This window comes from Streptomyces sp. NPDC048461, assembly GCF_055587105.1.
Map to the genome: position 1 here is coordinate 170,848 of NZ_JBVJGW010000015.1, position 46,372 is coordinate 217,219.

The 46,372-nt window shown below is 74.2% G+C and carries 46 protein-coding genes and 1 pseudogene (1 of these 47 cut by a window edge); 21 read left to right on the plus strand and 26 right to left on the minus strand.

Annotated elements, in window-relative coordinates; translation table 11 throughout:
• A protein-coding gene (locus ACZ6S8_RS25195) for a DUF305 domain-containing protein (RefSeq protein WP_469459300.1) crosses the window boundary here: on the minus strand, positions 1–347 show its 5' portion. It extends 313 nt beyond the left edge of the window; the window shows 347 of its 660 coding nt (coding positions 1–347); it begins with the start codon at positions 345–347; its stop codon lies off the left edge, out of view.
• 78 nt (positions 348–425) lie between these two features.
• On the opposite strand from ACZ6S8_RS25195, the gene ACZ6S8_RS25200 reads away from it, so the two are divergent.
• Complete coding sequence (locus ACZ6S8_RS25200; RefSeq protein ID WP_469459302.1) at positions 426–1,907, plus strand: LVIVD repeat-containing protein; 1,482 nt, start codon at positions 426–428, stop codon at positions 1,905–1,907.
• 45 nt (positions 1,908–1,952) lie between these two features.
• On the opposite strand, the gene ACZ6S8_RS25205 is transcribed toward ACZ6S8_RS25200, so the two are convergent.
• The 4 genes from ACZ6S8_RS25205 to ACZ6S8_RS25220 form a co-directional block, all read right to left on the minus strand.
• Complete coding sequence (locus tag ACZ6S8_RS25205) at positions 1,953–2,636, minus strand: TetR/AcrR family transcriptional regulator (RefSeq protein WP_469459304.1); 684 nt, start codon at positions 2,634–2,636, stop codon at positions 1,953–1,955.
• A gap of 40 nt (positions 2,637–2,676) precedes the next feature.
• A complete protein-coding gene (locus ACZ6S8_RS25210; RefSeq protein WP_469459306.1) occupies positions 2,677–3,363 on the minus strand; it encodes a phosphatase PAP2 family protein in 687 nt (228 codons plus the stop codon).
• Between the two features lie 80 nt (positions 3,364–3,443).
• On the minus strand, positions 3,444–4,382 hold the full coding sequence (locus ACZ6S8_RS25215) for a M56 family metallopeptidase (RefSeq protein WP_469459308.1): 939 nt from the start codon (positions 4,380–4,382) through the stop codon (positions 3,444–3,446).
• Positions 4,383–4,463: 81 nt separating this feature from the next.
• Positions 4,464–5,042 (minus strand): DUF5134 domain-containing protein, encoded by a 579-nt coding sequence (locus ACZ6S8_RS25220; RefSeq protein WP_469459311.1) that lies wholly within the window; start codon positions 5,040–5,042, stop codon positions 4,464–4,466.
• 146 nt (positions 5,043–5,188) lie between these two features.
• Between ACZ6S8_RS25220 and ACZ6S8_RS25225 the strand changes: the two genes are divergently transcribed.
• On the plus strand, positions 5,189–5,728 hold the full coding sequence (locus ACZ6S8_RS25225; protein WP_469459313.1) for a GNAT family N-acetyltransferase: 540 nt from the start codon (positions 5,189–5,191) through the stop codon (positions 5,726–5,728).
• A gap of 24 nt (positions 5,729–5,752) precedes the next feature.
• On the opposite strand, the gene ACZ6S8_RS25230 is transcribed toward ACZ6S8_RS25225, so the two are convergent.
• Together ACZ6S8_RS25230 and ACZ6S8_RS25235 are read right to left on the minus strand one after the other, a co-directional pair.
• Complete coding sequence (locus ACZ6S8_RS25230; protein ID WP_469459315.1) at positions 5,753–6,445, minus strand: glycerophosphodiester phosphodiesterase; 693 nt, start codon at positions 6,443–6,445, stop codon at positions 5,753–5,755.
• A 188-nt stretch (positions 6,446–6,633) separates the two neighbouring features.
• Positions 6,634–7,338, minus strand: coding sequence for a PadR family transcriptional regulator (locus ACZ6S8_RS25235; RefSeq protein ID WP_469459317.1), 705 nt, complete (start codon positions 7,336–7,338; stop codon positions 6,634–6,636).
• Between the two features lie 244 nt (positions 7,339–7,582).
• Between ACZ6S8_RS25235 and ACZ6S8_RS25240 the strand changes: the two genes are divergently transcribed.
• The 4 genes from ACZ6S8_RS25240 to ACZ6S8_RS25255 all read left to right on the plus strand — a co-directional run bounded on the left by ACZ6S8_RS25240 (position 7,583) and on the right by ACZ6S8_RS25255 (position 11,517).
• Positions 7,583–8,989 (plus strand): DUF6421 family protein, encoded by a 1,407-nt coding sequence (locus ACZ6S8_RS25240; RefSeq protein ID WP_469459319.1) that lies wholly within the window; start codon positions 7,583–7,585, stop codon positions 8,987–8,989.
• 26 nt (positions 8,990–9,015) lie between these two features.
• Positions 9,016–9,777: an SDR family NAD(P)-dependent oxidoreductase gene (locus tag ACZ6S8_RS25245; RefSeq protein WP_469459321.1), complete on the plus strand. Its 762-nt coding sequence runs from the start codon at positions 9,016–9,018 to the stop codon at positions 9,775–9,777.
• Entirely contained in the window at positions 9,756–10,850 is a 1,095-nt protein-coding gene (locus ACZ6S8_RS25250; protein ID WP_469459322.1) for a threonine aldolase family protein, read from the plus strand. The genes ACZ6S8_RS25245 and ACZ6S8_RS25250 overlap by 22 nt, the downstream gene beginning before the upstream one ends.
• 67 nt (positions 10,851–10,917) lie before the next feature.
• On the plus strand, positions 10,918–11,517 hold the full coding sequence (locus ACZ6S8_RS25255; RefSeq protein WP_469459324.1) for a transglutaminase-like domain-containing protein: 600 nt from the start codon (positions 10,918–10,920) through the stop codon (positions 11,515–11,517).
• Here ACZ6S8_RS25255 and ACZ6S8_RS25260 read toward each other — a convergent pair.
• Complete coding sequence (locus ACZ6S8_RS25260; RefSeq protein ID WP_469459326.1) at positions 11,453–12,691, minus strand: MFS transporter; 1,239 nt, start codon at positions 12,689–12,691, stop codon at positions 11,453–11,455. The two genes, ACZ6S8_RS25255 and ACZ6S8_RS25260, sit on opposite strands and share 65 nt — an antisense overlap.
• 82 nt (positions 12,692–12,773) lie before the next feature.
• Here ACZ6S8_RS25260 and ACZ6S8_RS25265 point away from each other — a divergent pair, with 82 nt between their 5' ends.
• Positions 12,774–13,370, plus strand: coding sequence for a CGNR zinc finger domain-containing protein (locus ACZ6S8_RS25265; RefSeq protein WP_469459328.1), 597 nt, complete (start codon positions 12,774–12,776; stop codon positions 13,368–13,370).
• A gap of 253 nt (positions 13,371–13,623) precedes the next feature.
• Here ACZ6S8_RS25265 and ACZ6S8_RS25270 read toward each other — a convergent pair whose 3' ends face one another.
• Positions 13,624–14,346: a lysophospholipid acyltransferase family protein gene (locus ACZ6S8_RS25270; RefSeq protein ID WP_469459329.1), complete on the minus strand. Its 723-nt coding sequence runs from the start codon at positions 14,344–14,346 to the stop codon at positions 13,624–13,626.
• A gap of 292 nt (positions 14,347–14,638) precedes the next feature.
• Between ACZ6S8_RS25270 and ACZ6S8_RS25275 the strand changes: the two genes are divergently transcribed.
• The 5 genes from ACZ6S8_RS25275 to ACZ6S8_RS25295 all read left to right on the plus strand — a co-directional run bounded on the left by ACZ6S8_RS25275 (position 14,639) and on the right by ACZ6S8_RS25295 (position 19,272).
• Complete coding sequence (locus ACZ6S8_RS25275) at positions 14,639–14,971, plus strand: thioredoxin family protein (protein WP_469459398.1); 333 nt, start codon at positions 14,639–14,641, stop codon at positions 14,969–14,971.
• Between the two features lie 248 nt (positions 14,972–15,219).
• Positions 15,220–15,759: a flavin reductase family protein gene (locus ACZ6S8_RS25280; protein ID WP_469459331.1), complete on the plus strand. Its 540-nt coding sequence runs from the start codon at positions 15,220–15,222 to the stop codon at positions 15,757–15,759.
• A 200-nt stretch (positions 15,760–15,959) separates the two neighbouring features.
• A complete protein-coding gene (locus tag ACZ6S8_RS25285) occupies positions 15,960–16,745 on the plus strand; it encodes an electron transfer flavoprotein subunit beta/FixA family protein (protein WP_469459332.1) in 786 nt (261 codons plus the stop codon).
• 91 nt (positions 16,746–16,836) lie between these two features.
• Complete coding sequence (locus tag ACZ6S8_RS25290) at positions 16,837–17,799, plus strand: electron transfer flavoprotein subunit alpha/FixB family protein (protein WP_469459334.1); 963 nt, start codon at positions 16,837–16,839, stop codon at positions 17,797–17,799.
• A 174-nt stretch (positions 17,800–17,973) separates the two neighbouring features.
• Positions 17,974–19,272: a DUF6986 family protein gene (locus tag ACZ6S8_RS25295; RefSeq protein WP_469459336.1), complete on the plus strand. Its 1,299-nt coding sequence runs from the start codon at positions 17,974–17,976 to the stop codon at positions 19,270–19,272.
• 89 nt (positions 19,273–19,361) lie between these two features.
• On the opposite strand, the gene ACZ6S8_RS25300 is transcribed toward ACZ6S8_RS25295, so the two are convergent.
• The gene (locus ACZ6S8_RS25300; RefSeq protein WP_469459338.1) at positions 19,362–20,912 is read right to left on the minus strand and encodes a WD40 repeat domain-containing protein; all 1,551 of its coding nucleotides are present in this window, start codon (positions 20,910–20,912) and stop codon (positions 19,362–19,364) included.
• A 238-nt stretch (positions 20,913–21,150) separates the two neighbouring features.
• Here ACZ6S8_RS25300 and ACZ6S8_RS25305 point away from each other — a divergent pair, with 238 nt between their 5' ends.
• Positions 21,151–21,351, plus strand: a complete 201-nt coding sequence (locus ACZ6S8_RS25305; protein WP_469459340.1) for a hypothetical protein — start codon at positions 21,151–21,153, stop codon at positions 21,349–21,351.
• A gap of 37 nt (positions 21,352–21,388) precedes the next feature.
• On the opposite strand, the gene ACZ6S8_RS25310 is transcribed toward ACZ6S8_RS25305, so the two are convergent.
• Positions 21,389–22,375, minus strand: coding sequence for a LacI family DNA-binding transcriptional regulator (locus ACZ6S8_RS25310; RefSeq protein WP_469459400.1), 987 nt, complete (start codon positions 22,373–22,375; stop codon positions 21,389–21,391).
• Positions 22,376–22,546: 171 nt separating this feature from the next.
• Between ACZ6S8_RS25310 and ACZ6S8_RS25315 the strand changes: the two genes are divergently transcribed.
• Positions 22,547–23,602, plus strand: a complete 1,056-nt coding sequence (locus tag ACZ6S8_RS25315; protein ID WP_469459342.1) for an NUDIX hydrolase — start codon at positions 22,547–22,549, stop codon at positions 23,600–23,602.
• Between the two features lie 69 nt (positions 23,603–23,671).
• On the opposite strand, the gene ACZ6S8_RS25320 is transcribed toward ACZ6S8_RS25315, so the two are convergent.
• Positions 23,672–24,370 carry an MBL fold metallo-hydrolase gene (locus ACZ6S8_RS25320; RefSeq protein ID WP_469459402.1) on the minus strand — a complete coding sequence of 233 codons (699 nt, stop codon included), beginning with the start codon at positions 24,368–24,370 and terminating at the stop codon, positions 23,672–23,674.
• A 211-nt stretch (positions 24,371–24,581) separates the two neighbouring features.
• Positions 24,582–25,946, minus strand: a complete 1,365-nt coding sequence (locus ACZ6S8_RS25325; protein ID WP_469459344.1) for a M20/M25/M40 family metallo-hydrolase — start codon at positions 25,944–25,946, stop codon at positions 24,582–24,584.
• Between the two features lie 181 nt (positions 25,947–26,127).
• Between ACZ6S8_RS25325 and ACZ6S8_RS25330 the strand changes: the two genes are divergently transcribed.
• Positions 26,128–27,441 carry a geranylgeranyl reductase family protein gene (locus ACZ6S8_RS25330; RefSeq protein WP_469459346.1) on the plus strand — a complete coding sequence of 438 codons (1,314 nt, stop codon included), beginning with the start codon at positions 26,128–26,130 and terminating at the stop codon, positions 27,439–27,441.
• 243 nt (positions 27,442–27,684) lie between these two features.
• Here the strand turns inward: ACZ6S8_RS25330 and ACZ6S8_RS25335 are convergent, their stop codons facing one another.
• Complete coding sequence (locus tag ACZ6S8_RS25335) at positions 27,685–28,146, minus strand: nitroreductase/quinone reductase family protein (RefSeq protein ID WP_469459404.1); 462 nt, start codon at positions 28,144–28,146, stop codon at positions 27,685–27,687.
• Between the two features lie 172 nt (positions 28,147–28,318).
• Between ACZ6S8_RS25335 and ACZ6S8_RS25340 the strand changes: the two genes are divergently transcribed.
• Both ACZ6S8_RS25340 and ACZ6S8_RS25345 read left to right on the plus strand, forming a co-directional pair.
• On the plus strand, positions 28,319–29,017 hold the full coding sequence (locus ACZ6S8_RS25340) for a TetR/AcrR family transcriptional regulator (RefSeq protein WP_469459348.1): 699 nt from the start codon (positions 28,319–28,321) through the stop codon (positions 29,015–29,017).
• A 171-nt stretch (positions 29,018–29,188) separates the two neighbouring features.
• Positions 29,189–30,172 (plus strand): spherulation-specific family 4 protein, encoded by a 984-nt coding sequence (locus tag ACZ6S8_RS25345; protein WP_469459350.1) that lies wholly within the window; start codon positions 29,189–29,191, stop codon positions 30,170–30,172.
• A gap of 28 nt (positions 30,173–30,200) precedes the next feature.
• Here ACZ6S8_RS25345 and ACZ6S8_RS25350 read toward each other — a convergent pair whose 3' ends face one another.
• From ACZ6S8_RS25350 to ACZ6S8_RS25360, 3 genes are all read right to left on the minus strand, one after another.
• A complete protein-coding gene (locus ACZ6S8_RS25350; protein ID WP_469459352.1) occupies positions 30,201–30,404 on the minus strand; it encodes a hypothetical protein in 204 nt (67 codons plus the stop codon).
• A 261-nt stretch (positions 30,405–30,665) separates the two neighbouring features.
• Positions 30,666–31,235, minus strand: a complete 570-nt coding sequence (locus tag ACZ6S8_RS25355; RefSeq protein ID WP_469459354.1) for a hypothetical protein — start codon at positions 31,233–31,235, stop codon at positions 30,666–30,668.
• An 81-nt stretch (positions 31,236–31,316) separates the two neighbouring features.
• Positions 31,317–31,958: a hypothetical protein gene (locus ACZ6S8_RS25360; protein ID WP_469459356.1), complete on the minus strand. Its 642-nt coding sequence runs from the start codon at positions 31,956–31,958 to the stop codon at positions 31,317–31,319.
• A gap of 227 nt (positions 31,959–32,185) precedes the next feature.
• Here ACZ6S8_RS25360 and ACZ6S8_RS25365 point away from each other — a divergent pair, with 227 nt between their 5' ends.
• A complete protein-coding gene (locus ACZ6S8_RS25365) occupies positions 32,186–33,652 on the plus strand; it encodes an APC family permease (protein ID WP_469459358.1) in 1,467 nt (488 codons plus the stop codon).
• Here the strand turns inward: ACZ6S8_RS25365 and ACZ6S8_RS25370 are convergent.
• Both ACZ6S8_RS25370 and ACZ6S8_RS25375 read right to left on the minus strand, forming a co-directional pair.
• Entirely contained in the window at positions 33,649–33,900 is a 252-nt protein-coding gene (locus tag ACZ6S8_RS25370) for a DUF6332 family protein (protein WP_469459360.1), read from the minus strand. The two genes, ACZ6S8_RS25365 and ACZ6S8_RS25370, sit on opposite strands and share 4 nt — an antisense overlap.
• Positions 33,901–33,981: 81 nt before the next feature.
• Positions 33,982–34,725 (minus strand): maleylpyruvate isomerase family mycothiol-dependent enzyme, encoded by a 744-nt coding sequence (locus ACZ6S8_RS25375; RefSeq protein ID WP_469459363.1) that lies wholly within the window; start codon positions 34,723–34,725, stop codon positions 33,982–33,984.
• A gap of 38 nt (positions 34,726–34,763) precedes the next feature.
• Between ACZ6S8_RS25375 and ACZ6S8_RS25380 the strand changes: the two genes are divergently transcribed.
• Positions 34,764–35,417 (plus strand): alpha-ketoglutarate-dependent dioxygenase AlkB family protein, encoded by a 654-nt coding sequence (locus tag ACZ6S8_RS25380; RefSeq protein WP_469459365.1) that lies wholly within the window; start codon positions 34,764–34,766, stop codon positions 35,415–35,417.
• A 44-nt stretch (positions 35,418–35,461) separates the two neighbouring features.
• A complete protein-coding gene (locus ACZ6S8_RS25385; protein WP_469459367.1) occupies positions 35,462–36,715 on the plus strand; it encodes an ROK family protein in 1,254 nt (417 codons plus the stop codon).
• 217 nt (positions 36,716–36,932) lie between these two features.
• Here ACZ6S8_RS25385 and ACZ6S8_RS25390 read toward each other — a convergent pair.
• A pseudogene (locus ACZ6S8_RS25390) lies at positions 36,933–37,499 on the minus strand (ATP-binding protein); the annotation flags it as partial.
• 207 nt (positions 37,500–37,706) lie between these two features.
• On the opposite strand from ACZ6S8_RS25390, the gene ACZ6S8_RS25395 reads away from it, so the two are divergent.
• A complete protein-coding gene (locus tag ACZ6S8_RS25395) occupies positions 37,707–38,834 on the plus strand; it encodes a PLP-dependent cysteine synthase family protein (RefSeq protein ID WP_469459369.1) in 1,128 nt (375 codons plus the stop codon).
• Between the two features lie 153 nt (positions 38,835–38,987).
• Here ACZ6S8_RS25395 and ACZ6S8_RS25400 read toward each other — a convergent pair whose 3' ends face one another.
• From ACZ6S8_RS25400 to ACZ6S8_RS25425, 6 genes are all read right to left on the minus strand, one after another.
• A complete protein-coding gene (locus tag ACZ6S8_RS25400) occupies positions 38,988–39,467 on the minus strand; it encodes an SRPBCC family protein (protein WP_469459371.1) in 480 nt (159 codons plus the stop codon).
• 140 nt (positions 39,468–39,607) lie between these two features.
• Positions 39,608–42,088, minus strand: a complete 2,481-nt coding sequence (locus ACZ6S8_RS25405; RefSeq protein ID WP_469459373.1) for a right-handed parallel beta-helix repeat-containing protein — start codon at positions 42,086–42,088, stop codon at positions 39,608–39,610.
• A 247-nt stretch (positions 42,089–42,335) separates the two neighbouring features.
• Entirely contained in the window at positions 42,336–42,935 is a 600-nt protein-coding gene (locus ACZ6S8_RS25410) for an Rv1733c family protein (RefSeq protein WP_469459375.1), read from the minus strand.
• Positions 42,936–43,230: 295 nt separating this feature from the next.
• Entirely contained in the window at positions 43,231–44,079 is an 849-nt protein-coding gene (locus tag ACZ6S8_RS25415) for an MOSC domain-containing protein (protein WP_469459377.1), read from the minus strand.
• Positions 44,080–44,134: 55 nt separating this feature from the next.
• The gene (locus ACZ6S8_RS25420) at positions 44,135–44,644 is read right to left on the minus strand and encodes a DUF6643 family protein (protein ID WP_469459379.1); all 510 of its coding nucleotides are present in this window, start codon (positions 44,642–44,644) and stop codon (positions 44,135–44,137) included.
• Positions 44,645–44,890: 246 nt separating this feature from the next.
• Entirely contained in the window at positions 44,891–46,063 is a 1,173-nt protein-coding gene (locus tag ACZ6S8_RS25425; RefSeq protein ID WP_469459381.1) for a glycosyltransferase, read from the minus strand.
• Between the last annotated feature and the right edge of the window lie 309 nt (positions 46,064–46,372).

Here is a 46,372-nt window from a genome sequence, read left to right on the forward strand (position 1 = left end):
TGCTGGGCGGCCGTGATCCGTTCCGCCAGGCGTTTGACGCCGTCCGCGGCGGCCCGCGCCGGGGCCAGCGCGCTCATCGTCAGGGCCTGCCGGTGGTGCTCGATCATGTTCCGCACGTAGGCGCGGTCGGCGGCGTTCGCGCTGTCGTCGGGCTTCTCCCGCGCGGCCTGTTCGGGGGTGAGGGTGCGCGCCTTCTCGCCGGGTCTGCCCGGCGCGACGATCACGGCCCGGCCGTCGTCCGCCCGGTCCTGCGGTGCGTCCGCCCCGCAGCCGGCGAGCGCCGACAGGAGGCCGGCGGCCACAACCGCTCCGGAGAATCGGCCGAGTAACCCTTTTGCCATGTCCATGGAAAGGAAGATACTGCCGGGGTCCTGGTTCCGCGCCCACCCGGCGCGGAACCGATCGGACTCCCAATGGAGGGCACAGTGACCTCGTTGCACACCATCAGAGTGCGGAAAAGGAGTCTGGGAGCGGTCGTCGCGGCGGCCGGGCTCGCCATGCTCCTGGCCGCCGGCCCGGCGGCCGCCACCCCCGACCCGGGTGACTTAACGCCGGGCACCGGCGGACAGCAGGGTTCCGGCCTCGTCGAGGGCCGGGAGCTCGCCCCGGGTGAGATCCCCGGCCAGGACGAGATCGTGCACAGCGCCAACATCAAGCCGCTGGCCAACATCCCGAGCGCCGACCCCACCGTGATCAACTCCGACCTGGCGTTCCAGGGCAGGTACGCGTACGCGGGCAACTACAACGGCTTCACGATCTACGACATCGGGAACCCGAAGGCGCCGAAGACGGTCACCCAGGTGCTCTGCCCGGGCGGGCAGAACGACATCTCCGTCCACGGCGACCTGCTCTTCCTCTCCACCGACTCCTCGCGCAGCGACGACTCGTGCAACAGCGTCTCGCAGCCCGCCACGGAGAAGTCCTCGTGGGAGGGCATCAAGATCTTCGACATCAAGGACAAGAAGAACCCCAAGTACATCAAGTCCGTCGAGACCGCCTGCGGTTCCCACACCCACACCCTGGTGCCGGGCAGCCGCGACATCTACCTCTACGTCGCCTCCTACTCCCCGAACGAGGCCTTCCCCGACTGCAAGCCGCCGCACGACGGCATCTCGGTGGTGAAGGTCCCGAAGAAGGCGCCGACGAAGGCCGCGGTCGTCGCCTTCCCGATCCTGTTCCCGGACGGCGGCAACCCGGGCGGGCCCACCAACCCGGGCGTCTCCAAGACCACCGGCTGCCACGACATCACCGTGCTGCCGTCGCGGAACCTGGCCGCCGGCGCCTGCATGGGCGACGGCATCCTCTTCGACATCAGCAGGCCCGAGCAGCCACGCGTGATCGACCGGGTGCAGGACAACGTGAACTTCGCGTTCTGGCACTCGGCCACCTTCAACGAGCGCGCGAACAAGGTGGTGTTCACCGACGAGCTCGGCGGCGGTGGCGGCGCCACCTGCAACGAGGCCACCGGCCCCAACCGGGGCGCCGACGGGATCTACGACATCACCGGCCGCGGCGACCAGCGCAAGCTCGCCTTCCGCAGCTACTTCAAGATCCCGCGCCACCAGGCCGACACCGAGAACTGCGTGGCCCACAACGGCTCGCTGGTCCCGGTCGGCGGCGGCCGCGACATCATGGTCCAGGCCTGGTACCAGGGCGGCATCTCGGTCTGGGACTTCACCGATTCCTCCAAGCCCAAGGAGATCGGCTACTTCGAGCGCGGCCCGCTCACCACGGACGCCCTCGGGCTCGGCGGGTCCTGGTCCGCGTACTACTACAACGGCCACATCTACTCGAACGACATCACCAAGGGCCTCGACGTGCTCAGGCTCGACGACTGGCGGACCGTGAGCGCCAAGTGGGTGCGGATGGACCGGCTCAACGTCCAGACCCAGCCCGAGTACCACTAGCGACCGGCCGACGCCCCACGGGCCGTCGTGCCTAGGGGGGTGTCGTCACATTCGTTCCTGCCGTCCGGGCGTACGAAAAGACTTTGACGACACCCCGTAGCGGGGAAACGTTCCGCCGGGCGGTCCTCCGTCCGGCGGAGCGCCGAGCTCCCAGTCCAGCCCGTACCGCTGGAACAGCTCCGCCCGCAGCCGGGACGCCGGCATCGGCGCCCCCGGCAGCAGCACCGCCACCACCGCGCCCATCAGCAGGGCCCGCAGCAGCGGGTAGTCGGCGTCCACGTCGGCCGAGCCGTACCGGGCCACGGTGTCCCGCAGCAGCTCGGCGAGCCGCTGCTGCTCCTGGCACCGGACAAACCCCTCCGCCTGCAGGATGCCCGCCATGTGCGTCCGCATCAGCCGCGGCTGGTCCCGCGCCAGCCCCAGGACGGCGTCGATGGCGCGGGCGAGGCGCTCGCGGCCCGCGTCCGCCCCGGCGGGGCGCGGTTCGCGCTCCAGCGCGGCGTGCAGGGTCAGGTGCATCAGCCGGTGCACCGCCGACTGCAGCAGCTGCCGCTTGCCCGGGAAGTAGTACGAGACCAGCCCCCGGGCCGCGCCGGCCCGGTCGGCGATGTCGCCCAGTTTCGTCGCCTCGTAGCCCCGCTCGGCGACGAGCTCGACCGTGGCCTGCAGCAGCCGCTCCCTGGAACGTCTGCGCAATTCTTCATTGACCGATGCGCTGCGCGGGACCATGCTTGCTCCTGCTGCGTTGACTGGCTCCGAGCCAATATACTCAGCGTTCGGGGTCGCCTGCTCTGGGTGACACGGGGGATCGCCCAGAGCAGGCACGCCCGTGACCGCCGTACGCGCACGTCGCCAGAGCCACCACGGCCACGCCCAACAGCCAGCCCGCGAGCACGTCCGAGGTCCAGTGGACCCCGAGGTAGAGCCGCGTGAAGCCCACCCCCAGCACCGAGACGACGGCCACCGCCCAGGCGGACGCGACCGCCCACCGCGGCGTCGCGCCGGGGAGCAGCCACAGCAGCATCCCGCACACCACCGTCGCGGTCATGGCGTGGCCGGACGGGTAGGCCGCGTAGTGCGCCGAGTCGACCGGGTCCGGCCACTGCGGCCGCTCCCGCCCCACCAGGGCCTTCAGCCCCTGCTGCACCACCGACGCCACCACCGCCGCCAGCGCCACCCGCAGGGACCGCTGCCGGTCGCCGCGCCACCACAGCGCGACGCAGGCCGCGGCGGCCAGCGCGCGCATCGTCCAGGGGTCCCACACCCAGTCGGAGAGCACCCGCATCAGCTGCGTGGTGCCCGGATCGGCGATCGCGCGGGCGTGCAGATCGCGGGCGATCCGGCCGTCGAGCGAGAGCAGCGGCTCCCACCGCGCCACCACCAGTACGGTCAGGGCGACCGCCGCCGCCACGCAGCCGATGCCGGTCCGGCGCAGGTGTAGGTCGTCGTTCCGCATGCGCCCGATCCTCGCACCGGCGGCGGCCGTGCCGGGCGCGGGCGCGCCCGCCGCGCCGCGGCCGCGGGTGCCCGGGGCCGCTACGCCAGCGCGCTCAGGCCCGGTACGAACGCCACCAGCAGCGGCACCGCCGGCACCAGCGCGGCCAGTGCCGTCAGCCGCAGCCGCCGGCCGGGCGACAGCCGGGGCGCGGCGGACAGCAGCCGCCGTACCCGGTGCGGCACGTGGGCCTGCGGAGCGGGGGACGGACCGAACACCCCGCGGTCCTCGTTGAGCCCGACCAAGGCCAGCGCGATCGTCAGCCGTCCGAAGCGGCGCGAGGCCACGTCGTCGGCGGCCAGCTCGACCAGGCGGTCGATCTCCGCCTCGAACGCCGCGAAGACCGGCACCTGCGGGAACCCCCCGGCCAGCGCGCGCGAGCAGTGCAGCAGCCAGTCGTGCCGGGCCGCGGCGTGGCCCTGCTCGTGGGCGAGGACGGCGTCCAGCTGGCTCCCCTTGAGGCGGGCCAGGGCCGCCGTCGTGACCACCAGCTGCGGGGCCGCGCCGGGCAGCCACCAGGCGTCCGGCCGCGGGCCCTCCAGGACGACGAGCCGCGCGCCCGCCGGGTCCTCGCCGGGCAACAGGGGTGCCCGTAGGCGCAGTTCGGTGTCCCGGGCCCGGCGCCGGGTGCGCGCCCGGAGCACCTCGCGGCCCAGCATCGCCCCGGTCCACAGCGCTCCGGCGGCCAGCGCGAGCGCGGTGCCGGTGGCCCAGGTGCCGCCGGAGGCGCCGAGGGCGTAGGCGTCGACCACACCGTGCGGGGCGGCGGCGAAGAGCCGGCCGCGGACCGCCTGCCAGGCGGCCGCCGCGCTCAGCAGCATCGACAGCCCGAAGCACAGGAGCACCGCGGCCACCACGCACTGCCACACCCACAGGGCGACCACGGGTTCGCGCTCGGGCCACCGGGCCCGGCGCAGCAGGCGGGGGGCGAGCACCGCGGTCAGGGCGCCGAGCAGCAGGAGTGCGGCGGGGACCATCATGTCCGCCAGCCTATGAGCGCGGGCCTACCTGCGGGTACGGCCCCGGGGCTTTGGTGACGCACGACACGTTTCCGCGGGGCGTCACATCGTGAGCAGCATGGCCAACATGCCGATGCCCATGGCGAGTCGGCAGGCCCGGACCAGCTCGGCCGGCCTCGGCGGGGCACCCGCGGCGGAGGCCGCGCCTCCCCTTCCGGCCGCGCCCGGGCCGTCCCCGCCGCCGCCCGCCGCCACCAGCCGGGCCCCGCCGAGCAGGACGTACCCGGCGAAGTAGACGAGCAGCGCCCCGGTGACGAGCGGCACGCCCGCGGCGTTCCCGTGCCCGCCCCCGTGCCCCGGGCCGGGGCCGCCGCCCGTCATCGTCAGCGCCATGTACGCCATGGCCAGCGAGCCCACCAGGTGGTGCGCGTGGTGGGGGCCGTCCCGCAGCAGCCACAGGGCGTGCGCCGCCGCCGCGCAGAAGACGGCCAGCAGCAGCGGAGGCCCCCACGCCCCGGTCCCCGCCGGAACGGCCATCAGCGCCATGCCGAGGCCCATCACCGCCTCGCCGGCGGTCGCCCCGCGCGCGTCCCGGCCCGCGCTGCCCGCCCGTACCAGGCAGTACGCACCGCTCGCCGCGCACAGCAGCACCAGCAGCCAGGAGGAGAGGGCGGGGGACATGGCGGAACCGTGCACGGCGGAACCTCCCGGTTCGTCGGCGTCACGGGAAGAGATGCCCGCCCCGGACGGCCCGCACGCCGCCCCGGGTTACGCTCCTTGGCGTACCCGGCACGTCATGTGTGCCAGCGCGCAGAACGGAGCCACCGATGTCGACCGCCGACCCCACAGCCCTGACCTTCCGTACCGCGGTGGAGGCGGACGTGGACGAGCTGGTGGCGCTCGTCGAGTCCGCCTACCGGGGCGACGCCAGCCGGGCCGGCTGGACCACGGAGGCCGACTACCTGGACGGGCAGCGCACCGACGCCGGGGGGGTGCGCCAGATCATCGCCGGTTCCGACAGCATCCTGCTCGTCGTCGAGCGCGAGGGCGGGATCGTGGCCTGCTGTCACCTCGAACACCGCGGCGACCACGCCTACTTCGGGATGTTCGCGGTCCGCCCCGGACTGCAGGGCGCCGGCCTCGGCAAGGAGATCCTGGCCGAGGCCGAGAACCGCGCCCGCGGGACGTGGGGCGCCAAGGAGATGCGGATGACGGTGGTGAACGTGCGGGAGGAGCTCATCGCCTACTACGTCCGCCGCGGCTACCGGCGCACGGGCGAGCTGAGCCCCTTCCCCTACGGCGACGAGCGCTTCGGCGTCCCCCTCCGGGACGACCTGGCCTTCGAGCTGCTGGTCAAGTCGCTCTGAGCCGGCCGGAGGCGCGCCGCCGCCTCACGCGGTGAAGCGGCCCGTGCTGCGGATCTCCGGGAAGTCCGTGGCGGCGCCGTCCAGCCCCAGGGCCCGGGCGAGCCGCAGCAGGTCCAGGGTGTCGACCGACCGGGCCGTCACCCGCAGCCCGGCCGCGTGCGCGGCCTCCACGGTCTCCAGACTGATCCGCCGGATGTCCAGGGCGAGCGTCGCGGCGCCCGCGGTCAGTGCCCGGGCGACGAGCGCCCCGCTGTCGCCGCCGACGGTGTCCGCGTGCAGCGAGGTCCGTACGCCCGGCACCAGCCGGGCCGCCCCGGCCAGCAGTGCGTCGTCGCGGGAGGCCACCTCCACCCGCGCCGTCAGGTCGCGGCGGAGCACCAGGTCCGCGAGCGCGTCCGCAGCGGCCCGGTCGCGGACCGTGACCTGGAGCGGCGCCCGCACCGACGCGAGCACCTCGTCGAGGACCGGTACGCGCTCGCCGAGGCCCGCGTCGAGTGCGCGCAGCTCCTCCAGGGTCAGGTCGGCCACGGCCCCCGAGCCGTCGGTGGTCCGGTCGACCTCGGGGTCGCGGAGGACGACGAGGACACCGTCCTTGCTGAGCCGGACGTCCAGCGCGATGACGTCCATGCCGGAACGCTCCGCGTGCAGGAAGGAGCGCAGGGTGTTCTCCGGTTCGACACCCATGACCCCGCGGTGACCGATGGTGAGGAAAGTCAAGGTTCTCTCGCTTCCGTCGACGGCGGCCCCGCGCGGCGGCGGTGTTCCGGCCGACCGCGCGCGGTGAGGTGGCATGCTAGTGCGCCCGCCGTGCGATGGGACCGCCCGTGCAGCACCCCGCGAGGGCCCTCGTGGCCGCATCCCGCCGGGGTCGGGCCGCCCCCGGCGAGCGGCCCGGGGGCGCAGCGTCACCCGGCCGTGGGCGCGTCCCCGCCGGCTTGACGCGCAGGTGCCGCGGCGTCCGTGCCGGCCGGAGCTCCGGCCGGCGGCGGGGCGGAGCGGGCGGCCGCGCGGGCCGCGGGACCGGGGCCGGGCGGGCCCGCGGGATCGGCGAGATCCGCCAGGAGGGCCCGGGTCAGTTCCAGCTCCGCCAGGTGCTGCCGCTCGCTCCAGCGCAGGGCGAGCGCGGGGAAGGTCCACTCCGCCGCGCCGTCCGCGTGCTCCGCCGCCGCCCGTACGGCCGCCAGCTCGCACCGGGTGCGCTCGATGTGCTCGCCGACCATCGCCCGCAGCCGCTCCGGCTCGGCCAGGTGTCCCAGCCAGACCCGGAGCAGCAGTCCGTGCTTGAGCACCGGGGGCCCGGCCCCGGCCGTGTCGGCGGCCCAGCCGGCCAAGGCGCCGCGCCCGGCGCCGGTGATCGCGTAGCGCCGCTTGGCCCGGACCTCCTCGGGTCCCGAGCGGGCGGAGGTCGCGTAACCCAGCTCCTCCAGGCGGCGCAGTTCCGCGTAGATCTGGCTGATGGCGGGCGACCAGTAGAAGAAGCGGAGCGACGAGTCCGCCCACTTCTTCAGCTCGTAACCGGTCCGCTCCCCGGGAAAGGAGAGCAGACCGAGGACCGCCCAGGCGGTCGGCGGCAACTCCGGAACCTCCGGAAGATTCTGACTGCTGGTCATGTGCGTGCGTGCCCCCGGGGTCGTCCTGGTCCGGGTCTCCGGCCAGGATGATCACCCTACGCACCGGGTGCGGTGCCGGTGTCCGGCGGGACGGGGCGGAGCGCCTGCTTCCACCCTGAATGACGGGAAAAATTTCGGTGCAGCGGGGGGTGACGCAGGACATTTTCCTGAGGTACCTCTTGAGTAGAAGAGCCTCCCATGCCTACCCTGTGCCGACGTGAGGTTCTCCTGTGGAGGAAGTGACATGACGGAAACTCTTGTGCCGGGTGCCGGCGGTGCCGCGATAACCGCCGGTGCGCGGGTGGTCGACCACCCCGCGTGGCCCGAGCTCAAGGCCGCCGTGGAGGAGATCCGCCCCTGGCAGGGCAAGGACGGCTCCATCGACTTCGAGGCCGAGGGCGCCCACGGCCGCGCCACCGTCCTGGCCGCCGTCGAGCGCGCCGTCGGCGCCGTCGAGGCGCTCTCGCCGCTGCTCCCGCACGCCGCCGCGTACCACCGGGCGCTCATCGCGGACCTGCGCAAGTGGGCCGCGGACGACTTCCGGGTGCCGGACTTCCTCGACTCCCTGCTGGCCTTCCACCCGGCCGCCCAGCGCGCCGACGGCCTCCAGCACCTCGTCGTCTTCCCGATGTACACCCAGAACGGCAACCCGGACCGCAACCTCGAGGCCGTCGTGCTGAAGATGGTGTGGCCCGAGTGGCTCTCCGAGCTGGAGCGCACCCGGTACGACAACCCGCTCTTCCTCGGCATCACGCTGGAGGGCTTCACCCCCGGCTACGACACCCACTCCGCGGTGCTCTTCCCGGAGACCATCGCCGTCCGCGAGGCCCCCGAGCGCTTCACCTGGGGCGGCATCTTCTGCGACCGCGAGGCGGCCCGCTACCGCAAGGTCACCGAGGCGGCCGTCGACATCCTCGGCATCGAGCTGCCCGAGGACATCGCCGCCATGGTCGGCGACCAGGAGCGCTGCGAGAAGGCCTTCGTCCTGTGGGACATGGTCCACGACCGCACCCACAGCCACGGCGACCTGCCGTTCGACCCCTTCATGATCAAGCAGCGCCAGCCGTTCTGGATGTACGGCCTGGAGGAGCTGCGCTGCGACCTCACCGCCTTCAAGGAGGCCGTGAAGCTGGAGTCCGAGGGCAACGAGCACGGCCGCGACGTCCAGTACGCCGTCCTGTTCGACCGGATGTTCCGCTTCCCCGTCTCGGGCGACCGCAACCGGAACTACGACGGCCTCGGCGGCCAGCTGCTCTTCGCGTACCTCCACAAGCACGACGTCGTGCGCTGGACGGACAACAAGCTCAAGATCGACTGGATGCGCGCCCCGCAGGTCACCAACCAGCTCTGCGCCGAGATCGAGGAGCTCTACCGCGCCGGCATCGACCGCCCGAAGCTGGTCCACTGGTTCAAGGCCTACGACCTGGTCTCGACGTACCTCGCCCCGCACCCGGGCTCCACGTGGGCCAAGGGTCCCGACGCCCTCGACACGACGCAGCCGCCCCGCAAGCTGGTCGACGACGTGCTTCCGGACGAGTTTCCGCTCAGCATGTTCTACGAGGCCCTCGCCAAGAAGCTCAAGGGCGTGATCGCCTCCACCAAGGGCATCACCGCCCTCAACGCCGAAGAAGCCGAGCGGGTCGCCGCGTGAGCGACCGCCCACAGGAGGCTGCACAGATGAACGGCTCCCGGAACGGCAACGGAAACCTGCACGGTGCGGTGGTGGCGGTGGCCGGGGCCGGAGGGCCCGCGGGCCGCGCCGCCCTGCTCCGCCTCGCCGAGGCGGGCGCCGTGGTCGTGGCGTCCGACGCGAACGCGGCGCGCCTCGCGGAGGCCGTGGACGCCGCCCGCTACGCCCACGGCGGCGCCACCATCACCGGCGACACCGTGGACCTGCTCGACCTGGCCGCCACCAAGGCCTGGGCCGAGCAGACCGAGAAGGAGCTCGGCCACGTCGACGGGGTCGTCCACCTCGTCGGGGGCTGGCGCGGGAGCTCCTCCTTCACCGAGACCGACCTCGCGGACTGGGACTTCCTGGAGAAGCTCCTGATCCGCACCGTCCAGCACACCTCGATGGCCTTCCACGACGGCCTGCTGCGCAGCGAGCGCGGCCGGTACGTCCTGGTCAGCCAGTCCGGCGCGCACAAGCCGGTCGCCAACAACGCCGCGTACAACGCGGGCAAGGCCGCCGCCGAGGCGTGGACCCTGGCGATGGCCGACTCCTTCCGCAAGGCGGGGGGCGAGGACGGGCCCGGCGCCGCGGCTGCGATCCTGGTCATCAAGGCACTGGTGCACGACGCGATGCGCGCCGAGCGACCGAATGCGAAGTTCGCGGGCTTCACGGACGTCAAGGAGCTGGCCGAGGCCATCGCCGGCGTCTGGGACCGGCCCGCACCCGATGTGAACGGACAGCGTCTGTGGCTCACCCCGCAACCGTGAGGACCGCGACCGCGCGGACCGACGCCCGCCGGCACCACGACCCGGCGGTGCGCGGGTTCGCCAGCGACAACTACGCGGGGGTGCATCCGGAGATCCTGGCCGCCGTCGCGCTGGCCAACGGCGGTCATCAGGTCGCCTACGGCGAGGACGAGTACACCGAGCACCTGCAGAAGGTCTTCCGCAGCCACTTCGGTCCGTACGCGCAGGCCTACCCGGTCTTCAACGGCACCGGCGCCAACGTCACGGCCCTCCAGGCCCTGACCGACCGCTGGGGCGCCGTGGTGTGCGCCGAGAGCGCCCACATCAACGTGGACGAGGGCGGCGCACCGGAGCGGATGGCCGGCCTCAAGCTGCTCACCGTCCCGACCCCGGACGGCAAGCTCACCCCCGAGCTGATCGACCGGCAGGCCTGGGGCTGGGAGGACGAGCACCGGGCGATGCCGCAGGTCGTGTCGATCACCCAGAACACCGAGCTGGGCACGGTCTACACCCCGGACGAGATCCGGGCGATCTGCGAGCACGCGCACGGCCTGGGCATGAAGGTCCACCTGGACGGGGCCCGGATCGCCAATGCCGCGGCCTCACTCGACGTGCCGATGCGCACCTTCACGAACACCGTCGGCGTGGACGTGCTGTCCTACGGCGGCACCAAGAACGGCATGATGTTCGGCGAGGCCGTGGTGGTGCTCAACCCGGACGCGGTCCGGCAGATGAAGCACATCCGCAAGATGTCGATGCAGCTCGCGTCCAAGATGCGGTTCGTGTCGGTGCAGCTGGAGGCGCTCCTCGCCAAGGACCTGTGGCTGCGCAACGCACGGCACGCCAACGCGATGGCGCAGCGGCTCGCCGCCGGCGTGCGCGAGGCGGACGGCGTGGAGATCCTCTACCCGGTCCAGGCGAACGCGGTGTTCGCGCGGCTGCCGCACGAGGTCTCGCTGCGACTGCAGAAGCGTTTCCGCTTCTACTTCTGGGACGAGGCGGCGGGTGACGTCCGCTGGATGTGCGGCTTCGACACCCAGGAGGAGGACGTCGACGGCTTCCTCCAGGCGTTGAAGGAAGAGCTGGCCCGCTGACCGGCCGCCGTCCTGAGGCCATAACTCGATAGTCATGCGAGTTGATGCATAGGTATGCTCCTGGATCATGGAACTGATCCAGGAGCACGCCGACCTGTCCGCCTATCTGGCGGCCGACGAGGCCGTCGACCACGGCCACCCGCTCGTATGCGAGACCGCCGACGCCCTCTGGGACGCCACCGGCGACCTCCGGGCGTACGCGGCCGCAGCCTTCGCCTTCGTCCGCGACGTCATCCCGCACTCGGCGGACTCCGGCGACCTCCGCGTCGCCTGGCGGGCCTCCGACGTCCTCGCCACGCGCAACGGCATCTGCTACGCCAAGTCCCACGCCCTGGCCGCCCTGCTGCGGGCCCGCGGCATCCCGACCGCCCTGTGCTACCAGCGCCTCGGCGACGAGGACGGCGCCCACCACGTGGTCCACGGCCTGATCGCCCTCCGGCTGCCCGGCCGCCCCCGGTGGTGCCGTCAGGACCCCCGGGGGAACAAGCCCGGGGTGGACGCCCGGTTCAGCCTCGACGGGGAACGGCTCGCCTTCCCCGTCCACCCGGAGCGCGGCGACGTCGACCACCCGGAGCTGTACGCCACCCCCCACCCGGCCGTCCTCAACGCCCTCCGGGAGTCCGCCGACCGGCCGGAGCTGTGGCGGAACCTGCCGACGGCCCTGTAGCCGCGGCCATCGGCGCGGGCCGCCGCGGCGACGCCGCGGCGTGCAGCACGGCGGCGACGAGCTGGAATCCGGCGATCCCGGTCATCAGCGTCCACGGGGGCGCGCTCGCCGCGAATCCCACCAGGGCCGCCCCGGCGGACGCGGCCGTCAGCTTGAGCCCGGCGCCGAGGGTGAACACCTGGGTCCGCACGGCGTCCGGCGCATGCTCCGAGCGGATCCGCAGGGTGGCCGTCAGCACCGGACCGTCGCACACCCCGGCCACCGCGAACAGCACCGCCGTCACGGCGACGGACGGGGTGAAGGCCGCCGCAGCGAGCGCCACCCCGGTCGCGGCCAGCGACCACCGCACCAGCCGGCCCGGCTCCACCGACGTGAGCCGCCCCAGGGTCAGCGAGCCGCCCAGCGCGCCCACCGCGAACGCCGTCATCAGCACGCCGCCCGCGCCCGGGCGGCCGAGGGCGCCGGCCAGCAGGACCGCGGTGGTGGTCAGCGAGCCGATCCCGACGAAGGCCAGCGTCGTGGCCGAGGTGACGGCCCGCAGCTCGCGGACCCGCCACAGGGCCGCGAGCCCCGCGCCCAGCCCGGCCCGGGCCGGCCCGGGGAGCGGGCCCGAGCCCGGCCCCCCGTACGGGAGGGTCGCGGCCAGGGCCGCCGCCGCGCCGCCCGACGCCGCCAGGAGGGCCATCGCCGGTCCGGCCGAGCCGAGGGCGGTCACCACGCCGACGGCCGCCGGCGCCGTGACCGCGGCCGCGTTGTAGGTGGAGGCGTCCCAGGAATACGCCCGGTCGCGGGCCGTCCCGGCCGCGACCAGCCCCGAGACCAGGCTCGACAGCCCGCCGGTGACCATCGGGCCGCAGGTGCCGCCGAGTACGGCCACCGCGAGCACCACCGGCATCGGGACCCGCCCCAGCAGCACCGCCAGGGCCGCCACGGCCGCGGTGAACCCCGCCAGCGCGCCGGAGTAGAGCAGCCGCGGCCGTCCGGTCCGGGCCGCGAGGACCCCGGCGAGCGGGGCGGCCAGCACGTGCGGGGCCAGCCAGGCCGTCAGGACGAACGCCCCGTACGAGGCGCTCCCGGTGCGCTCCAGGGCGAGCAGCACCACGGCCATGCCCATGCCCTCCGAGGCGAAGCGCGCAGCCAGCGCCGCCGCCAGGTACCGCCCGAACCCGCCCATTCCGGCCCCCCCCCTGCACGATGTAACGTGATAGGCAAGCAAGACGTTACTTGATGTGGGTGTACGGGGAAAGGATGCGGCCATGACGGAGTCCGGAGGGGGCTTTCCGGCGGCCCGGCGGCTGGTCGACATCGCCGACGCGGTCCGCGCCGCCCCGGACCTCGCGCGCGCGGACCTCGCCCGGCTCCTCGCCGCGCACGGGGAGCGCCCGGCCGACCTGACCGAGGAGCGGTTCCCGGAGTCGGCCGCCGCCGAACTGCGCGCGGCGGCCCGGCGGATGGCGGAGGTCCTCGCGGAGACGGACGAGGACCGCGTCGCGGGGGCGCTGAACGGGCTCTTCGAGGAGTGCGGCGCCCGGCCGCGGCTCACCCGGCACGACGGCCACCACTGGCACCTGCACGTCGACCGGGGGGAGGAGGCCGGCTGGGGGGACTGGTTCCTGGCGTCGGGGGCCCTGGTCCTGGCGCAGCTGCTCGGCGAGTACGGCCGCGTCACCTGGGGCGCGTGCGCGGCCGGGGGGTGCGGGCGGTTCTTCCTGGGCCCGGGGCCGGGCAGCGCGCGCCGCTACTGCTCGACGACGTGCGCCACCCGGGTCCGGGTCGCCGCGCACCGCCGCCGCAGGCGCGAGGGCTCCGCGGGGGTGGAACGTCCCGCGGGCCGGGCCGGTGCGGAACGCTGAACCGGGGTCGCGCCGGGCCGACGTACGGGGGCGGGGCGCATCGTACGGGGGCGGCGGAGCCCGCCGGGGCCGGGGCGCCGCCGACGGCTCGCCGGCGCTCACGGGGGAGCGGCCGCTTCCCGGGGCTCCGGGTTTCCCGGGCCCCCGGGGGTCCAACCGGGCCCGGCGGGGCCGCAACGGACCCCGGGGCTGCCCTGGGCCGTCCTGCGCCGCCCCCGGGCCCGTGCGGCGGCCGTTCCCGCGGGCGGGCGGGTCAGCCCGCCTCGCGCACCTGCGCCGCCGTCGGAGCGGTGCCGCCGAGGTGGGCCGGGAGCCACCAGGAGTCCGAGGCGTCCTTCGGCTGGGCCGGGTAGGCGCGCTGCGCGGCCTCCAGCAGCTCCTGCACCCGGTCGCGCACCCGGCGCGTGATCGCCCCGGCGTACTGGTCGGCGGGAGCGTCCATCGGCTCGCCCACCCGCATCGTCACGGGCACGTGGCTGCGCTTGAGGTTCTTGGGCCGGCCCTTGGTCCACAGCCGCTGGGTGCCCCACAGCGCCACCGGGATCAGCGGGACGCCGGCCTCCTGCGCCATGCGCGCCGCACCCGACTTGAAGCTCTTGAGCGTGAAGGACTCGGAGATCGTGGCCTCCGGGAACACCCCGATGATCTCGCCCGAACGCAGCGAGTCCAGGGCGTGCGCGTAGGCGGTCTCACCCTGCTTGCGGTCCACCGGGATGTGCTTCATCGCGCGCATCAGCGGGCCGGACACCTTGTGCCGGAACACCGACTCCTTCGCCATGAAGCGGACCAGGCGCTTCTGCGGCCGTGCCGTCAGGCCGGCGAAGATGAAGTCGAGGTAGCCGATGTGGTTCGACACGAGCACCGCCCCGCCCGTACGCGGGATGTTCTCGGTGCCCTTCATGTCGATGCGGATGTCGAGCGCGCGGAACAGTCCGTGCGCCGCGCCGATCACCGGAGGGTAGACGAACTCAGCCATGGTGCGGAGACCCCGCTTTCTGCCTGGGGAAGTGCTCCCGGCCGGAAGTTACGGCAGCGTAGGTACGCGGCCATGGGGATCGTGCCCCAAACGCGGGCTGCTGACCAGCCCAGAGCCTCGTACCTGGGGAGATTCTCGTCACGCCGGGAATGTGGCGGGTCGGCCGGGCGCTGCGATCATCGGACGAACGTGCGCCGACGGCGTACGCGGACACGGACGGCGACGGGAGCGCGGGGTGCTCGCACACGAGGACGGCGGGGTGCCCACGGGCGGGCCCGCCCGGAGTGCCGGGGTGCCCGCGGGCCCGCCCGCCCGGGTCCGGCTGGGCGCGGCCGAGCTGGGCGCGCCGCCGGGGGAGCGGGCCAGTCTGGTGCAGTTCTCCAGCGCCTTCTGCCAGCCCTGCCGGGCCACCCGCAGGATCCTCGCCGCGGTCGCGGAGATGGTCCCGGGGGTCGCCCACATCGAGATCGACGCCGAGGAGCGCCTCGACCTGGTCCGGGCCCTCGGCATCGAGAAGACCCCGACCGTGCTGGTCCTGGACGCGGCGGGGACGGTCGTCCGGCGCGCGGCCGGGATGCCCCGCAAGGCCGACGTGATCGCCGCGCTCGGCGCCGCGGTCGCGTGACGGACGCGCCGGTGCGCGCGCCCGCACGCAGCGTGACGCGCCCGACATCTGACCGATCCCGCTTGACTGTGTACACGGGAGATCGCCACGCTGGTGGGATGCGGTATGAACTCCTGCTCTTCGGACGGGTCCACGTGGACCTGGTCCGCCACGCAAGCGCGCGCTGTCCGGGCCGCTGAGCACCTCCGGCCCCGACGCCAGACCAGCGCCCGCCCCGCCCGTGGCAGAAGGAAAAAGGAAGAGACCCGATGACCGCGCCCATCGCTCCCACCGCCCCCACGGTCCCGTCGCCCCGAACCGGCACGGGCCTGCCCGGCTCGCCCGACCTGCTGCGCTCCGTGTTCCGGCAGCACGCGGCCGGCGTCGCCGTGATCACCGCCCAGGACGGCGGGCGGCCCGTCGGGTTCACCGCCACCTCGCTCAACTCCGTCTCGGCCGATCCGCCGCTGCTCTCGTTCACGATCGGCACGGGTGCCTCCAGCTGGCCCGCCGTCCGCGACAGCGAGTACCTCGGCGTCCACATACTGGGCGAACACCAGAGTGACCTGGCCGGACTGTTCGCCCGTAGCGGAGCCGACCGTTTCGGTCCGGAGACGGGCTGGGCGCAGGGGCCGCACGGGGTTCCGGTGCTGGACGGGGTACTGGCGTGGCTGGTGTGCCGGGTGGTGTCGCGGGTACCCGCAGGGGCGCACCGGGTGATCATCGCGGAGGCCGTCGCCGGCGACCCGGCCGGGGAAGGGCGCCCGTTGCTCTACCACCAGGGACGCTTCAACGCGTTGCGCGACTGAATCGTCCCTGTTGGGGCGGGTCGGTCGGCGTTGGCCAGATCACAGTTCACCGGCCTTGCGACTTGTGGGCACCCACGGTGTACTGACGAGTAACATTCCCTTCGGAGCGCGGGCCGCCCCGACCGGGATCCGCCCGGCAAGGCGCCTATGCTGCCTGCACAAGGCGGTACCAGAAAAGACGATGCGGTAGGAGAGCCGGCGTGAGCCTGAGGATCGTTGTCTGTGTGAAGTACGTGCCCGACGCCACCGGCGACCGGCAGTTCACCGAGGACTTGACCGTCAACCGTGACGACGTCGACGGCCTGCTGTCGGAGCTCGACGAGTACGCCGTCGAGCAGGCGCTGCAGATCGCCGACGAGGCCGACGATGCCGAGATCACCGTTCTGACGGTGGGCCCCGAGGACGCCAAGGACGCGCTGCGCAAGGCGCTGTCGATGGGCGCCGACAAGGCCATCCACGTCGAGGACGACGACCTGCACGGCACCGACGTCATGGGCACCTCGCTGGTGCTCGCCAAGGCGATCGAGAAGGCCGGCTACGACCTGGTCATCACGGGCATGGCCTCGACCGACGGCACCATGGGCGTCCTCCCGGCGATCCTGGCCGAGCGCCTGGGCGTCCCGCAGGTCACCCTGCTCTCCGAGGTCAAGGTCGAGGACGGCACCGTGACCGGCCGCCGCGACGGCGACACCGCGAGCGAGACCCTGGAGGCCTCCCTCCCCGCGCTCGTCTCGGTGACGGACCAGTCGGGCGAGGCCCGCTACCCGTCCTTCAAGGGCATCATGGCCGCCAAGAAGAAGCCGGTCGAGTCCTGGGACCTGGAGGAGCTGGAGATCGAGGCCGACGAGGTCGGCCTGGAGGGCTCCTGGACCGCGGTCGACTCCGCGGCGCAGCGCCCGGCCCGTACCGCCGGCACGATCGTCAAGGACGAGGGCGAGGGCGGCAAGCAGCTGGCCGGCTTCCTTGTGGAGCAGAAGTTCATCTAAGGCCCAGCCTGGCCGGCCGGAACCCCTTCGGGACGCTCCGGCCACCCCCTCTTAGCCCCCAGACACTTCGCAACCGCAGGAGAGCAGTCCCATGGCTGAAGTTCTCGTCTACGTCGACCACGTGGACGGTGCCGTCCGCAAGCCCACCCTCGAGCTCCTGACGCTGGCCCGCCGCCTCGGCGAGCCCGTCGCCGTGGCCCTGGGCGCCGGCGCGGACGCCACCGCCGCCGTGCTCGCCGAGCACGGCGCGGTCAAGGTCCTCACCGCCGACGCCCCCGAGTTCACCGAGTACCTCGTCGTACCGAAGGTGGACGCGCTCCAGGCCGCGTACGACGCCGTATCCCCGGTCGCCGTGCTCGTCCCGTCCTCCGCCGAGGGCAAGGAGATCGCCGCCCGCCTCGCCGTGCGCATCGGCTCCGGCATCATCACCGACGCCGTGGACCTGGAGGCCGGCGACAACGGCCCGGTCGCCACGCAGGCCGCCTTCGCCGCGTCGTTCACCACCAAGTCCCGCGTGTCCAAGGGCACCCCGGTCATCACCGTGAAGCCGAACTCGGCCCCGGTCGAGGCCGCCCCCGCCGCCGGCGCCGTCGAGGCGCTCGCCGTCACCTTCGGCGCCCTGGCCACCGGCACCAAGGTCACCGCCCGCACCCCGCGCGAGTCCACCGGCCGCCCGGAGCTGACCGAGGCCGCGATCGTGGTCTCCGGCGGCCGCGGCGTCAACGGTGCCGAGAACTTCGGCATCATCGAGGCCCTCGCGGACTCCCTCGGTGCCGCGGTCGGCGCCTCGCGCGCCGCCGTCGACGCCGGCTGGTACCCGCACTCCAACCAGGTGGGCCAGACCGGCAAGTCGGTCTCCCCGCAGCTGTACATCGCCTCCGGCATCTCCGGCGCGATCCAGCACCGGGCCGGCATGCAGACCTCGAAGACCATCGTGGCCGTCAACAAGGACGCCGAGGCCCCGATCTTCGACCTGGTCGACTACGGCGTGGTCGGCGACCTCTTCGCGGTCGTCCCGCAGCTGACCGAAGAGATCCAGGCTCGCAAGGGCTGACCTGCGGCTCTCTTCTCCGCTCCACTTCTCCGGGGCCGTGTGGTGATTCTCACCGCGCGGCCCCGAGTCGTTTGTCCAGGACGGCCGGGGGACCATTGACGGGGCGGAACCCCGTGACTAAATTCTGCTATGCGGATCTAAGATTCCGTGAAGCGGAAAAGAGGAGAGTGCACGATGGGTCAGCAGGAGAAGGTGGCGACGAGCCTCGCAGGCGCGGTCAGCGAGGGCATCAGCGCTTCCCTCGCGCCGGTGGACGCGGAACTCGCGCGCCACTACCCGGGCGACCCCGGCACCCGCCAGCCCATCCACACGGTCTACGTCCCCGGTGACGTCTTCGCCGCCGACACCATCCGCTCCTGGGGCGACCAGGCCCTCGCCGCCCTGGACGAGCACGCGCCGGACGCCGCCACCTTCGCCAAGGTCCTCGGCATCCCGGACGACCTGGCCGTACCGGTCTACGACCGCGTCCGCGCCAAGCTCCGGCGCGAGCCGATCGAGGACCTCCGCGTCGACTTCGAGGACGGCTTCGGCGTCCGTTCCGACGAGGAGGAGGACCAGGCCGCGGCCCGCGCCGCCCGCCTGGTCTCCGAGGCGTTCTCCAACGGCACCAACGCCCCGTACATGGGCGTCCGCATGAAGTGCATGGAGTCCAACGTCCGCGACCGCGGCATCCGGACCACCGACATCTTCCTCTCCGGTCTCCTCGCGAACGGCGGCCTCCCCGACGGACTCGTCCTGACCCTCCCGAAGGTCACGTACGCCGAGCAGGTCAGCGCCTTCGTCAAGCTGCTGGAGGCCTTCGAGTCCGCCCGCGGCCTGCGTCCGGGCCGGATCGGATTCGAGATCCAGATCGAGACCAGCCAGTCCATCGTGGCCTCCGACGGCACCGCCACCGTCGCCCGCATGATCGAGGCCGCCAAGGGACGGGCCACCGGCCTGCACTACGGCACCTTCGACTACAGCGCCTGTGTCGGGGTCTCCGCCGCCTACCAGTCGAGCGACCACCCCGCCGCCGACCACGCGAAGGCGATCATGCAGGTCGCGGCCGCCGGCACCGGCGTACGGGTCTCCGACGGTTCGACGAACGTCCTGCCGATCGGCACCACCGAGCACGTCCACGAGGCGTGGAAGCTGCACTACGGCCTCACCCGGCGCGCCCTGGCCCGCGCGTACTACCAGGGCTGGGACATGCACCCCGCGCACCTGCCGACCCGCTACGCGGCCGTCTTCACCTTCTACCGCGAGGGCCTCGACACCGCCGCCGCGCGCCTGAAGGCGTACGTCGCCAAGATCGAGGGCGACGTGATGGACGAGCCCGCCACCGCCAAGGCCCTGGCCGGCTACCTGGTCCGCGGTCTCGACTGCGGCGCCGTCGGCGCCGATGAGGTCACCGCCCTGACCGGCCTCACCCGCGCGGAGCTCGACGCCTTCGCGATCCCGCGCCGCTCGGCCACGCTGTCCGCCGGCAACTGACCGGAGACCGCGGGGCCCGGCCGGACGACCCCGGCCGGGCCCCGCGGTCGTGCACGGGCCGGTTCTCCGGGGCGGGCCGCCCTCGGCGGCTACCCGCGTCCGACGATCCAGCGCCGCAGGACCCCGTCGAGCCCGCCCGCGGCGAGCAGCGAGCCGTCCGGGGAGAACGCCAGCCCCTGTACGGCCGGACCGCCGCCCCCGAGCAGGGGGCCGCCCACGGAGGCGCCCGTCGCCGGGTCCCACAGCCGTACCCGCCCGTCCGCCCCGGCCGTCGCGAGCAGCGAGCCGTCGGGTGCGAAGACCACCTCGTACGCGTCGCTCCTGTGCGCGAAGACCGGATCCCCCAGCGGCTCCCCGGTCCGGGGGTCCCAGCGCCGTACGGTTCCGTCGGCCCCCGCGGTGGCGAGCGTCCGGCCGTCCGGGGCGAAGGCGACCGCCCAGACCGTCCCCGACTCGGCGCGCAGCAGCCGGCCGTGCGCCCGCCGCTGCCGCGGGAGGTCCCACAGCCACACCAGCTGGTCCGCGCCCCCGCTGGCGAGCAGCGTCCCGTCGGGGGAGAACGCCAGGGCGACGACCTCGTTGTGGTGGCCGGTCAGCGGGCCGCCCAGGGCCCCGCCGGCCGCCGGATCCCACAGCCGTACGGTGGCGTCCGCGCCGGCCGTGGCCAGCAGCCGCCCGTCCGGGGCGTACGCGGCCCGCTTCACGGCCCCCCGGTGCCCGGCCAGGGTGGTCCGCGCGCTGCCGTCGGCCACGTCCCACAGGGTGATCCCGCGCCCGCCGCGCGCCGTGGACAGCGTCCTGCCGTCCGGTGAGAACGCCAGCGCCCAGGCGGCCGCGGTCAGCCGGGCGCGGCCCTGCCGGGTCACCGGGTCCCACAGGTGGGCCGCCTCGGCGCCGCTGGTGGTGGCGAGCACCGACCCGTCGGGGGAGAACGCCACCCGGAACAGCGGGGCGCCCACGTCGAGCGGCGGGAGCTGCACGCCGCCGTCGTGCCGCGCCTCCTCGAAGGCCCGGGCGGCGAGGGACCGCGGGGCGGCGGCCCCCCGGCCGCGGTCCGCGCCGGCCGCGGCGTCCCGGACCCGCGGTGTCCCGCCGTCCGGGGCCGCGGGCAGGGTGCCGCCCCCGGCCGGGCGGTCGGGCCCGGGGTACGCCGCTGCCGGGCGGAGCGTGTGCACCAGGGGCACCGGTGCCGGCAGACGGCCGGGCGCGGGGGCCGGGGGAGCGGGCGGTGCGTCGCGGGGCGCCGGCGCGGGTTCCGCGACGCCGTCCGGCGCTCCGCGGGTGGCCGGCGGGACACCGGGGCGGGGCGGCCCGGTGGGCTGGAGGGCGGCGAGCGCCTGCCAGCGGGTCCGCCAGGGCGCGAGGGCGGGCGCGCCGTGCGGGGGGACGGGGACCTCGCGGCCGTACTCGTCGTACGCGTAGAGCATCCGCACCAGCGCCATCAGGGTGTCGAAGCCCGGCAGCCGCTTGCCGCGGAAGACGTCGCTCTGCGTGGCCACCGGCAGCCGCAGGCCGCCGCCCGTCCGCGCCGCCCGCGCGGCGAGGTCGCGGTACGAGCGGCTGCCGCGCGCGTGGCGCAGTCCCCGCAGGTCGGCGGCGAAGGCGGCCAGGCCCTGCTCGAAGCTGCCGTACGGCTCCATCCGGCGCCCGTCCCTCCCCGGTCGACTGCCGCCCACGCTAAAGCCGTTCGCCGGCCCCCGGGGCCCGAACCGGGGAGAACGGCTCCGGACGTTTCCGAACGGGCCCGTACGGCACGGGGTGTTCGCGCCCGTACGGTCCGACCGGGGCTCCGTCCGGGCCGGTTCGGCGGTGATCGGCTTCGATCCGGTCCGTTCGGTCCGTGGGGTCCCGAGCCCGACGGGGGGCTGGAATCGGAACATGACCCCCTCACCGTCGCCGCGGACCGATCCGCCGTTCCTCACGCTGCACACCGCCGTCGTCCTGCTCGCCGCCCTGCTCGCCGGGCTCGTCGCGGGCGGCCTGAGCTTCCTCGGCGGTACGCCTCCCGCCCTGGCGGTGCTGGCCGGGCTGACCGCCGCCGGCGCGGCCGTGCCCGTACTGCGCGGGCTGATCCGGTGAGGGGGCGGGGCGCGGCCGGCCGGCCGGCGTCTGGGCGTCAGCCGGCGGGCGGGATCTCGCCCGACCCGCGGGGCACGAGGCGCGTCGGGAGTTCGAGCCGGACCGGGGGCAGGTGCGCGCCCGCCAGGCGCTGGAAGAGGCGGTCGGTGGCCACCCGGCCCAGGGCCGCCGCGTCCTGCGCGACCACCGTGATGCCGGGGCGCAGCAGGTCGGCGAGCTCGAAGTCGTCGAACCCGACGAGCGCGACCGGGCCGGCCTCGGCGGCCAGCACCCGTACGAGCGTCACCGTCACCCGGTTGTTCCCGGCGAAGAAGGCGGTCACCGGTGCGGGCCCGGCCAGCATCCCGGCCGCGGTGGCCGACACCCGGGCCGGGGTGGTGGAGCCGAGCGACACCCATGACGCGGCCACGGGCAGTCCCGCGGCCTCCATGGCGGCACGGTAGCCGCGCACGCGCTCGGTGGCGGTGTGGATGTGCGGGTGGTCGCCGACGAAGCCGATGCGGCGGTGTCCCGCGGCGATCAGGTGGGCGACCCCGTCCCGGGCGCCGCCGAAGTTGTCGGAGAGCACCACGTCCGCGTCGATCCGGCCCGCCGGGCGGTCCACGAACACCGTGGCCACGCCCGCGCGCATCTCGGGTTCGAGGTAGCGGTGGTCGTCCCCGGCCGGGATCACGATCAGCCCGTCCACCCGGCGGGCGCACAGCGCGAGCGCCAACTCCCGCTCCCGGTCCGGGTCCTCGGCGCTGGACCCGTTGATGAGCAGGGCGCCGTGCGCGCGGGCCACCTCCTCCACCGCCCGGTTCAGGGGACCGTAGAACGGGTCGGCCAGGTCCTCCAGGACCAGGCCCACGGTCGCGGTCCGGCCCTTGCGCAGCACGCGCGCGCTGTCGTTCCGGCGGAACCCGAGGGCCTCGATGGCCTCGTGGACCCGCTTCTCCGTGTCCGGGGTGACCCCGGCCTCCCCGTTGACCACGCGGGACACCGTCTTCAGGCCCACCCCCGCCCGGGCCGCCACGTCCTTCATGGTCGGCCGGTTGCCGTAGCGGGGCTCGGACGGGCGGCGGCTGTGGGACACGGTGGGGAAACCTCCGGAGGTATCGGGCAGGGCTGTGACCTTGAGGATAAGCACTCGGCCGAGAGCGAGGTTTCCGTGGCAGGGTGGTGCGGGCAAGCCACTGGGGGCTCCGGACGAGCCATGGGGAGAGGGGTAGACGTGATTGTCTGGATCAACGGCACCTTCGGCGCCGGAAAGACCAGCACGGCCCGCGAACTGACCGGAATCCTGCCGGACGGCACCCTGTTCGACCCGGAGTTCATCGGGGACGCCCTGCGCGTGCTCCTGCCCCGCAAGCGGCTTGCGGAGGTCTCCGACTACCAGGACCTGCCCAGTTGGCGCCGTCTGGTGGTGGACACCGCCGCGGCGATGCTCGCCGAGCTGGGCGGGGTGCTGGTCGTCCCGATGACACTGCTGAGGCAGGACTACCGGGACGAGATCTTCGGAGGGCTGGCGGCGCGCCGCATTCCGGTGAGACACGTGCTGCTCGCCCCTGCGGAAACGATCCTGCGGCAGCGGATCGCGACGCGGGAGGAGCCGGGCGCCCCCCAGGACGTGGACCTGAGGGTCCGCCAGTGGGCGTACGACCACATTCCGGTCTACCGGCAGGCGCTGGGCTGGCTCACGGCCGACGCCCACGTGCTGGACAACGGCACCCTGAGCGTGCGCGAGACCGCCGAGCGGATCGCCGAGGCCGTCCGCACGGAGGCGGCCCCGGTCTGCGACATCGTCCAGACCCCGGAGCCCACCCGCGAGACGGTGGCCGCCGGGGTCCTGCTCTTCGACGAGCGGGACCGGGTGCTGCTGGTGGACCCGACGTACAAGGCGGGCTGGGAGTTCCCCGGCGGGGTGGTCGAGCCCGGCGAGGCTCCGGCCCGCGCCGGCGTACGGGAGGTCGCCGAGGAACTCGGCCTCGTACTGGACCGGTTGCCGGGGCTGCTCGTCGTCGACTGGGAGTCCCCGCGGCCGCCGGGGTACGGCGGGCTGCGCCTGCTCTTCGACGGCGGCCGGATCGGGGCCGGGGACGCGGCCCGGCTCCGGCTGCCCGGACCCGAGCTGCGGGCCTGGCGCTTCGTCACGGAGGAGGAGGCAGCAGACATGCTCCCGCCGTACCGCCACGAACGGCTGCGCTGGGCGCTGCGCGCCCGCGAGCGCGGCAGGCCCCTCTACCTGGAGGCGGGCGTCCCGGTCGGCTGAGCCGCGGTGCATCCGGCCGGCCGGGCCGTGGTGCGGCCGGCCCGGGGCCCGGATCCCCGCCGCGCGCGGTCAGCCCGCCGGGGTGCCGGCAGCGGCCCGGGCGAGCGCCGCCGCGGTGTCCACCGTGAGGGGGTCCCCGTGGCCGAAGCAGGCCGTCGACGGGGCGAGCGCGGCGAGCCGGCGGAAGGAGCCGACGGCCCGGGCCCGGTCCACGTTGAACACCCCGAGCATCAACGGGCCGACGGCTGCGACGCAGTCCCCGGTGAACAGCACGCCGTGGCGCGGCAGGTGCACGCCGATGCTGCCGTCGGTGTGGCCGGGGGCGTGCACGACGTACGCCCCGTCCCCGAAGCCCAGCTCGTCGCCGTCCTCCAGCTCTCCGTCCACGGCGGTGGGCGGGGCCTCGGGAACGGTCAACCCGTGGGCGTACAGGTCGACCTCCCAGTCCAGCAGCACCGGTTCGGGCACGGGCAGCTCGCCGCGGATCACCGGCGCGTCCAGGCGGTGGGCGAGCACCCGGGCGCCCCAGCGGGCGGCGAGTTCACCGGCGGCCCCGACGTGGTCCCGGTGGCAGTGGGTGAGGACGATGCGCTCCAGCCGCTCGGGCGAGAGCCCGAGGGAGCGTACGGCCGCCTCGATCGGTGCGGCCGACCGGCGGTTGCCCGCGTCGATCAGGGTGAGGGCGCCGCCGTCCTGCCAGAGGTAGGCCTGGCCGATCGGGAAGCGGAGCATGTGGAGCCGGTTCGGGAGCACCTCGACGAGATCCATGTCCATGCGTCGAACGTACGCATCCCGGCGCGCCCGGGGCCACGGGACTTCGCCAGGAGCGGAGTACGCCCAGGGCGCAGTGCGCTCCGGGCGAACGGACGGGCGCGGGGAGCGGACGGGCGCGGGGAACGGACCGGCCGGGGAACGGACCGGCCCCGGCTGCCCCGGCGCGCCCCGTCGGCTCCGGCGGGACCACCGGGGCAGCGGGGGGTCACACGCGCTTGGACTCGGCGTAGTTGACGAGGAACAGGGCCTCCGCCACCGACAGGCGCTCCAGCTCCTGCGGTGACACGCTCTCGTTGACGGCGTGGATCTGCGCCTCGGGCTCGCTCAGCCCGATCAGCAGCATCTCGGCCTCCGGGTAGAGCGACGTCAGCGTGTTGCACAGCGGGATCGATCCGCCCATGCCGCTGACCTGCATCTCCTGATCGGGGTACGCGACCCGCATGGCCGCCGCCATCGACGCGTACGCCGGGCTGGTGGTGTCCGCCTGGAACGGCTGCCCCTGACCCACGACCTCGAGCTCCAGCCGTGCCTGCCACGGGGTGTGCGCCACGAGGTGCGCCTCCAGCAGCTTGATCGCCTCCGGGGTGTCCACGCCCGGCGGCACGCGCAGGCTGATCAGCGCGCCCGCGCTCGCGTGCACCGACGGCGTCGCGCCCACCACCGGCGGGCAGTCGATGCCCAGCACGGTGACCGCCGGGCGCGCCCACAGGCGGTCCGCGATCGTGCCCTCGCCGATGAGACCGACCCCGTCCAGGACCCGCGCGTCGGCGCGGAAGTCCTCCTCCGGGTACTGCAGGCCCTCCCAGACCGCGTCCGAGGCCAGGCCGTCCACCGTGGTCGAACCGTCGGCGGCGCGCAGCGAGTCGAGCAGCCGGATCAGGGCGGCCAGCGCGTCGGGGGCGGCGCCGCCGAACATGCCGGAGTGCAGGTTGCCGCCCAGCGTGTCGATCTTCACCTTGATCAGGGTCATCCCGCGCAGGGTGGCCGTCACGGTCGGCAGGCCGAGCCGGAAGTTGCCCGCGTCGCCGATGACGATGGTGTCGGCGGTCAGCAGCTCCGGGTGCGCCTCGGCGTACTGCTGGAGGCCGCCGGTGCCCTGCTCCTCCGAGCCCTCGACGATGACCTTCACGGCCACCGGCACGCCGCCGTTGGCCTTCAGCGCGCGCAGCGCGAGCAGGTGCATGATGAACCCGCCCTTGCAGTCGGCGGAGCCACGCCCGTACCAGCGGCCGTCGCGCTCGGTCAGCTCGAAGGCCGGGGAGATCCAGGCGGCGTCGTCCAGCGGCGGCTGCACGTCGTAGTGCGCGTACAGCAGGACGGTCGGGGCGCCCTCGGGGCCGGGCAGGAAGCCGTACACCGACTGGGTGCCGTCGGGGGTGTCGAGCAGCGCCACGTCCTGGAAGCCCTCGACGCGCAGGGCGTCGGCCACCCAGTTCGCGGCGGCCTCGCTCTCGCTCTTGGGGAACTGTGCCCAGTCCGCCACCGACTGGAAGGCCACCAGCTCGGTCAGCTCCTGCTTGGCGCGGGGCATCAGCGAGGCGATGGTCTCGGCGATCGGATTCTGGGACATGGGCACGCTCCTCGTGGGTGCGACGTTGTTCTCCGTGTGCGCCGCCCGCATCCGCGTGGTGTGCGTATGCCGGGTACGGCGAAAGACAGTCCCGATCCTCGCACAGCAGGGCGAGGCCGAGTCTCGCCGTAGGATTTCCCCGGCATCGGAGCAACCGGGTGATCAGGAGCAGCAGCACATCGTGAGCAGCGACGACGTACGCGACGCAGACGCAGACGCAGACGCAGGTGCAGGAGAGGTCGCGCGGGAGGCGGGCGACGAGGTGGCCGGGGACAGTGGGGAGACCGGCGAGGTGTGGGACGTGGTCGTGGTCGGCGCGGGACCGGCCGGTTCGTCGGCCGCTTACGCGGCGGCGACGGCGGGGCGGCGCGTCCTGCTGCTGGAGAAGGCGGAACTGCCCCGCTACAAGACCTGTGGCGGCGGCATCATCGGACCGTCCCGCGACGCCCTGCCGCCGGGCTTCGTCCTTCCCCTCAAGGACCGCATCCACGCGGTCACCTTCTCGATGAACGGGAAGCTGGCCCGGACGCGACGGTCGAAGCAGATGCTCTTCGGCCTCATCAACCGGCCGGAGTTCGACGCCGGCCTGGTCGCCGAGGCGGAGAAGGCGGGGGCGACCGTCCGCACGGGGACCGCCGTGTCCCGGGTCGAGCAGCACGGGACGGCGGTGCCCGACCGGCGCACCGTCGCCGTGGTGCTCGCCGACGGGGAGACCGTGCTGGCGCGGGCCGTGGTCGGCGCCGACGGCAGCGCGAGCCGGATCGGCGCGCACGTCGGCGTCGAGATGGGCCAGGTGGACCTCGGCCTGGAGGCGGAGATCCCCGTCCCCGACTCCGTGGCGGAGGACTGGAAGGGGCGGGTCCTGATCGACTGGGGTCCGCTGCCGGGCAGTTACGGCTGGGTCTTCCCCAAGGGCGACACCCTGACCGTCGGCGTCATCTCGGCGAAGGGCGAGGGCGCGGCGACCAAGCGGTACCTGGACGACTTCATCGCGCGGCTCGGCCTGGCCGGCTTCGAACCGGCCGTCTCCTCCGGGCACCTCACCCGCTGCCGCACCCCCGAATCGCCGCTGTCGCGGGGCCGGGTGCTGGTGGCGGGCGACGCGGCCGGTCTGCTGGAGCCGTGGACGCGCGAGGGCATCTCGTTCGCGCTGCGGTCGGGGCGGCTGGCGGGGGAGTGGGCGGTCAAGATCTCCGAGTCGCAGGACGCCGTGGACGCGCGCCGCCAGGCGCTGAACTACGCCTTCGCGGTGAAGGCCGGGCTGGGCGTGGAGATGGAGATCGGGAAGCGGATGCTGACGCTCTTCGAGTCCCGGCCGGGGCTGCTGCACGCGGCGATCACCGGTCTGCGCCCGGCGTGGCGGGCGTTCGCGCGGATCACCCGGGGTTCGACGACCCTGGCCGACCTCGTACGGACGTCTCCGCTGGCCCGCAAGGGCCTGCACGCGCTGGACGCGCGCCAGGCGGCCCGGAAGCCGGGCGGTGGCCGCGGCTAGACGGCGTGTACGGGCGGGGCGGGCGGGGTGCCGGGCGGGGGACGGGAGTGGGGACGGGGGTTGCGGGGCCGGGATTGGGTTTCGGCCCGGAGCCCCCTCCCTGGCCCAGGAGGCGGGGCCCGTCCCGCGCTCGGTAGGCGAGCCCCGGCCCTCGCCCGGAGACCCGCCCCCGGGTCCCGCACCCGGGGGTCCCGTTACCCAGGGGTCCCGTACCCGCGCCCGGGAGGCGGGCCCCGCTCCGGGTCAGCGGGACATCGTGATCCGGAAGACCGGGTGGTCGCCCGCGGTGGCCCGGAGTTCCGCGTCGGTGGACTTGGCCGTGACGCCCTGGAAGAACCGGCCCACCTCCCAGCCCCACTTCTCCAGGTAGGCGCGCAGGACGGCGGCCCGCTGCACGGGGTCGGTGACCTCGGTGACCGTGAAGCTCCGCACCCTGCGCCCCACGCGGAGCTCACCGCCGCCGGCCGCTCGCATGTTGCGCACCCACTGGGAGTGGCCGCGGGCCGAAACCAGGTACTGGGCGCCCTCGTACGTGTGCGGGTTCACCGGAATCCGCTGCATCCGGCCGGAGTTCCGGCCGCGGACGGAGAGCTCGGCGGTTCCGGCCAGGCTGATGCCGAACCGGGCGAGCTTCCCGAAGAGCGCGTTGAAGCGGGTGGCGAGCGGGCCGGCCTGGACGTAGTACGGGGTGGGCGCGTTCACGATGACCTCCGGGGCCGATGCGGCAATGCGAGAGCAGTGCTCTCGTTTGACATCAGTGTGCACGGATCGCCGGACCAAAGCAAGAGCAGTGCTCTCAAATCGGAGCGACGCTCATCTTTGTGTCCAGTGATCCCCTTCTTGAGCGGCGCTCCGCCTTCCTGGCACACTGACGCCCATGAACACCGTGCGTGGAGCCAGGGAACGAGCTCGTATCGAGGTCACCGCCGCCATCAAGGACGAGGCGCGCCGCATGCTCGCGGCCGAAGGCGCCGCCAAGCTCTCGTTGCGCGCCGTCGCCCGCGAGCTGGGCATGGTCTCCTCCGCCCTCTACCGCTACTTTCCCAGCCGCGACGACCTGCTCACCGCGCTGATCATCGACGCGTACGACAGCCTCGGCGCCGCCGCCGAGGAGGCGGACGCCCGCGCCCTCGCCGCCGGGTCCCCGCCTCGCGCCCGGTGGGTCGCCATCTGCGGGGCCGTCCGCGTCTGGGCGCTCGCACACCCGCACGAGTACGCGCTCATCTACGGCTCCCCCGTTCCCGGCTACAGCGCGCCCGTGGACACCGTCGGCCCCGCCTCCCGGGTCGCCAACGCCTTCATCGCGGTCCTGCGCGCCGCCCACGGCGGCCGGGGCCTCGCCCTTCCGCCCCTGCCGGCCGCCCTGCGCCCCGAAGCGGCCCGGATGACCGCGGACTTCGCCGACGGCCTGCCACCGGAGGTCACGGCCGCGCTGGTGGCCGCCTGGGCGCAGCTGGTCGGCCTCGTCTCCTTCGAGCTGTTCGGCCAGTTCAACCGGGTGGTCGAGGACCGGGACGCCTTCTTCGCGCACGCCGCGGACCAACTGGCGCACGGGGTCGGGCTGACCGCCGTATGACAGGACGGTGCGGGCGGCCCCCGTGGTCGACCTGATGGAGATTCACATGATGAGGCGACAGATCGCTCTTCTGTTCCTCATACGAATGCGGGCCGTTCAGCCTTGAACGAAGGTCCGTCCGTCTAGTGTTCCTCGGGTCGCCCCCTTGCCCTCGCCGCCGGAGGAACAGCCATGCCCCGCGCCGTGAAGGCACTCTCCGCCGTGCTCGCCGCCCTCGCACTCACCGTGGCCGCTCCCGCCGTCACCGGGTGCGCGCGCACCGGGGGCCCCGAGCGGCAGGCGGCGGTGGACGCGGGGGATCCGGCGGTGCGGCCCGCCCCGGCCCCCACGGCCCCGCCGACGCCCCGGGTACCGGGCGTGCGGGGCCTGGAGATCGCGGTCCCCGCGTACGTCTGGGCCAACGACCCCATGCTGGCCGACCTCACGGCCACCGGCCCGGCCGCCTCCGTGGTGGTCCTCAACCCGGGCAACGGCGACTCTCCGTTCGACGCCCCCTGGCTGGCCCGCGCCGACGCCCTGCGCGGCGGCACCACCACGACCGGCGAGCGGACGAAGGTGCTCGGCTACGTCCACACCGACCACGGCAACCGCGACCTCGCCGCGGTCAAGGCCTCCGTCGACAACTACCTGAAGACCCCCGACGGCCGGCTCCACGTCGACGGCATCTTCTTCGACGTCGTCAGCCGCGAGTGCGGTCCGGAGAACGCGACCCGCGACCACTACGCGGAGCTCCGCCGCTACGTCCAGGACACCATGCACGCCGTGGACCCGGCCGCCCCGGACCTCGTGGTCAACAACCCCGGCACGGCCATCGCCGACTGCTACCTGGAGCCGGAACGCCGCACCGCGGACGTGTTCGTCACGTACGAGGACACGTACGCGGCGTACAACGCCGGCGGCTGGCTCGGCGGCAACGTCTACAACCACCTCAGCGGTTACCGCGCCGGCACCGAACTCGATCCGAGCGGAACGGCGTTCTGGCACCTGGTCCACGGAGTCCCGGACGCGGCGGCCATGGAGTCCACGCTGCGCACCGCCTTCGACCGCGGCGCCGGCTACGCGTACGCGACCGGCGCCGGAATGCCCAACCCGTGGAACGCGGGCCCGGACTGGAAGTACCGGGCGCAGACCACCTACGCGGCAACCCTCGGCTGACCCCGCGCCGCGGAAATCCCCCGGAGCACTACCGCGCGGCGCGCTCGGCGGCAAAGCACCACCAGTCGGGCGGCGGCGGTACAGCGGGTCCGGCGGAGGGCTGGTCGGGGTGCAGCCCCAGCCGCCACAGCGCGCCGGCGCGGACGCGGACGGTGAACCAGCAGTGCCAGTGGCCGTCGGACCCGATGCCGCAGGACTGGTCGCAGCGCACCTCGTCCGGGGCGAACGGCATCCAGTCGATGCCCCGGTCACGCAGTCAAGCGCGTGCGGCCGCCAACGGGTGGAGGCGTCCGAGGTTTTCGTAGGCCGCGATGGTGATCCAGGCGGTGCTCGTCGTGTCCATGGAGCTCATGATGGCGAGCCGTCGGGCAGCTGTCACGAGGTTTGCGGGCGCAGCCGACCGTTACGGCGTACGGCGTACGGCGATCGCTTCCGCAGCCGACCGCGTGCCGGCCGACCGGGCCGCGCCCGCGAGGTGTCCGAACCCGGCCCGTCAGCGGTAGTCGTCGGGGTGGCCCTGCATCCAGACGTTGATCTTGTCGCGGGTGCCGACCAGCAACGTCTCGTGCTTCTTCAGGTTCTCGAAGGTGCGGTCGTCGCCGAGCTCCGCGTCGAGCTTCGCGATGAGGGCGATCGGCTCGGGGAAGTGCCCGGCCCCCTTCGGATCCGCCTTCATCGCGCGGTCCATGCGGTGGAGCTCTTCGTGGACCCGGCCGAGGAAGTAGGCGCAGTTGCCGGGTGTGCACGAGTCGTTCAGCGTCGCCTGCAGGCCGGCGAAGGCGTCGCGGACCTTCTCGGCCGGAGCGGTGATCCGGTCCGCGGCGCCGCCGCTCGCGGAGGCCTCCGGCCGGCCGGACGTGGACGCGGACGCGGACGCCGACGCCGACGCGGACGGTGACTCCGAGGCCGACGGCGGGCCGGACGGTGAGACCGAGGCAGACGCCGACGCCGACGCCGACGCGCCGGCGCGCGCCGGTTCGGCCGGGTCCGCGCTGCACGAGACGGCCAGGGCCGCCAGCGCGGCGACGAGCACGGCAGTACCGCGCGCAGTGGAAAGGAACATCGAATTACCCCCCGTGATCATTTGAGGACGCCGACCCTACCGAACGCCCTCGTACGACCACCCGTCGCGGGGTAACCCGGGCTACCAGGCCTGGGTGATGAGCGCGGTCCCTCGGGTCGTGCCGACCGACAGCGTGCCCGTGTCGCCGTACACCTCGTGGCGCCAGTCGGTGAACAGCCGAGCCAGGCGCAGAGCGGCCTCGCGACTGCGGGTGTCGTCGGTGAAGGAGGAGCGGAAGGTGATCCGTGCCTCGCCGACGGTGCTCACCTTCCGGACGCGGGTCTCCCGTACAGATCGCTGGGAGACGGTGCCGTCGTCGCCCTTGGTGAGGTGCTGTCCGAGGTACGCCTGGAAGTCCCGGGTCATGTCGAACCAGTCCGCGGGCCCGCAGGGTCCGCCCCCGTTGCCGATCTCCCCGTCGGTCGGCGGACCGGCACCGGCTCCTGTCTCCTGGTCGGTGGGCGGGCCCGCGTATCCGCCCGTCTCCTGGTCGGTCGGCGGGCCCGCGTATCCGCCCGTCTCCTCGTCCGTCGGCGGGCCCGCGTACCCGGTGTTCGGATCGTCGGTCGTCGTGTCGAGGTCGCAGTCGGCGGTCGGTGAGAGGGAGGGCGCGGGCGCGGGCCCGGCCGCCTCTCCCGGTTCCGTACTGCCGCACCCCGCCAGCAGGACGCACAGGAGCCCCGCCACCACACGCCCGGCTGCCGGACCAGTCCTTCCCGCCATGCACGTCCCCCCTCGTTTCCACAGACAAGAGGGGATCCCCACGGCGCCGGTTCCCCCGCTCCGGGACCATCGCCGGACCGGGGCGCGGGTCCGCCGGGGCCTCGCCCCGTCCACACCGAGCCGCGCCTTCGGCGCGTCCATCCGAGGGGGAGGCCCGGTGCGCCGTTCCCGCCCAGCCGCGTGGAGCCGGTACGACGCGGACACTGGGCCGGGACGAGGAAGGCGAGGTGGCCGAGGTGGCGGAGCCGGCGGCGGGCGGATCCGAAGGCGGCGGCTGCGTCGAGGGCGGGGGCTACCGGCAGGAGCTGAAGCGGACCCTGGGTTCCTTCCAGGTGTTCGCCATCTCCTTCGCCTTCATCTCGGTGGCGGTCGGCATCTTCGCCACCTTCGACGAAGTGCTGGTGACCGCGGGGCCGGTCGGGATCTGGCTGTGGCTCGTCGCCGCCGTCGGGCAGACCCTCGTGGCCCTCGTGGTCGCACAGTTCGCCGCCCGCATCCCGCTGAGCGGCTCCTCGTACCAGTGGGCGTCCCGGCTCGGCAGCCCCGGCATCGGCTGGTGGTTCGGCTGGCTCACCTTCTGGTACCTGGCCGTCGCCGTGGTCGCCATCGACAACGCCCTGGCGAGCCAGGCCTTCATGCCGCTGGCCGGCATCGCCGCGGACGAAGGCACCGCGCGCGTGATCACCCTGCTCGTGCTGGCCGTCCAGGCGCTGCTCGCCATCGCCTCGACCCGGCTGGTCGGCTGGATCAACTCGGCGGCGGTCGGACTCGAACTGGCGCTGGTCGTCGTCGTGGCGATCGCGCTCGTCGTCGCGGTCCTGGTCACGGGCGACGGCGCCGCCGGAAATCTCGTGTCCCGCGGGACGGCCGAGGGCGCACCCGGCTACTTCGCGGTCGGCGGTGGCCTCATGCTCGCGATGATCATGGGTCTGGCCACGCTCGTCGGCTTCGACTCCGCCGCCAACCTCGCCGAGGAGGCCAAGGATCCCCGCCGCAGCGTCCCGCGCGCCATCGTCGGATCGGTCGTGGCGGCAGGCGTCCTCGGCATGCTGTTCCTGATCACCCTCACCGTCGCGATCGAGGACATTCCCCGGATCAGCAACGACGCCTCGCCCGTCGCCGCGATCATGCGCGACCGCCTCGGTGCCACCGCCCAGAGGGTGCTGCTGGTCGCCATCTCCTTCGCGTTCTTCGGCGCCGGGCTCGTCGTGATGGTCTCCTGCTCGCGTCTCGTCTACGCGATGTCCCGCGACTCCCGCTTCCCCGCCCACCGCGTGATGCGGCGTGTCAGCCCCCGCACCCGCACCCCCGTCCCCGCGACCCTGCTGATCCTCGTGCTCGGGATCGTCCTGATGGTCGCGCTGCCCGGCTCCGCGCTGCTGGAGCTGATCACCGCCTCGACCATCCTCCCCGCCCTCATCTACGGGGCGACGATCGTCCTCTACCTCGCGGTACGCAGACGGCTCGGCCGGCAGCAGGGGGCGTTCGACCTGGGACGGTTCGAGCTGCCCGTCGCGGTCTGCGCCCTGATCTGGACGCTCGTCGCACTCTTCGTGCTCGTCGCACCGGTCGAGTCCCGCACCTCCGTCGTCATCGTGGCGGGCCTTCTCCTCCTGGGCGCCCTGTTCTTCCTCGCCATGCCCCCCTTCGAGCGCCGCCCCCCGGAAGCAGGCCCCGCGGACGACACGGCCTAGCGGCCGTCGTTCTCCGGGCGTCGGGCGAAGCGCCACAGGACGTGCGTGACGCGGAGCGCGAAGACCGCACCCGCCACGATGCCCCCCGCCCGCGCCAGCCCGCGGTGCGCCGCGGGGGAGAGGGAGAAGGCGGGGGCGGCCCCGTACACCGCGCCGAACGCCAGGGCGGCGGCGAAGCAGGCGCTGAACAGGGCGTAGCCGATCTCGATCGTGATCGCGTCCCGGTCCGCCTGCGTACGCCGCCCCATACGCGCAGTGTCACAGCGTGACCCCGCCGTCACAAGGCTGCCGCCCCGATGCCCCCGGCCCGCCGCCCGCGCGTCCTCCCGTCAGATCCCGGACGCCTGCGCCCACAGTCGCGCCAGCGCCGCGTCCCCCGTCACCCCCGGGCCCGTGAGCGGGAGCCTGTTCCACAGGGCCGCGTAGAGCCAGGCCGCCGTCCCGGACACCTCGCAGTCGGCCGCCCCGTCCACCGCGCCGCGCACCGTACGGGCCGGCTCCGGCGACAGCCGTACGGTCCACACCGCGGCCGTGTCGGTGGCCCGCACCCGCAGCACCCTCGGCTCAGGGGTCCGCACCCGGCTGCGCGGCCGCGCGTGGAAGCCGGTCAGCAGTTCGTCCACCCCGTCCTCCGCGAACTCCGGCTCCACCGTCGCGTACGCGAGCCCGAGCGCCGACTCCGCGTCCATCCGGTGCACGGCGGTCTCGTGGGCCTGGCGCCGCGCCCAGAAGGCCAGCGGCGACGGCGCGGCCGTCGGCAGGAACGTCCAGCACTGCACGTCGGCCGGGGCCCCGGCGAGCGTCCGCACCAGCGTCCCGTGCCCTTCGCGGAACCAGCCGATCAGCTCCGTACCGGCCGCTTCCGACGGCTCCGGCAGCGGCACCGGATCCAGCCGCGCCTCCCCGACGTAACCGGTCGCCCAGCGGTGGACGGAGCCGGTGTGCCGCAGCAGATCGCCGACCCGCCACCCGGGGCAGGTGAGTATCGGGGCGTCCGTGCCGGCCCGTTCCGCCAGGTCCGCCAAGAGCGCGCCGTCCCGCTCCAGGGCCTTCAGGTAAGCGTTGATCTCCATGCGGGGGAGTCTTCCAGCCCGTTCGAGACAATGGGGGCATGGACGGCGAACTCTTCCCGCGCGAGCGGACCGTCATCGCCCCCGGCGCCGTGCACGTCCCCGACTGGCTCGGCCCCGCGCACCAGCGGGAGCTGCTGGAGGCCTGCCGCGGCTGGGCCCGGCCGCCCGCAGGGCTGCGCACCGTACGCACGCCCGGAGGCGGAACGATGACCGCCCGGCAGGTGTGCCTCGGCCTGCACTGGTACCCGTACGGGTACGCCGACACCGCGGTGGACGGCGACGGGGCCCCGGTGAAGCCGATGCCGGAGCGGCTCGCCGCACTCGGCCGGGAGGCCGTGGCAGCGGCGTACGGCGCACCCCTCGCGGAGGTGGCGACGTACGACATCGCCCTGATCAACTTCTACGACGGGGACTCCCGCATGGGCATGCACCGGGACGCCGAGGAGCGGTCCCCGGCGCCGGTGGTCTCCCTCAGCCTCGGCGACAGCTGCGTCTTCCGCTTCGGCAACACCGCCTCGCGCGGACGGCCGTACCGCGACGTCGAGCTGCGCAGCGGCGACCTGTTCGTCTTCGGCGATTCGAGCCGACTGGCCTACCACGGGGTGCCGAAGGTCCTGCCGGGTACGGGCCCGCAAGGGCTCGGCCTCTCGGGGCGGCTCAACATCACTCTCCGCGTCGGCGGGCTCGGGTGATCAGCGGGCGTCCGGGGCCCTCCGATCATGCGAGGATCGCTGTCATGAACGGCAACGGGGCCCCGCCGCGGGTGGGGGATCTGACCACGGTGTCCACGCGGACCAGGCTGGAGCGGGGCCGCGGCGCGCTCGGCCCGGCGCTGGAGCTCGTCCACACCGGGCGCGCCCCGACCCGGGCGGTCCTCACCGCCGAGCTCGGCGTCACCCGGGCCACCGCCGGAGCGGTCGCGGCGGAGCTGGAGGCACTCGGGCTGATCCGCGTCGACTCCCGGCCCGGCGGCGCGGGCGGCACCCAGGGACGGCCGTCGCACCGGCTGTCCGTGGCCGAGGACGGCCCGGTCGCACTCGCCGCGCAGGTGCACTCGGACGGTTTCCGGGCCGCCCTGGTGGGCCTCGGCGGGCGGATCGTCGCCACCGCCCCCGGCAAGGTGACCGTGTCCGCGGATCCGGCGCAGGTGCTCGGCGCGGTCGTGGAGGCCGGGGCCGCGCTGCTCGCGGAGAGCGGCCGCCGGTGCGTGGGCGCCGGGCTCGCCGTCCCCTCGGCGGTGGCCGAGCCGGAGGGCACGGCGCTGAACCCCCTGCACCTGGCCTGGCCGGCCGGATCTCCCGTACGGGCCATCTTCGCGCAGTGCGTGAAGGCGGCCGGGATCGACGGCCCGGCCCTGACCGGCAACGACGTCAACCTGGCGGCGCTGGCCGAACACCGGCACGGCGCGGGGCGCAGCGCGCAGCACCTGCTGTGCGTGGCCACCGGGCACCGCGGGGTCGGCGGGGCGCTGGTCCTGGACGGCCGCCTGCACAGCGGCAGTTCGGGCCTGGCCCTGGAGGTCGGCCACCTCACGGTGAATCCGGAGGGGCGCGCCTGCCACTGCGGCGGCCGCGGGTGCCTGGACGTGGAGGCGGACCCGCTGGCCTTCCTCACGGCGGCCGGCCGCACCCCCGGCCCCGAGGTGTCGCTGCTGGCGCAGGCCCGCGACCTGCTGCGCGAGGAGTACGCGGAGCCGGCGGTGCGCGCGGCCGCCGAGGAGCTCATCGACCGGCTGGGGCTGGGCCTGGCCGGCCTGGTGAACATCCTGAACCCGGACCGGATCATCCTGGGCGGGCTCCACCGCGAGCTGCTGCACGCCGACCCGGAGCGGCTGCGGGCGGTGGTCGCGGACCGCAGCCTGTGGGGGCGCAGCGGGGGAGTGCCGATCCTGCCGTGCACCCTGGACCACAACAGCCTGGTGGGAGCGGCGGAACTGGCGTGGCAACCGGTCCTGGACGACCCGCTGGGCGCCCTGGGGGCGGCGGCGTAGGGGCTCCGCTCCGATCGAGCCGGACCGGCGACCCACCCCGCGGCAGGGGTCAGCCAGGCCTGATGCCGGCCGACGCCGATGCCGCAGCGGAGGCGGAGGCCGAAACCGGGGACGATGCCGCAACGGAGGCGGAGGCCGAAACCGGGGACGAGGCCGCGGGCGGGGACGAGGCCGCAATGGAGGCGGACGCCGAAACCGGGGACGAGGCCGCCGGCGAGGCGGACGCCGCCACCGGCGCCGGTGCCGCGACCGAGGCCGCCACCGGCAGGGGCGCCGCCGGAACCGTTGCGGGTTCCGCGGTGACGACCGCCGTCCGGGCGGGTTCTCGTACCGGCTTGGCCGCGATGCGCACCGGTCGCGCGGGCGGCGCCGACGGCGCGGGGGCCGCCCGCAGCGAGAACCACACCACCTTGCCGGAGCCGTCGGACCGGTTCCGCGCGCCCCAGGCCTCGCTGACCGCCTCCACGAGCGCGAGCCCGCGTCCGCAGGTCTCCAGCGCCTCCGCCCGCACCTCCCGGAGCTCCGGGAGGCGCGGATCGCCGTCGATCACCGAGACGGTGAGGCGCCCGAGGCGGAGTTCGATCTCGACCGTGCAGGTCTTGTGCGGCTGCGCGTGGCGGTGGACGTTGCTGAGCAGTTCCGTCACGCCGAGCGCGGCCCGGTCGATGAGCGGATCGAGCTGCCAGTGGCGCAGCTGTGCAGAAACGATTCTGCGAATCTGGCCGATCCGGCACGGCAAGGCCTGCAGTTCGACGACGCAGTGCCTGCGGGAATGACTGATCACGGCTGCGACTCCCCGACATGAGTGTTACGGGTGCTGCACCCTCGGTAATGCTCCACCAGGGTCACCCACGGTGCGCCACAGTGCAACCGAAAGCGACCGAAAGGGATGTGCATGGAAACCCAAAGTGACTGTTTGTGCAGGTGAGGGGGGTACATTGCGAAAGCAGGGGGTGAAATACCCGGGCACACGCACGAAGGAGCACGGCGCATGAGCACCACCGGCACGACCGCCACGACCGTCGACGTCGACCGCAGCGACGCGGACTACCGGGCCTGGCTGAAGGAAGCCGTCCGCAAGGTCCAGGCGGACGCCAACCGCTCGGCCGACACGCATCTGTTGCGCTTCCCGCTCCCCGAGGAGTGGGGCATCGACCTGTACCTCAAGGACGAGTCGACGCACCCCACGGGCTCCCTCAAGCACCGCCTCGCCCGCTCGCTCTTCCTCTACGCCCTCTGCAACGGCTGGGTCCGCCCGGGCCGCCCGGTCATCGAGGCCTCGTCCGGCTCCACGGCCGTCTCCGAGGCCTATTTCGCGAAGCTGATCGGCGTTCCCTTCATCGCCGTCATGCCGCGCACCACCAGCCCGGAGAAGTGCCGCCTCATCGAATTCCACGGCGGCGAATGCCACTTCGTGGACGACCCGATGAAGATGTACGAGGAGTCCGCCGAGCTCGCCGCCCGCACCGGCGGCCACTACATGGACCAATTCACGTACGCCGAGCGGGCCACCGACTGGCGCGGCAACAACAACATCGCCGAATCGATGTTCCAGCAGCTTCGGCTGGAACGTTTCCCCGAGCCCGCGTGGATCGTGGCGACCGCCGGCACCGGCGGCACCTCCGCGACCATCGCCCGCTACGTGCACTACATGCAGCACGACACCCGCATCTGCGTCCCGGACCCGGAGAACTCCTGCTTCTTCGACGGATGGACCCGTCACGACCCCCACGCGAGCAGCGACTGTGGCTCGCGCATCGAGGGCATCGGACGGCCGCGGATGGAGCCGAGCTTCGTGCCGGGCGCCATCGACCGGATGATGAAGGTGCCGGACGCGGCGAGCGTCGCGGCCTGCCGCGCCCTGGAGACGGCCATAGGGCGCAAGGCGGGCGGTTCCACCGGCACCGGCCTGTGGAGCGCCCTGAAGATCATCTCGGAGATGGTGGCGGAGGGCCGCACGGGCAGTGTGCTCACCCTGCTCTGCGACCCGGGGGACCGCTACCTCGACAAGTACTACTCCGACGACTGGCTGGCGGCGCAGGGCCTCGACATCGCCCCCTACGCGAAGACCCTCGACACGCTGCTCACGACGGGCGTCTGGCGCGAGCCCGCCGCCTGACGGCGCCACGGGACCGGAGGGCCGGGGCGGCGCGCCCCTGGCCCCGGGGAGCCGTGGCGGCGAACGACGACGCGCGACCGGCCGTCGCCGGGCCGAGCCGCGGGCCGAGCCGCGGGCCGCGCCGGAGCTGCCGGGAAGAGGCGCCGGGCCCCGCTACCGCCGAGCGGCGCAGAGGCGTCCGTCCAGCGTGCGCACGGCCGAACGGAACGAGCGGCCCAGCCCGGGCCGGGCGGCGGCCAGGCCGAACCGGAACGCGGGCGTGCCGTCCGCCGCGAAGGTCCACAGGATCCGGGTACCGGAGCCCGCCGGGGTCAGCCGCCACTCCTCCAGCAGGGCCCGCATCCCCGGGACGTTGGTCTCGTCCACCCGGTAGGCATAGCGCTGCTCGGGATCGGCGGCCATGATCGTCTCCTGGAACCGGACCCCGCCCATCAGCCTGATCTCCCGCCCGGCGCCCCCGTGCGTGGGCCGGGCCAGCGTGACGGCACGGAACCAGGCCGGCCAGCCCGTGACGTCCTCCGCGAGCGCTCGATACACCGCGGCCGGCGCCGCCGAGGCCTCGGCCGTGAACCTCAGCCGTATCGGGGCGTCCTCGGTGAAGTCCGTCCCCACCGGACGGAGTCGGTGCGTCATGTCGGTACCCCCAGGGTCGGGAACGCGTGTGCGGACGGCGTGCCCGCCACCCTAGCTGGCGACCCGTCAGATGTCCGCCCCCGGAAGCACGGTGCCGCAGGCGCAGCGGCCCCCTCCGCCCCTCCCCGCCGCCGCGCGCCTCAGTGGGTCGCGGGCAGCGCGGGCAAAGCCGGCAATGCCGGGAGGTCCGCCGGGAAGAGCAGGGTGAGGTCGTCCGTAGTCGGTTCCGCCAGCTGCGCCACCCGGCCCGCGTGCCGTTCGACCATCGACTCGAAGGTCTGGCGCGCGGTACGCCCGTTGCCGAAGGCGGGGCCCTTCGGCAGCTCCGTGAAGTACGTCAGCAGGGCCCCGGACGTGCCCTCGCCGAGGCGGTACTCGTGCTCCTCGGCCTGCTGCTCCACGATCCGCAGCAGTTCCTGCGGCCCGTAGTCGCCGAAGGTGATGGTCCGGGAGAACCGCGAGGCCACTCCGGGGTTCACGGTGAGGAACCGGTCCATCTCCGCCGTGTACCCGGCGACGATCACCACCACCGCGTCCCGGTGGTCCTCCATCAGCTTCACCAGGGTGTCGATCGCCTCGCGCCCGAAGTCGCGGCCCGAGTCCTCCGGCGCCAGCGCGTACGCCTCGTCGATGAACAGCACCCCGCCGCGCGCCCGGTCGAAGGCCTCCTGCGTGCGGATCGCCGTGGAACCGATGTGCTCGCCGACCAGGTCCACCCGGGACACCTCGACGAGGTGGCCGCGCTCCAGCACCCCGAGCGAGGCGAGGATCTCCCCGTACAGCCGGGCGACCGTGGTCTTGCCGGTTCCGGGGGAGCCGGTGAAGACCAGGTGCCGGCGGACCGAGGCGGCCTTGAGCCCGGCCAGCTGCCGCCGCCGCCCCACCTCGATCATGTCCGTGAGCGCCCGCACCTCGCGTTTGACGCTGTCCAGGCCGACCAGCCCGTCGAGCTGGCCCAGCACCTCGCCGGAGCCCCGGGCGGCCGGCGGGTCCTCCGCGCCGTCTCCCGGCTCCCCGGGCCGCGGTACGGGCACCTCCGCCGCCGACGGCGACTGCGCCGGGGCGACCGCGCCGCCGGCCGTGACCGTACGGATCCCCGTCCGCGCCCCGGCGGAGCCGGCGCCCGGGCCCGACTGGGCCGCCAGGCGGGGGCCGGGCTCGTCGCTCGTGCAGTCCTCGGCCTCCGGACCGTCCTCGGCGAACTCGTAGCCCCCGCGCGCGCAGCGCTCGGTGTGGCAGCCCTTCAGGCTCGTGCGGCAGCCGTCGATGACGTGGAAGCCGAAGCCTGAGCTGCCCGTCACCCGGCAGGCGGTGAAGGTGCCGCGGCCGCCCGCCGACACGTAGAACCCGGCCTCGGCGGGGGAGGTGACGGTGCACCGCTCCAGGGCGGGGTCGGCCCCCTTGGTGACGATCACCCCCGTCTGCACCGCGTCGATGGTGCAGTTGGCGAGGGTGCCGCCGCTGCCGTGGTCGCGGAACCAGGCGCCGGTCGCGGCCTCCCGGATCCGGCAGTCGTCGAGCTGCGCGGTGGCGCCGTCGCTCACCGACACGGCCGTGTTGCGCACCTGCGACAGGTCGCTGTCGACCACGTCCACGCGCGAGCCCCGGTCCAGGACGAACAGCGCGTCCGGCACGTCGTGCACCCGGCAGGAATCGAGGGAGACCGAGGCCCCGTCGCTGATCCACACCGCCGGGTAGTCGCCCGTGCTGTCGTGGATCTCGCAGGACTCGGCGTCGACGCGGGTCCCCGGGTCCCACACCGACAGGCCGTTGCGGCCGAACCTGCGCACCGTGGTGCGGCTCAGGGTGAGCACCGACCGGGAGCGCAGGTCCACCGCGTTCTCCGGGATGTCGTGGATGTCGCAGCCGGCCAGGGTGAGTACCGCGTCCGTGTCGAGGGTGACCCCGTCGGTCGACGTGCGGTGCACCGAGCAGTCCGTGAGCCGGGCCGTGGCGCGGGCGGCGATCTGCACGCCGGTGCCCTTGATCTCGTACACCTCGCAGCCCAGCGCCTCCAGGCCCGAGCCCTCGCCGGTGACCGCGATCCCCGCTCCGGTGGCGTGGTGGATCCGGCAGCGCTCCAGCCGGGGACGGCCGCCGCCGCGGACCGAGACGCCGTTCTGCCCGGCGGCCACGACCTCGCACTCCTCGAACACCCCGCCGCCGCCGTCCAGGACGGCGATGCCGACCCCGGTCGGGTTCTCCACGGTGCAGCGCCGCACCAGCGGACGCGCTCCGCTGCCGCGCACCTCGATGCCGGCCGCCGAGCGGGTGCTCACGCGCAGGTCGGTCAGCTCGGGGACCCCGTCCTCGACGAGCAGCGCCGGAGCGGCCCGGTCCTGGCCCTCCAGGTGCAGGTCCTGGATCACGGCGGAGGCGCGCACGGTCAGCGCCACCCCGTCGGGAGGAGCGATCCGTACCGACCCCAGTCCGCCCTCGGGACCGCGCAGCGTCACCGCGTGGAGCACCACCAGGTTCTCCCGGTAGGTGCCGGGGGGGATGGACAGCACGTCACCGTCGCCCGCGACGGCCAGTGCGGCGGCCAGCGTCGGATACTCACCGGATCGGCGCCGCCACCGCGAAGCCCCGCCGTGCGTCACCTGGACCGTGCCCTGAGCCATGGTGCTGTCGTGCCCCCGCCCTCGTACTCACGCTGTCGACGCGGCAGAAGCCGCTGAAACCGTCGAAAGCCACCGCGGTCACTGAGACCGCGGTCACTGGAACCGTCGAACCTGTCGTACCCGTAGAACATTCCGTACTCGCCGGGGCCGGTCGGGGCGCTGGGAGCGGCCCACCGGGGTGGAGCGGCCTGGGGCACCCGGCCCGGCCGCTCCACCGTAGCGCGCGCGGGGCCGGTGGGGTGCCAGGTCAACTTCCCGCACCCGCCCGCCCCCAGTCGGGCCAGGCCGCCGCCCACGCCCGGTCCAGACGTATGTACCGCCGATGCATGAGTCTGCGTACGACGATCCGCCGGACGGTCTCCACCAGCGCTGCCGCGCAGACGGCGGCGGCCAGACCCGCGGTTCCCGCGTGGAACGCGGCGGCGGCGGGGTCGAGCGGCTGTCCCACCGCCCGGCCGTGCCGGTCGGTCCACATCCGGAACCGGTCGCCGGTCCGCGGCGGTTCCTCCGCGGCGGGCACCGTGCCCTCGTGGCTGCTGCCGTCGGGCCCGGTCCACGCGGCCACGACCTGCGTCCGCCGCGGGGCCGTCCGCTGCGCCGACTGCTCGGCCGGGGCGTCCCCGGCCGGCTCGGGAGCCGGCCGGACCACCACCGCCGGTACGAGGTGGCGCTCCTGCCGCTGTTCGTTCGAGGCCCGTTGAAGGGTCCCGTCCACCCGCGCGCCGACGGCCCAGCCGAGGGCCGGGGCCACCAACAGGAAACACACCACCGCTCCGAAGGCCACCCACGCCTCGACGAGGTCGGTCGGCCGGCGCAGCGGATTGCGCCGCCAACGCCACACACCCATCGCTGTCCGCACGGTCCGGATCCCCCTGCTTCCGCCTGCCTGCGCGTCCAAGCCTCCCGCATGCTCCCGGGACGCGCATTCCGGGACGCGCGAGACATGTGTCACCCGATCCGGTGTCGGAGTCCCCTCGGGTGCCCACCTGTCCTGTCTGATCCAACGGCACGGCGCGGCAGGTTGGTTCCAACCCCGGCCCGGAGCCCCCCGAAGGTGTCATTCCGGCGGCGGACTCCCGGACCCGCGCCTGCCGCACTCCGGCCCCCGCGCGGTGCGCCGGGTGCTCCGGGTGCTCCGGTCGTCACTCCCGGACCCGTTCCTCGTCCCACTCCAGCACGCGCACCTCGTCGCCGACCCGTACCGTGCCCAGCCGCACCGGGACCAGGTGCCTCCCGAACGCCAGGGACTTCCCGATCCGGCGGTGCGCGGCCAGCGTCTTGAGCGGCTCCCTGCCGCGCCGCGCCGTCGCCTGGTCGGTGGTCGTGACGACGCACCGCCCGCACTCGCGGACCCCGCGGAACTCGGCCTCGCCGATCGCGATGCGCCGCCAGCGGTCCTCCGACCACGCCCCGGCCCCGGACACCACCACGTTCGGGCGGAACCGGTTCATCGGCAGCGGCCCCTCCGCGGGATGGTCCCCCTGCGCGATCAGCGAGTTGAGCGCGTCGAGCGAGCCGAGGGTGGTGATCAGCAGCGGGTAGGCGTCGGCCAGGCTCACCGTCTCGCCCGGCAGCGCGTAGTCCGGGTCCACGGGCCGGCGCACGGCCGGATCGTCCAGGTGGACCAGGCGCGCCCCCACCCCGAGGTACGCGCTGAACCAGGCCGCGGCGTCCTGCGCCGCGACCACGGTCTCGACCTTCTTCCCGAACACCAGGACCGGCTCCAGCGGGCCCGGTGCGGGCACCTCCACGACCAGCTCCGGCATGTCCGGTGCCGACAGCCCGATGCGGCCGCCGTCCAGCGGACGGGCCGCGGCCAGGGCCAGCCGGGGCTGCTGGCGCTGTGTGATGACGGCGCCCCCGGTGTCGACCAGGGCCCAGCGCCGGTCCCCGGACAGCCCCCAGGGCTCCACGGCCGCCGCGTCGGGTGCGGTCCCCGCTACCGATTTGACGGGGTGGACGTGGAGCGACTGGACGCGCATGTTCGGCATGGGGGCATCCTGCCAGCCCCCGCCTCCTCCGCCCCAGCGGGTTTCTACGGCCCTGTCAGTAGCCCCGTCCCTGGTACGGGCGGCCGTACGGGTCCTCGTAGGTGGCCGCGGGCGCCGGAGCCTGCATCGGGCGCGGTGCGGCCGGGCGCATGGCCTCGTAACCAGTGGACGCGGCGACCGGGCGGGGCTGCTGCGGCTGCGGCTGGGGCACGTATCCGCCGCGGGCGGCCATCGGCTGCTGCTGCGGGATGTACGGGGCGGGCGCCTGCTGGAGCGGCATCGGCTGCTGGGCCGCCTGCTGCTGGTACGGGTATCCGTACGCCGGTGCGTTCTGCTGCGGTGCGGGCGGCAGGGCGGGCAGGGCGGATGCGAGGGCCGGCAGGTATCCACCGTTCGAGTAACCGGTGGAGTAGCCGGCGCTCGGGGACTCGTAGGCGGCCGGGACGCGGATCGGGGCGATCTGCGGAGTGCCGCGTTCGGCGACGAGGGAGTCGTAGATGGGGGTGTCCGGGAAGGAGGGCGCGGAGTAGTAACCGCCGCCATAAGTGGAGCGGGGGGAGGTCATGGGACCTAAGTTAAGCCCACGACTTCACGTGGTCCATAGCGAGGTTGGGCGAACACCCCTCTGACCTGCATATTCGCAGGTCAGGGCCACGGGTGTCACTTGGCGTTCACGTGCACGATTCACCACTTCCGTCCCACCTCGCCCCTACTCGTACCTGCTGGTTGTGCGGTGCACCCATTTCTTGCTGACGCAGCGTCACAATGCGATGACCTCGGACGATGTTGGTCCGGGCGGCAGTTCGCCGTTTCAGGCGTCGCTGGGACGGGGATAGGTACGGCCCTTCCAGGCGGCGCCGCGGCCCCGGTAGTGCCGGACGGCCGAATCGACGGTCATCAGCAGGTACAGCAGCGCCGTGAACGGAAGCAGGGGCGCGAGCAGGGCCGGCTGGCGGTAGTACCGCAGCATCGGCAGGTACGTACCGGCCATCAGCAGCCACGCGAGCCCGCCGGCCCAGGCGACGGCGGGCCGCCCCGCCGCGAGGCCCCCGAGGAGGGCGGCCGGCGGCACGAGGTACACGAGCACCAGCCCCGCCACCGTCCCGGCCAGCAGCGAGGGCCGGTGGCGGAGTTGGGCGTACGCGCTCCGCGAGACCATCCGCCACAGGTCCGCGAGCTCCGGGTACGGGCGCACGCTGTCCACCCGCTCCGCCAGCCCCAGCCAGACGCGGCCGCCGGAGCGCCGGACGGCGCGCGCCAGCGAGACGTCGTCGATCACGGCCTGCCGGATCGAGTCGGGCACCCCCGCCCGGACGGCCGCCTCGGTGCGCAGCAGGACGCAGCCGCCGGCCGCGGCCGTCGTACGGGCACCGGGGCGGTTGATCCGGCGGAAGGGGTACAGCTGGGCGAAGAAGTACACGAACGCCGGCACGACGAGCCGCTCCCACGGGCTCGCGACCCGCAGGCGGGCCATCTGGGACACGAGGTCCAGGTCGGCGGAGGTCGCGGCGGAGACCAGCTCGCGGAGGCTGTCGGGCTCGTGCGCGATGTCGGCGTCGGTGAGGAGGAGGTACTCGGGCGCGGGGGCGGTACGGGCGATGGCCATGCCGTGGCGCAGCGCCCAGAGCTTCCCCGTCCACCCCGGGGCCGGGTCGCCCGGGGAGGCCACGGTGAGGGGCAGCCCGGGCTGTTCGGCGGCCAGGCGCCGGGCGAGGTCGGCGGTGCCGTCCGTACTGCCGTCGTCGACCAGGATGACCTCGGCGTCGCCGGGATAGTCCTGCGCGAGGAGCGAGGGCAGGCTCCGGGGGAGCACCCCGGCCTCGTCCCGGGCCGGGACCACGATCGCCACGGACGGCCAGCGCGCGGGGGCGGAGCGCGGGGGGAGGCGGACGTCGGTGCGCCAGAACATGCCCTGGGCCAGGGTGAGCCAGAGCCAGGCGGCGAGGGAGGCGTAGGCCGCGCAGGCGGCGGTGAGGAGGCCCATCCCGGCAGTGTGCCGCTCCCCGGCGGCCGTGTCCCGCACCCGGCGGCGCCCGCCGCTCCGGCGCGTCTCCCCGGGGGCCGGCGGCGCGGGGCCCGGCGCACCCGGCGGGGTGGGCGCGCGGGCCCCGGGCCGCGTCCGGGGGCCGGTCGGCGGGGCGGCCCCCGGCGGCGGGGGCCGCCCCGCCCCAGGCCGTCTCTTTCGGATCTTGCCGGGTCCGCGACGCCTGGCACCGCGCCCGGCCGCACTGCCAGGGCAACCGAGTACGTCCAGTACACGGGCGCCCCGACAGCACGACCAGGCACGGCGCCA

What these genes read in the sequence shown, in the direction of transcription:
- ACZ6S8_RS25425 (WP_469459381.1), bottom strand. Translation starts at nt 46,063, where the DNA reads ATGGGCCTCCTCACCGCCGCCTGCGCGGCCTACGCCTCCCTCGCCGCC.
- ACZ6S8_RS25225 (WP_469459313.1), top strand. Translation starts at nt 5,189, where the DNA reads ATGTCGACCGCCGACCCCACAGCCCTGACCTTCCGTACCGCGGTGGAG.
- ACZ6S8_RS25305 (WP_469459340.1), top strand. Translation starts at nt 21,151, where the DNA reads ATGACCCCCTCACCGTCGCCGCGGACCGATCCGCCGTTCCTCACGCTG.
- ACZ6S8_RS25405 (WP_469459373.1), bottom strand. Translation starts at nt 42,088, where the DNA reads ATGGCTCAGGGCACGGTCCAGGTGACGCACGGCGGGGCTTCGCGGTGG.
- ACZ6S8_RS25325 (WP_469459344.1), bottom strand. Translation starts at nt 25,946, where the DNA reads ATGTCCCAGAATCCGATCGCCGAGACCATCGCCTCGCTGATGCCCCGC.
- ACZ6S8_RS25270 (WP_469459329.1), bottom strand. Translation starts at nt 14,346, where the DNA reads ATGGCTGAGTTCGTCTACCCTCCGGTGATCGGCGCGGCGCACGGACTG.
- ACZ6S8_RS25260 (WP_469459326.1), bottom strand. Translation starts at nt 12,691, where the DNA reads ATGGGCGGGTTCGGGCGGTACCTGGCGGCGGCGCTGGCTGCGCGCTTC.
- ACZ6S8_RS25380 (WP_469459365.1), top strand. Translation starts at nt 34,764, where the DNA reads ATGGACGGCGAACTCTTCCCGCGCGAGCGGACCGTCATCGCCCCCGGC.
- ACZ6S8_RS25320 (WP_469459402.1), bottom strand. Translation starts at nt 24,370, where the DNA reads ATGGATCTCGTCGAGGTGCTCCCGAACCGGCTCCACATGCTCCGCTTC.
- ACZ6S8_RS25350 (WP_469459352.1), bottom strand. Translation starts at nt 30,404, where the DNA reads ATGCCGTTCGCCCCGGACGAGGTGCGCTGCGACCAGTCCTGCGGCATC.
- ACZ6S8_RS25290 (WP_469459334.1), top strand. Translation starts at nt 16,837, where the DNA reads ATGGCTGAAGTTCTCGTCTACGTCGACCACGTGGACGGTGCCGTCCGC.
- ACZ6S8_RS25215 (WP_469459308.1), bottom strand. Translation starts at nt 4,382, where the DNA reads ATGATGGTCCCCGCCGCACTCCTGCTGCTCGGCGCCCTGACCGCGGTG.
- ACZ6S8_RS25355 (WP_469459354.1), bottom strand. Translation starts at nt 31,235, where the DNA reads ATGTTCCTTTCCACTGCGCGCGGTACTGCCGTGCTCGTCGCCGCGCTG.
- ACZ6S8_RS25360 (WP_469459356.1), bottom strand. Translation starts at nt 31,958, where the DNA reads ATGGCGGGAAGGACTGGTCCGGCAGCCGGGCGTGTGGTGGCGGGGCTC.
- ACZ6S8_RS25265 (WP_469459328.1), top strand. Translation starts at nt 12,774, where the DNA reads ATGACGGAGTCCGGAGGGGGCTTTCCGGCGGCCCGGCGGCTGGTCGAC.
- ACZ6S8_RS25205 (WP_469459304.1), bottom strand. Translation starts at nt 2,636, where the DNA reads ATGGTCCCGCGCAGCGCATCGGTCAATGAAGAATTGCGCAGACGTTCC.
- ACZ6S8_RS25300 (WP_469459338.1), bottom strand. Translation starts at nt 20,912, where the DNA reads ATGGAGCCGTACGGCAGCTTCGAGCAGGGCCTGGCCGCCTTCGCCGCC.
- ACZ6S8_RS25385 (WP_469459367.1), top strand. Translation starts at nt 35,462, where the DNA reads ATGAACGGCAACGGGGCCCCGCCGCGGGTGGGGGATCTGACCACGGTG.
- ACZ6S8_RS25375 (WP_469459363.1), bottom strand. Translation starts at nt 34,725, where the DNA reads ATGGAGATCAACGCTTACCTGAAGGCCCTGGAGCGGGACGGCGCGCTC.
- ACZ6S8_RS25245 (WP_469459321.1), top strand. Translation starts at nt 9,016, where the DNA reads ATGAACGGCTCCCGGAACGGCAACGGAAACCTGCACGGTGCGGTGGTG.
- ACZ6S8_RS25340 (WP_469459348.1), top strand. Translation starts at nt 28,319, where the DNA reads ATGAACACCGTGCGTGGAGCCAGGGAACGAGCTCGTATCGAGGTCACC.
- ACZ6S8_RS25415 (WP_469459377.1), bottom strand. Translation starts at nt 44,079, where the DNA reads ATGCCGAACATGCGCGTCCAGTCGCTCCACGTCCACCCCGTCAAATCG.
- ACZ6S8_RS25345 (WP_469459350.1), top strand. Translation starts at nt 29,189, where the DNA reads ATGCCCCGCGCCGTGAAGGCACTCTCCGCCGTGCTCGCCGCCCTCGCA.
- ACZ6S8_RS25210 (WP_469459306.1), bottom strand. Translation starts at nt 3,363, where the DNA reads ATGCGGAACGACGACCTACACCTGCGCCGGACCGGCATCGGCTGCGTG.
- ACZ6S8_RS25255 (WP_469459324.1), top strand. Translation starts at nt 10,918, where the DNA reads ATGGAACTGATCCAGGAGCACGCCGACCTGTCCGCCTATCTGGCGGCC.
- ACZ6S8_RS25220 (WP_469459311.1), bottom strand. Translation starts at nt 5,042, where the DNA reads ATGTCCCCCGCCCTCTCCTCCTGGCTGCTGGTGCTGCTGTGCGCGGCG.
- ACZ6S8_RS25295 (WP_469459336.1), top strand. Translation starts at nt 17,974, where the DNA reads ATGGGTCAGCAGGAGAAGGTGGCGACGAGCCTCGCAGGCGCGGTCAGC.
- ACZ6S8_RS25395 (WP_469459369.1), top strand. Translation starts at nt 37,707, where the DNA reads ATGAGCACCACCGGCACGACCGCCACGACCGTCGACGTCGACCGCAGC.
- ACZ6S8_RS25310 (WP_469459400.1), bottom strand. Translation starts at nt 22,375, where the DNA reads ATGAAGGACGTGGCGGCCCGGGCGGGGGTGGGCCTGAAGACGGTGTCC.
- ACZ6S8_RS25240 (WP_469459319.1), top strand. Translation starts at nt 7,583, where the DNA reads ATGACGGAAACTCTTGTGCCGGGTGCCGGCGGTGCCGCGATAACCGCC.
- ACZ6S8_RS25420 (WP_469459379.1), bottom strand. Translation starts at nt 44,644, where the DNA reads ATGACCTCCCCCCGCTCCACTTATGGCGGCGGTTACTACTCCGCGCCC.
- ACZ6S8_RS25370 (WP_469459360.1), bottom strand. Translation starts at nt 33,900, where the DNA reads ATGGGGCGGCGTACGCAGGCGGACCGGGACGCGATCACGATCGAGATC.
- ACZ6S8_RS25280 (WP_469459331.1), top strand. Translation starts at nt 15,220, where the DNA reads ATGACCGCGCCCATCGCTCCCACCGCCCCCACGGTCCCGTCGCCCCGA.
- ACZ6S8_RS25235 (WP_469459317.1), bottom strand. Translation starts at nt 7,338, where the DNA reads ATGACCAGCAGTCAGAATCTTCCGGAGGTTCCGGAGTTGCCGCCGACC.
- ACZ6S8_RS25400 (WP_469459371.1), bottom strand. Translation starts at nt 39,467, where the DNA reads ATGACGCACCGACTCCGTCCGGTGGGGACGGACTTCACCGAGGACGCC.
- ACZ6S8_RS25410 (WP_469459375.1), bottom strand. Translation starts at nt 42,935, where the DNA reads ATGGGTGTGTGGCGTTGGCGGCGCAATCCGCTGCGCCGGCCGACCGAC.
- ACZ6S8_RS25315 (WP_469459342.1), top strand. Translation starts at nt 22,547, where the DNA reads ATGGGGAGAGGGGTAGACGTGATTGTCTGGATCAACGGCACCTTCGGC.